Origin of the sequence: Alteromonas sp. KUL150, from assembly GCF_009811475.1 — a bacterium.
GTDB classification, from domain to species: Bacteria; Pseudomonadota; Gammaproteobacteria; order Enterobacterales; family Alteromonadaceae; genus Alteromonas; species Alteromonas gracilis.
On record NZ_BLIJ01000028.1, the window covers coordinates 57,672 to 115,342 of the forward strand.

The following is a 57,671-nucleotide window of genomic DNA, read 5'->3' on the forward strand; positions in this document are numbered from 1 at the left end:
AGCGCCTTTCTTTAACGCCTTGAGAACTGAGAAGCAGTTAGGGTATATCGTTGGTACCGGTTATGTTCCACATAATCAGCACCCAGGAATGGCGTTTTATATTCAAAGCCCACAGTGTGAACCCAAAGTTCTGTTAGAGGCTATGACCACCTTTCTGTTCCAGCAGTTAAATGAAATTGAATTCTATCGCTTTTACTGGCCCACAATTCAGCAGAACCTCATTAAGCAATTGGAAGAAAGAGATCTTACTCTGTCAATGAAGTCGCAACGTTTGTGGGTGAGTTTAGGAACGCAGGACTTAGGCTTCAACCGCAACACCAAACTTGCCGAACGGGTAAAAGAACTCAGTTTTGAAGAAATACAAGAATTTGCTCAGCAACTAGCCAAAAGAGAACGATGTGGCGAGCTTGTGCTGTTCTCGCGAGGAAGGTTCGACGCGTTACCTACAAATGAAAAACGAACAATCAACAGTATTTCTCAATTTAAACAAGAAATTCCTTATTATTGAATAGTCAATTTTTTGCAGCTATCTGTCGAGAACTGCACGGAAATTAAGACTTAATCGATTCATTTCTTCAAGTTGCTCAATAAGTAATCCACCGCCATGGTTATTTCCAAAAAGTCCTTGTAGCGACCACGTTAATTCGGCATATTTATTATTCTGGTTGTTAGGGATGCTGCCAGGATAAAAATAATAAATAATAAATAATAAATGGCGTATGCCAAAGGTGTGTAGGTGCGCTCAACCCTAATATATTCAATAGTGCTTTTGATGTTGGCTTTGCCCGGAATATTCATTCCCAGTGCGAAGGCGATAGAAGTTTCTGATCTTCATTTTACAGAATTAAATAAAAAACATGGCTTGTCTGACACCGCTGTTTTAGACATTGTAGAAGATGATATGGGCTTTATTTGGCTAGCCACGTCAAATGGCCTCAATCGTTATTCAGGTTACGATGTAAAGCAGTATCACCCTTCTGATGTCGACCCAAACTCCCTGCCTTCAGGTTATATTCAAACGCTATTTGTCGATTCAAAGGGCAAATTGTGGGTTGGAACTCACTCAGGTTTAGCGCTTTATGAGCCAGAGACAGACAGTTTTAAAGTCTTCAATAAAGATAACTCGGTTATAAAAACAGATCTTATCACTGCCATTTCAGAATCAAAAAATGGCGATTTATTATTTGCAGATAAAAAGTTTCTTTATCGCTATTCGAAACAGACCTCACAGATAAGCGTTCTCACTCAAGTTTTTAAAGAAGAAAGCTTTATAAAAGTGATATTTGAAGAGGCCAATCGTATATGGGTCGGGTCAAACAAATTTGGCGCTAAATTAATCGATACTGAAACATTTGAGGTTCACGATACAAGCAAAGTTAATCCTTGGAGTATTTCACTTGATATCCGTGCACTCCACGATATCACCGTGATTAACGGCAACTATTGGTTAGCGACAAATGAAGGTCTCATCGTTTTGGCCTCAAATGGACGAATGTTGAAACAAATTAACGGGCAAGCTCTAGGAGTTAATGAAGATATAAATTCGTTTTCAATAAAGGTTGTCGATGAGGATATTTGGGTTGGCACGTACATTGGTTTATTTCTACTATCTGATTCGGCATCAAAAGAGATAACGCAATCTTTCGAACCAGAGTTTTTACACTTAAACTCTGATACTTATAACTCTACTGGTCTTCCTCCAGAAATTATTATGAAAGTAATCGAAGACAGAACTGGAGTTGTATGGGCTGCAACTTTTCATCGCGGAGCATTCAAATACCATCCCGAATTTGCAACAGTTCACTTTCAACCTGTTTATAACTCAGAAAAACATACTGAAGATAACTACACAACTATATGGGGCTTTGCTGAAAACAGCTCCAAAGAGCTTTTCCTCATTTCTCAGCAAAAAGGTTTGGGAAAAATTTCAAAAAAGTCTGGCAGTGTATCTTTTTTCGACCTCTCCACGAGCATTAATGAAGCTAGTTCGTTTTGGGACGTAGAGATTGATCAGAACGACAACATTTGGGTCGCTTCCTCCAATGGATTACTTGTATTCAAAAGAACAAACAATGGATTGATGTTGTTACAGCAATATTTTGAAGGTTCTTTCATAGATCATATATTTAAAAGTGAGGATGCGATATGGTTCCAATTACCGAATGGTGAAATTCACTCGATTAAATTTGATAACGTTACCAATGAGCCAAATAAAACAACTTCAGCGCACAAAAATATACCTACCGAATATGGCAAAATGTTCGCTACTTATTCCGATAGTGATGGAAGAATTTGGTTTCGACTAGAAGACAAATTAGTTGTTTATTCTGTCAAAGAGCAGCGAATCGTTAATGTTTTGGGACCCAAAAATGGAATTAATTCCCTTGTCTACGGCATCCACGAAACCAATGACGGTTTGTGGCTAACCACTCGTTCAGACGGTGTATTACAGCTCGATAAACAAAGTCTAGTTTTACTAAACAAACAAAAAAGAGATAATCAAAGTGGTTTTATAACGTCGACTACAGCTGTAGGAAATAGTATTTGGTTTTCTGATGCCAGAGGTGTGCACAAGCTACTTCTTCCCTCTCTGAGAGAGGCAGAGAGTATACCAAATGACCAGTTAGAATTTAATTCTTTGGGTGAAGGAGCGGTTATCTCTACACGCGAGGGGATTATATACTTTGGGGGAAACAAGGGCTTTATCAGAATTTCAAAAACCTCCAAAGCAAGTAATGAGGAAATAGAACAAACTCTTTCACCTCAGTTGTATCACATAAATATTTTTGGCTCGATAGCTAAATCCAAAAAGAACCTGCATTACGGTGATGAGCCACCTCGCTCAAATTCTTCAAAACAAATATTAACTTATAACGACAACTTTACATTAAAACATGCTGAAACGAGGTTTAGCATTTCATTTGGTCTAGTAAATCCCGTGTATCCAAATCAAGTTACTTATCGTTACAAACTTTCTAATTTTGAAAATGATTGGATATATGTTGATAACGAACGGAACGCCCAATTCAATAATATTTCCTTCGGTAATTATACGTTTTCGGTACAGGCCAAAGAACCAGGAAAATCTTGGTCTGAAAGTAGAGACTTACAGATAACAATTGAGCGCCCCCCTTGGCTTCACACCGTGGCACTCGTTTTCTACTGCTTAATAGCCTTCGCTACTTTTGCTTTTATTATTCGTCAATACCAAATTAGAAAAGCCAATCAACTTGCCATCAAAGAGTCTGAAGAGCGCTTAAAGCTGACCCTGTGGAGCTCGGGCGATGAACTTTGGGACTGGGACGTATATCGAGGTCAAGTATACCGTGCTAATACATGGGGCACCTTAGATTTTCCTCAAGATGATATACGCACTACCGGGGCCTATGACGCTAACATTCATCCTAACGACATTAACCGGGTAAAAAGCGCATTGAGAGCGCATCTAGAAGGTAACAGCGATTTTTATGAACTCGCCTATCGCGCAAAAACTTTCAAAAATCAATGGATTTGGATATTAGACCGCGGAAAAGTGGTAGAGCGTGATCACAACGAGCAGCCTGTTCGGATGACCGGAACACTCAAAAATATCCATCACCTTAAAGAAGCGGAAGAACAACTTAACTTGTTTAAACGCTCTATTGAAAACATCTCTGAAGGTGTATTTATCACTAATACACAGTTTAAGTTTATTAGCGTAAATAATGCTTATTGTAGCTATACCGGTGAAACCCGTGAGCAAGCGCTCGCTAGCTATATGCACTTTCACTTATACCCCGATGCGTTTACAGAAGAGATCAAAAAAACACTTAAAGCTAAAGGTAACTGGTCAGGTGAGGTAGAAAGCGTTCGGGTCACCGGCGAGCGCTATGAAATGGAGCTTAATATTGACGCCGTTCATGACGAAGACGGCAAAATAAGCCATTTTGTGGGTGTATTTAGCGATATCACATCGCGCAAAAACACTGAAAAAGAGCTGTTAAAGCTTGCCAATGTCGACCCGCTTACAGAGCTGCCTAACCGCTCTTTCTTCCAGGCGAGTCATCAAAACCTAGTGCGAAAAGCTGCGCAACATAGTTTGCTGTGCCTAGACATGGATAACTTTAAAAAGATCAATGATTCCCTAGGTCATCAAACGGGCGATATTTTAATAAAGCAGATTGCAAAGCGATTGCAGAGAATTACTGGTAAAAATGCGACTTGCTATCGATTAGGGGGGGATGAATTCAGTATTTTAATGGAAGATAATGCCGATATTCATACGGTTACCCACTTTGCGCAAAGCTTGCTTGATACCTTGTCCCGCCCTTTTATTATCAACAAACAAGAGTTTGTCTTGGGCGCGAGTATTGGTATTGCCTTTTATCCTGATGACGGCGAGTCGCCACAAGAAATGCTAAAAAATGCAGATACTGCTATGTATTTTGCCAAGAATAATGGCGGCAACAGCTACCAGTTTTTCAGTGGTGAAATGAATCAAAATGCCGTTAGGCAACTGCAAATTGAAAACCTTATTCGCCAAGGGATTAAAGACGACCTGTTCACTGTGTATTACCAGCCCAAAGTGGATATTGCATCTGGCAAATTAGTTAGCATGGAAGCGTTGGTACGATTTGAACATCCGCAAAAAGGTATTGTTAGTCCGGGGCAATTTATTCCACTGGCCGAGCAAACAGGTCAGATTATTGAAATTGGTGAGCAGGTGCTGCGTAAAGCCTGCGCCGATACTAAACGCTGGGTTAATCAGGGTTTATTTAGCGGCCGTGTGGCCGTTAATATATCGGCCAAACAGTTCGAGTTGCCAGACCTAGACGACAGAATAAATAAAATTTTAAGCGATGTGGGCCTATCACCTTTGCACCTAGAGTGCGAGATTACAGAAGGCACGCTGATGGAAAGCCCTGAAAATGGCCTTCAAATGATGACTCGCCTGCGGGAAAGAGGCATTCATTTGGCCTTAGATGATTTTGGTACCGGTTACTCATCATTAGCGTATTTAAAGCGATTCCCTCTCAATACCTTGAAAATTGATAAAGCGTTTATTGATGATATTGCGAAGAGCAATGTAGACCGTCACATGGCCGCTGCTATTATCAATATTGCACATAATTTAGGCTTGAAGGTGGTTGCGGAAGGTGTTGAGGAAGAAGCGCAACTCGATATTCTACGTCGATATGATTGTGAAATGCTGCAAGGTTTCTTATATAGCCGTCCGTTAAACGCTGAGCGCTTTGAAAAACTGCTAACAGAAAATCAAAAGCTCCACACGCTTTTGAACAATACCCAGTACTAACGATACCCGTTGTTCTATAGGCCCTCTGTTCAAGGGGGCGTCAAATTTCCTTTTTCAACTACGTTTTTTGCAGCAAGAGGCAAAAAACCTCCTCTAAATCCTTCGTATATTAGACTTTAGTGCCATATTTATGGCGCTGGCGACTTTAACAACGCATCCCTATTGATTCAAAAAACATAAAACACTGATTTATATGCGTTATTCTGCAAAATAAAAAAGTGGCACGCAATTAGCAAATATTAATATGTCGATAAAAATATAAAACAATCGGCTTTGTTTGTTCGTTCAAAAAATCAGAGGAAATTAACATGTTAAAAGAGTACGCAGTTGCACTAGTACTTTCTACCGCTACCCCAGTTGCTGCCGACAAACAAGAAGGCGCTAAACAGGCTCCTGAGTCGCAAAAAGAAACCATTACTCAGCCAGAGTATGTTAAACCACATTCAGGCGGTGGTACCGGCGTAGGCTTCTAATTTGAAGTTAAAACGATTTTCAAAAAAAGAGAGTAAATACTCTCTTTTTTTATACCTGTTTCTTGATAAAAGCTTTTCTATCGAGATTATCTACTGGGTCTATGCAGCGATATAAAGGTTATTAAACCCAACCGCGTTGCGCCAATGTACATGACGGGAAATAGAGAACATAGGCAATAACACAGGGCCTAGTACAAAACCTGCAATAGCCCATTTTTTCGCGTTCATTCCCCACTTAAATGCTTCCACGTAAAAGTACAGTGAAAAGATTACGCTTACTACCACCAGTGAAATCACATCGCCCCCATAATTTGACAAAACACAATGACAAAGACTCAATTAGTCAAATATTTGCAATAAGCAGCTGATAAATAGCGACAAGAAATTGACACGTGCATTTTTTAAGCGGGGAGAGTTTACCCAATTTCGAACAATAAACCAGCAGAAATAAGCATTAGATATAAAAAAACCGGGCAAAGCCCGGCTTTTTAACACTTTATAAACTTATTCGTAAAACTTCTGATCGTTTTCAGCCATTTTCACTAACACATCAGCAGGGGTGAATTTTTCACCAACAGCGGTGGCGTAATGATTAAGACGAGCAACCACATGTTTAATACCAAGGGTATCCATATAGCGGAATGGACCGCCAAGAAATGGAGGGAAGCCAATACCGAAAATAGCGCCAATGTCGCCGTCACGGGCACTGCGGATAACGCGTTCATCCAAACAACGCGCCGCTTCGTTAAGCATCATTAAAACGCAGCGCTCTGCCACTTCTTTTTCGCTTAACTTAGCAGAGGGTGATAGCCCCAGTAGTTCGTAGATTGATTCATCCACTTCTTTTCCAGGCTTTTTACCTTCATAAGAATAAAAACCTTTCTGGTTTTTCTTACCCTTTCTGCCATCAGCAAGGACTTTATCGAAAGCGCTTGGCGCAGTGAAACGCTCTCCAAACGCCTCTACAAGGAATGGAATAATCTTAGTACCAACGTCAATGCCTACTTCGTCAAGAAGTTTAACCGGACCTACTGGGAAGCCAAACTTGACCAAAGATTTATCGATATGCTCAATTGGCTCACCGTCAAGAATAAGGTTAGCTGCTTCATTCATGTAAGGCGCTAATATACGGTTAACGTAAAAGCCTGCGCCGTCTTTAACAACCACCGGCGTTTTTCCTTGCTTCTTAGCAAACTCAACCGTAGACGAAATAACTTGATCAGAGGTTTTTTCGTGAGCAATAACTTCCGCTAATGGCATTTTGTCTACTGGCGAGAAGTAATGCAGGCCAATCACGTTTTCAGGGCGAGCCGCTCTAGCTGCAATTTGTGTAATTGGAATAGACGATGTATTCGACGCAAAGATTGTGCTTTCTTTACAGTTCTCTTCAATATCCGCCACCATCTTTTGCTTGAGCTCTAAATCTTCGAATACCGCTTCAACTACGATGTCGGTATCTTGATAGCCACTATAGTCAAGCGTACCAGTGAGAAGCGCTAACTGCTTCTGCATTTCGCTATTACGCATGAAACGCTTCTTCACCTTTTTGTTCAAGATGTCATAGCTGTACTTCATTGCGTTAGCTATGCCCTCAGCACGTACGTCTTTAATACGCACGGGAACACCAGCTTTCGTCGACGTTACATAGGCGATACCACCGCCCATTAAGCCGCCTCCTAGCACACCAACTTTCTTCATTTTTTCAGGTTTAACGCCCTCAACGCCATTTTCTTTCTTCATTTCAGTAGTCGCGAAGAAAATTTGACGAAGCTGGAACGATTCAGGCGTCATGACAAGCTTTCCAAAGGCTTCAGCTTCCGCTTTAAGCCCCGCTTTCATGCCTTCATTCATGCCTGTTTCAATAACATCGATAATATAGCCTGGTGCGGGATAGTTGCCCTTGGTCTTTGCAAACGTTGCTTCACGGGCTTTTTTGAACATCATGTTGCGGCCAGCGCCAGTTTTTTCCAACATTTTGTCCATAACGCTCTTCTGAGGCGCGTCGCGCTCAGGTTTGCGTTTAAGCGCAAACTGTTCTGCTACTTTTAGCAATACAGTCTGTGGTACAACTTCATCAACAATACCGTATTTTTTAGCTTGCTTCGCTCGCGCCGGAGAGCCTGTCAGCATCATTTTCATTGCTTGCTGAATACCAATTAAGCGAGGAAGACGCTGTGTGCCGCCACTACCCGGTAGTAATCCAAGCTGAACTTCAGGTAAACCTACCTGCGTACTTGGTGAATCGGTACATACGCGATAGTGACATGCAAGCGCGAGCTCTAAACCACCACCTAACGCAGGGCCGTGAATAGCCGCTACGAAGGTCGCCTTCATGTTCTCAATTCTATCGAAAATGGCTTGACCGCCAGCGGCAATAGTTGTTGCATCTTCAGCGGTTTTACAGGCGGCTAGCATGGTAATGTCAGCGCCAGCTACAAATGAACTTGGCTTGCCGCTCGTCAGCACAACACCTTTAATGCTGCTGTCACGCTCAATGTCGTCAAGCATGGCTGAAATTTCATCGCCAAACTCTGCTTTAAGCGTATTCATGGATTCACCAGGTACATCCATGCTTAGAATTGCGACGCCATTATCCTGCTTGGTAAGCGTAAATGCGCCTGAGGTTGGCTGAACTTCATTTGTCATTTCTTGTTCCTGACTCATCTTATTCTGTCTCCACAATCATAGCCGCACCAAGACCACCCGCAGCACATGCAGTTAATAAACCTGTACCACCGCCACGGCGGTTTAACTCGTTAAGCATTTGCGTGATCATACGTGTACCAGTTGCAGCGAACGGGTGACCGTAGGCAATTGAACTACCCATTACGTTGAATTTGTCCATATCAATTTCGCCAGTCGCTTTGTCGCGGCCTAGTTTCTCTTTGGCGAACTTGTCGCTTGCAAACATTTTAACGTTCGCTAACGTTTGTGCTGCAAATGCCTCGTGCATTTCGATAAGCGTTAGATCATTTAGGGTCATGCCTGCACGATCTAGGGCGATTGGTGTAGCATAAGAAGGCCCCATCAGCATGTCTTCCCACACATCGATTGCTGAGAACGCGTAGCTCTTAATGTAGCCCAACGGCGTATAACCGAGTTCTTTTGCGCGGCTCTCTGTCATCATCAATACCGCTGAAGCACCATCGGTAAGTGGTGTTGCGTTTGCTGCTGTAACAGAGCCATACTTTTTATCAAACACTGGACGAAGTTTCGCGTAACCTTCAAGTTTTGAATCGAAACGTACGTTGTTGTCGCGCTCAAGGGCACCTTTATATGGTTCAGCATAAGCGGTCATGACTTCGCCAGACAGTTTACCTGCTTCCCAACTTTCAGCCGCAAGACTGTGTGAGCGATGTGCGAGTTTGTCTTGTTCTTCCCGAGAAATTTGATGAGTTTTCGCCATTTGCTCTGCCGTTTGCCCCATCGACAATCCCGTAGAATACTCGGCTACTGCTGGTGGAACCGGCGCTAAATCTTTCAGGCTCAAACGTTTGAAAATATTAAGTTTTTGACCAAGAGTTTTGGTTTTTTGTAAGTCAACTAACGCACGCGCAAGGTTTTTTGATACGCCAATAGGTGAGACTGACGTTGAGTCTGCGCCACCGGCAATACCCACTTGAACCGTGCCAGCCATCATACTTTCAGCAATATTGACCGTTGATTGGAAACTGGTCGCACAAGCTCGTGATACGCTATAGGCATCAGTGTGAACATTCATACCGGTACCAAGTACAATTTCACGTGCGATATTTGGGGCTTCAGGCATTTGAACAACTTGACCATAAACAACCTGGTCAACCCATTCCTTCTGAACACCGTGACGCACGAGCAGTTCGTTCACAACCATTTTGCCTAAATCTACAGCCGGCACGCCGTGAAAATATGTCGCCATTTTAGCAAACGGAGTACGCAACCCCGCGACAATGGCGATGCGATCACCCTCTCGGGTAGTAACTGATTGTTTTGTAGCCATAATGCACCTAAATTGATGACCTACTTTAAAATTAGCGCTATGCCTTTCAAGTGGTCTGACCTGTAATAGTTACGATTTTTACAAACTATGAACAAAATAGCAAATAATGCGGATAGAAGAACAAAATAAATGCCCTAAAGTTATTACCGCGACTGGTGCCATGCTTAATGTCGGCCCGTTGCTTACAAGCATAACCAAATATCGTGTTATTAATACCGTTAAACGACTTGAAGAAAGTTACAATGAACCTTATATGGAAATGAAAGTCTGTTTTGTGTCATTGTGACGTAAACCTAAGGTTTAAATAATCTAGTCATGGCATAAGCGATCACTTTAAAGTCATCTGTTTACGTCGCCGTCGCACTGACACATCCCAATAACGAGAACTCAAACGGAAATTTTTGCATTATGGCAGCAGCGCAATTTCAACAGTTACACGCTTACTTAGACCAACAAATCATTGGTCAACACGCGTTAACAAAAAGCCTTCTTATCGCTCTTTTGGCCGACGGTCACTTGCTTGTTGAGGGACCTCCAGGACTTGCTAAAACTCGCGCAATCAATGCACTTGCTAATGGTATTGACGGTGATTTTCACCGTGTGCAGTTCACCCCTGACCTATTACCAGCAGATTTAACCGGTACGGATATCTATCGACCTGAGACGGGTGAATTTGTATTCCAGAAAGGCCCGCTCTTTCACAATTTAGTGTTGGCCGATGAAATAAACCGTGCCCCAGCAAAAGTGCAGTCGGCGCTATTAGAGGCCATGGCCGAACGCCAAATTACGGTAGGGAGCAAAACCTATCCTTTGCCACCACTGTTTTTAGTTATGGCAACGCAAAATCCACTAGAGCAAGAAGGGACTTATCCTCTGCCAGAGGCCCAATTAGATCGTTTTTTAATGCATGTTGATATTGATTATCCAGGCGCGGAAACAGAACTAGAAATTCTACGTTTAACACGCGGTGAAGCCCTGTCAGAGCCACCGGTAACACCACCTACGCTCACACAGGACGATATTTTTACGGCCCGTAAGGAAGCCTTATCGCTTTATATGGCTCCAGAATTAGAACAGTATTTAGTTCAGCTTATTATGGCGACCCGCCAACCAGCAAACTTCGATGCTGATTTAGGCCAGTGGATTGCAATGGGAACAAGCCCTCGCGCCACCATTAGTTTAGACCGATGCGCACGCGCTCACGCATGGCTAAGCGGCAGAGATTTTGTCGGACCAGATGACATTCAGGCTGTTGTACATAACGTTCTTCGCCACCGCATTATTTTGTCTTATCAAGCTGAAGCCGAAGGTGTAACAATCAACGATGTGCTAGATAAGATTGTCGCTACAGTCGCAGTTCCATAAGCTATGGAAAATGTGAAGTCGCAGCTAATTAAGCTGCAAAGCAACGGCGTCACCCTGTCAACAGCTGAGCTTCTTCGCTATCAGCAGTTATCTAAACTCTTTAGTTTAGCGCCCAAACGCATGCCTCAAGCCAAGCTTGCAGGAAGCTACCTTACTAAACACAAAGGGCGCGGAATGGAGTTTGACGAGGCGCGACATTACCAACCTGGCGATGATATTCGCGCCATTGATTGGCGCGTGACCGCGCGCACAGGGAAGACACACACTAAGGTGTATCGCGAAGAGCGAGAACGCCCTGTGTTTTTGTTTTGCGATTACTTACCCTCAATGGCCTTCGGAACGCAATTGTTAACGAAAGCAGTCCAAGCCGCTCATGTGTCTTCCTTAATTAGTTGGTCTGCTGCCGCTCGCGGAGATAAAGTTGGTGCGTTAGTTTTTAATCAGCAGCAGCATAAAGAAATCAAACCTCTCACGCGTAAAAAGGCCGTACTGCACGTATGCCATGAACTCATGTCCCTTCATGAGCAAAGCACGCAATATATGCCAGATAAAGCTCGTGATGAAAAAGCTTTTGCCGATGCTTGCGCTCGCGCTAGACGCTTAGCCAGACCAGGAAGCCTAGTTTACTTAGTGTCTGACTTTCAGCATCTTGGCACTCAAGCTATTCAACACTTAAGCCATATAACAAGGCATTGTGAAGTTAGAGCCATAGTGGTCAACGACCCCATAGAGCACGCTTTACCAAACACATCGTCGCTTCAAACGGTAAGTGTTTCAGACGGGAAAAATCAGCAGCGCTGGGTTTTAGGCGACAGTAAAGAGCAAGATCAATACAAGCAATGGCGTGACGACCATAACCGTACAATTTATGAAATGCTAAGAAAAAATAATATCGCTCGTTTCAGTGTCTCAGCCGGGCTTCCCTTAGATGATCAGCTTCAAAGTATGCAACAAGAAAAACGATTGGAGCTGAATTGATGCAAAACAGCAGTATTCCGTTAAACGCTACACAAACTATGCAGTTACCTAATCAGCAACCTCTACAAATGCAGCAGCAAGATCCACTCGCTCAGCTTAGAGATATCCACGTTCCTAACGACGTCAGTGCTTGGCCGCTAGATTGGGGGTGGTGGTTACTTACTGTTTTAGTTGTCATCACAATTTTCGGCCTGTACAAAACGCTTTCAGCTTACCTGCGTCATAACAAGCCGCGAAAGCAAGCTTTAGCACTTCTCGAGTCCGTTTCAGCACAACAGAATAATTGGCCCATAGCGCTTAATTCCATATTGAAGCGCGCAGCAATGAGCTACTACCCTACTGAACAAGTAGCTGGTTTATATGGTAAACAGTGGCAAGCGTTTCTAACCTCAGCGCTGAAGAAACGTGATAAAAACCTTGAGAGCGATTTAGCACTGTTGGTTAGCAATATTTATCACGCCAACCCAAATTCCAATGATTTTGATGCATGTAAAAACGCGGTAAAACGTTGGCTGTCTAAAGCTCGCTTTCCCAAGAACAAATTAACATTTGACGTGCCTGGCAATGAAGAATTCGAAGGCAGTAATACGCAAGCCGCCTTAAAGAGCGCATCAGCAAACAACAATCAAGCAAAGGAGACTCATCATGCTTAATTTTGCTTGGTGGTGGGTATTTTTTGCGCTCCCCTTGCCTATTATTGTGCGCCTGCTTTCTAAAAAAGCGCAAGACATGCCGATGGCTGCGCTGCGGGTTCCCAGTTTGCGGCCTGGCGAAGTGTCAGAGCAAACTCAATTAAAGCAAACCAAGATACCGCTTGTGGTAAGTAGTTTAATATGGCTACTGCTTGTGACTGCCGCAGCCCGCCCTCAATGGTTGGGCGAGCCCGTGAGCATTCCCAACGAAGGAAGGGAAATGATGCTAGCCGTCGACTTATCAGGCAGTATGAAAATTGATGACATGCAGCTTCAAGGCAGACAAGTAAATCGACTAACCATGACAAAATCTGTGGTTTACGATTTCATTCAGCGTCGCGTGGGCGATAGACTTGGTCTTATTTTATTTGCTGATACCGCATACGTTCAAGCGCCACTAACTTACGACAGAGACACAGTATCTACACTTCTTAGTGAAGCTGTTATTGGTCTAGTGGGCGAGCAAACCGCAATAGGCGATGCTATAGGTTTAGCGGTGAAACGTTTTGATGAGCGTGAAGAGTCAAACAATGTACTGATCCTTCTTACCGACGGACAGAATACAGCAGGTAACATCACGCCAGAGCAAGCCAAAGAGCTCGCTATTAGCAAAGGCGTTAAGGTATACACCATAGGTGTAGGCGCCGACAAAATGCTAATTCAGAGTTTCTTCGGCAGTCGCCAAATAAACCCTTCGCAAGAGCTTGATGAGGGAATGTTGACCGACATCGCAACTTCAACAGGTGGGCAATATTTCAGGGCAAGAAATGCGCAAGAGCTACAGTCCATATACCAACAGCTTGACGCACTTGAGCCAATTGAAGGTGAAACCCGCAAAATGCGCCCATTAAGCGCACTTTTTTACTATCCTCTTGCGGCAGCAATACTCCTATCTGCACTATGGGCATTTTTAACCCTGGCAATTTCGTCATATCGCTGGATAAAACGAAAGCAAAATCCGTTTTCCGCGCATGGTCCAGAATTAACTAAGGAGACGAAATAATGAAACTCGACTTCTTAAACCAATTTCATTTTTTGCGCCCCGAATGGTTTATCGCTTTGATTCCTCTAATGTTGCTGGTGATATTAATAAGAAAAACCACGGCTAAGCAATCGGGATGGCAATCGGTGATCCCCTCTCACTTGTATCAATACATGGTGATTGGAAAAAACGAATTAGGCGCAAAACCGCCTATGTGGATGCTGGCCTTTGTATGGATAATAAGTGTAACTGCGCTAGCTGGACCAACGTGGGAGCGCTTACCTCAACCGGTTTATCAGCTAAAAATGGGACATGTCATTGTTATTGATATGTCGCTATCTATGCGCGCTACCGACATGACGCCTGATCGATTGACCCGAGCTAAGTATAAGGCGATAGACTTGGTCAACGCTATTGGTGAAGGCGAAATGGGTCTTGTCGCTTATGCGGGAGATGCATTTGTTATAAGCCCATTAACCGAAGACGCTGGCAATATCACAACGCTACTTCCCAGTCTTTCACCCGAGATCATGCCAGTGCCAGGCAGCGATCCGCTGTTAGGTATAGAGAGTGCAGCCGAGCTTCTAACCAATGCGGGATATAACTCAGGCATGATCTATTGGATTACTGACGGTATAGAGTTAGAACAACAGCAAGAACTTCAAGAGTATGTGGCATCTATTCCTTTCACTGTAAATGCGCTTACGGTTGGCACGTCTGAAGGCGCTCCCATTCGCCAACAAAGCGGCGAGCTTCTAAAGGATTTTACAGGCAGCATCGTTATACCTAAGTTAAATGAAGGCGCAGTGAAAGGTGTTGTAAAAACGAGCGGCGGACGTTTCGAATCCTTCACATCAAACGACGCCGATATTGAGGCCCTAGCCGCAGTATCGCTACTCGACAAAAACGACGGTGAAGGGGGCGAAGAAGAGAGTAACTTACAAGGTGATCAGTGGAAAGAGGTTGGCCCTTACCTATTACTTTTACTCCTTCCGTTCGCAGCTTTTGCATTTAAACGAGGCCTGTTATTCATTGTGTTGATTGGCGTACTTAGCCCGTCTTTCGTTCAAAACGCTCATGCCTTGCAAAGTTCTCAAGACTTACAAAATGTAGCTGCACAGACATCGTCTGCACCAGCGTCGTCAAGCGGACCTAATCCGCTTTCATGGTGGCAAAAGCCGTTTATGAATGACAATCAGGAAGCATTGAACAGTTACCAAAGAGGTAAGTATAAAGACGCTGTTAACCAGTTTAATGACGAAACGTGGAAGGCCTCATCACTCTATAAATCTGGTGATTATGAAGGTGCGTTGAATGCCTACCAAAACATCCCAGGACCCAACAGCGCTTATAACCAAGGTAATGCACTAGCAAAGCTCGGTAAGCTAGAAGAGGCGATTAAAAAATATGACCAAGCTTTGCGCGAAGCTCCGGATTTTGAAGATGCGAGAACGAACAAGAAAATTATTGAAGATTTGTTGAAACAGCAGCAGAATCAAAACGAGCAGCAGCAAAATCAAGATCAGAACGAGTCAGGTGATAATAGCGAGCAAAATGACTCTCAAAATAGTGACCAAAACAATCAGGATGGGTCAAATGACCAGAGCGGTCAGCAAAACCCTGGAGAGGGCCAACAGTCAGATGAAAATGAAAATCAAGAACAGAGCGCTAATAATGAACAGCAAAATAGCGGTGATGACTCGCAGCAGCCTGATGATTCGAAGATAAATGACGAAAGCAACTCATCAGATTCACAACAACAAAATGCAGAGCAGGATCAGTCTGAGCAAAATGAAAGTGCCCAGCAAAATAGTGGGCAACCGAAAGAGAGCGAGCAACAGTCAGAGCGCGAAGCACAAGCCGCGCAAGGCCAAGCTGAAGAGCTCACTGATGCTGAAAAAGAAGAACTACAGCGAATGGAAAGTTTAATGCGTCGCGTACCAGACGACCCCGCATTTTTGCTTAAACGAAAAATGCAATTAGAAGCACAAAAACGTCAGCGTCAACGTATGCCCTCAAATCGGAGTGATTGGTAGATGAAAGCTTTATTACAATCTACATGTTTTATTTTTATGCTAACCACCTTGTTTAGCGCAGTGGCAAGTACAAACGCATTCGCGGATGTGAACGCAGTGGAAGCCACCATTGATAGAAATCCTGTCATGATAGACGAGGCGATACGCTTAACTATCACTGCAGATGGAAGTGCAGACAGAGATGCATTTGATAGCTCTCCTCTGTTAAAAGACTTTGTAGTTGGCAGGACGTCTGTTAGCAGCCAAACGTCTATCGTTAATTTTGACACTAAACGCACCACCGTCTGGACCACCACACTTTTTCCTCGAAAGGAAGGCACGTTTACCATACCTTCACTTACCGTCGAGGGTAAGTCTACTAAGGCCATTCAGGTGAAAGTTATTCCGGTTCAAGAACAAAGCAATGTGGCCCGTGATTATTTCGTCACCACAGACATCGATATAAAAGAAGCCTACTTAAATCAACAGTTGCTTTACACCGTTAAACTTTTTCTCTCAAGTAATATTGAACGGGGCAGCCTTCAAGCACCCGAAATGCAAAATGCCGAAATTAAACAACTAGGTGACGATAAGCAGTACACCGACATTGTTAATGGACGGCGTTATCAGATCATTGAACGTCAATTCGCTGTCGTCCCTCAGGCATCTGGTGAATTCACCCTAAGAGGCCCTATCTTTACTGGAGAAGTGATGGCGGCTAACACTAATCAGCGGTTTGGCTTTTTTAACAGAACGCAACAAATTAATCGGGTTGGGCCTGATATCACGGTGAACATTAAACCGATTCCTCAGGGAATTGATTATCCATGGCTGCCCTCTGAAATGGTAAGAGTGGATGAAGAGTGGCCACAGGGAGATACCTTTGTTGCAGGAGAGCCAGTAACCCGAATCGTTACGCTAACTGCGCTAGGTGTGGTAGAAGAACAGCTTCCGGATATTCCTGAGTTTTATCCGCCAAACTTTAAATTATACCCAGACCAGTCGAATACGACGACAGTGGAAAAGGACCAAAGCCTTATCTCCCAGCGTCAAACGTCGTTGGCCATCATCCCTACCCAAGCGGGTAACTTTGTATTACCCGAAATTACTATTCCTTGGTTCAATACCCTTACTCAACAAACCGAGTATGCCACCATTCCTGCTCGCTCAATTACGGTAGCGCCAGCAAGTGGCGTAAATAAGGGTAATGCGGCGAACGCGAACACCCCAGTATCGAGCAGTACAACGGTAGAGAATGTTCCAAACGATGTACCTTCAACTGCAGCGCAATCTTCTGCCGACGCTGACAATAACACTAACGCATCAAATAATGCTTCAGATGACGCCAATACTAATAAGATTGCGCCCTTATATTGGGCTGTGACCGGCGTATTCATCGCGCTGTTCGTTATTGCGCTTGCGGGATGGCTATACACTTACAGAAAGCTTAAGCAATCGCGAACGTTTGGGCAAAACAGCAGTGTTAAACATGGTGTACCGGGCTCGCATGCTTTAACTAGTTTCGATGAAAAAGCTCAATATCAAAATCTTATGTCAGTGATAAAGGCAAAGGATATACGTTCATTATCCCCCTCTCTTAAGCAGTGGATAAATGCGTTAACTGCAGGTAATGTCAAACATTCACAGTTTGAAAGTATTAATCGTATAGTTAATGAGTTGTACGCACTGCGTTTTTCAGCCAATAAATCTGATGCTAGCGTACAAACCAAACAAATAACGAAGGTTTTGGAAGAACTTTCGAATGAAGTTAAGCGCACTCGTAACGAATGGAAGCGAAAAGACGCGAGTGACAATCACACGCTATCTAACCTATATCCTGCTTCATAAAACGCATTTCATTTGCTAATGGATTAGAATTTGCGTTATCAAAGCCCTTGCACTTTGCCATGTCGCAATGGCAAGGGTTTTGTTGATACGATGCCTGTATTCGATAAACAGCTAGGGCCGTATTGCCCTCAAAAGGTGTATTAACCGTAAAAGTCCTAGCCGATAAAAATAATCAATTAAACGCGACGGGGAATGAATAATGAAAAAAACACTTTTAAAGCTAACGCCAATAGCGCTAGCTATTACAACGCTTGCGGCATGCTCACCAGCAACGGAAACAGCCAATAACGCACCAGAGCCAATAAAAACAGAAAAGCCAGCTGGACAGTCTGAGTCAGAGCGTCTTAATGCGTTCTTTGAGCGCACCTTTGAAGAAGACCTAAAACGCTCCCCCCTATTCCAAAGCTACCTCGGTAAAAAGTGGGACTACGACAAATGGGATGACATCAGCGATGAAGAGGCCGATACCCGCGTTGCTATTGCCAAGAACCGACTTGAGAAACTAAATAGCTTCGACACAAGCAAATTGAGTGAGCAAGAAAAACTGAGCTTGCGTCTATACAAACTTGGCATAGAGCGCGATTTAGCTAACGACGAATTCAGACATCACCGCTATATTGTTCACCAATTCCGCGCTGCACATACTCAAGTGCCAAGCTTCCTTATCAATATTCACAGCGTAAAGAGTAAAGAAGACGCCCAAGCGTATATTGGTCGTCTGGATAATGTCCGCACGTACTTCGATCAAGTTATCGAACAAATGAAAGTACGCGAAAAAGCTGGCGTATTTCCTCCAGCATGGGCCTACGACCAAATGATTGATGCGTCCAAGAATGTAATTACGGGTGCACCTTTTGATTCTAGTGAAACGCCTTCTACATTATGGGAGGACTTTCAAAATAAAGTTAGCAAACTAGATATAACTGACGCTGAGAAAACCACTTTACTTGGTGAAGCCAAAGCCGCTTTGGTAACATCAGTCATGCCGTCGTACGAGAAGTTTATCGAAGAACTGGTACATCAGCGTGAAGTAACACCAGAAGGCGATGGTGTGTGGCGTTTGCCTAACGGTGATGCATGGTATCAGAACCGCCTCAACTGGTTTACCACCACTGACCTGACTGCAGATCAAGTACATCAGATAGGTCTAGATAATGTAGAGCGCATACACAGTGCGATGCGCGACATCATGAAACAAGTAAAGTTTGAAGGTACTCTTCAAGAGTTTTTTGTGTTCATGCGTGAAGACGATCAATTCTACTTACCTTCTACAGCCGAAGGCAGACAGCAATACCTTGATATGGCGAAAACCGCTATAGATGACATGCGGGACGCTATTCCTGAGTACTTCGGCATTCTTCCAGAAGCGCCAATGATCGTTAAACGCGTTGAAGCCTTTCGCGAACAGTCTGCGGGCAAAGCGTTTTATCAAAGCCCAGCCCAAGATGGCAGCCGCCCCGGTATTTATTACGCCAACCTTTATGATATGAAAGCTATGCCAACATATCAGCTAGAGGCACTAGCGTATCATGAAGGTATTCCTGGCCATCACATGCAGCGTGCAATTGCACAAGAGTTAGACGGTGTTCCTCAATTTCAGAAGTTTTTAAGTTTTACGGCCTACACGGAAGGTTGGGGGTTATATACCGAAGAGTTGGCAAAAGACATGGGATTTTATCAAGACCCCTACTCCGACTTTGGTCGTTTAGCCATGGAGCTCTGGCGCGCCTGCCGCTTGGTTGTAGATACGGGCATTCATGCGAAAAAGTGGTCCCGTGAAAAAGCGGTAGATTATCTTATTGAAAACACACCAAACCCTGAATATGACGCGCAAAAAGCTATAGAACGCTATATCGCCATGCCGGGTCAAGCCACTGCTTACATGATTGGTAAACTTAAAATCATGGAGCTTCGAGAAATGGCGCAGAACGAACTTGGCGACAAGTTTGATTGGAAAGGTTTCCATGATGAAGTGTTAAAATATGGCCCTGTTCCGCTTTCTATTTTAGAAGAAAATATAAATGCTTGGATTGCTTCACAAAAAGGTGTCTAGCAAAAACGACTGAGTGATCCGCTCACTAACGTTATGATAAAAACGCGTCTTTCGGCTAAAGAAATGGCGCGTTTTTTATGCCATAGTAAAAAAGTTTAAGATTTTGGATTTTTTTATGTTTAGTCGAAATAAATTCGATAGTGGTCAGGTCTTATCGGGTATGAAAGCAAAACACCAAAGATATGAAGCACTGGTAAAGGCATTTCACGCCGACATATACCGCTATGCATTCTGGCTTATTAAAGACCAGAGCATTGCCGAAGATGTTGTACAGGAAACCTTTCTGCGTGCTTGGCGCTCACTCGATGCCCTTAATGATGAAAAGGCGGCGAAGTCATGGCTGATTACCATTCTTCGCCGCGAGAACGCCCGTCGGTTTGAGCGAAAGCAATTCGATACGGTGGATATTGACGATTGCCATATACAAGATGACACCCAGCACGCAGACGGCGATTTGAGAGACAGAGAACTTCAGCGACTGATGGGTGGATTGAGCATTGAGTATCGCGAGCCCTTAATCCTTCAACTCATCTTTGGGTTTAGTGGTGAAGAGATTGCTAATCAATTAGGACTCAATAAAAACACGGTAATGACGCGTTTGTTTAGGGCGAGAAATCAGCTGAAAGAGGCATTAGAGAAACAAAATGAACAGAGAGGTCGTGTAAATGGATGAGTTAGAGTTTAGGCGTCGAATCTACGCCGATCCAGAAACGACTGACAGTGATGTTGTAGAGGCGGCAAAGGAAGATGAAAGCAAACGGAATTTCTGGAATGAACAGAAGCAGCTAGATAAGCAACTAAAGCAAGCGCTTAAAGTCGACGTACCAGAGGATCTTGCAAGCAAGCTTATTTGGCAACAATCGACTGACGAATTCAATCGCTACAAGCGCAGAAGCAGGTGGTATTTGGCTATGGCTGCGTCGGTTGCTTTTACCGTGGGTATTGCCCTTACCATGTGGTACCACCAACCGCTTAGTATAGGCGGTCAAGCACTTGCTCACATGCAGTACGCTGAAATGGAGCATGCTCACTCTTTGCTTCCAGTTGACTTAAATATGGTTAATGCAAAGCTAGCAAGCTTTGGTGGTAGTTTTAGCGAAATGTTAGACGGTGTAGAAGTTGCAAACTACTGTCACTTGAGCACGGTTAGAAGTCTTCACCTCATTGTTGATACGCCACAAGGTAAAATGTCTATATTTGTGGTGCCGGAACGAGGCGACGTTAGCGTACCGAGTAGGTTCGGGGATAGCCAATATCACGGCGAGAGCATTAAGATGCAGCGCGCAAACGTTATGATTGTTGGTGACAAAAACGCGGATCTTAGCGAAATGAAAAAAGCCATTTCGGAAAGGATGCAGTTTTCAGCTTAACGCTTTTATGGGGCGTTCCAAAAAAACTGTTCTCCTTATTCCTTCTCTTCTTCGGCCTATTGTGGCCGATTTTTTTTGCCCAAATTTAAGATGAAACTCACGCTTATAAAACTTATAATTACTACCTTATTAAAACACTTGTTTTAAATTACAACAATATTCCGCTTATCCGCAGTATAGAGGTAGCAATTACAATGAGCGCTTGGTATCGCTTTACAAGGCTAATGGTTTGGCTACTCCCTATTATATTTCTAGCGCCCTTTTTTTGCGCATCGCAAGTCGCAGACCCGAGCCAATTACGATTAGACAAGCTAAACAAATATAGTCACCTCGCCGCTGTAGCTATTTATAATTGGAATTCAACGACCGACATCGACAACGCCCAGATCGTGTCGATGATTGAGAAATTAAATATTCAAAATGATGATACCAGTGAAGGCATTATCTTTAGACACATACTTGCAACCGCCACTGCCAACGAGACTGAAAAACCGAGAATTCCAGTTTATGTAAAATACCCTCTATTAAAAAAGCATTGGGATGAACTGAAAGAAATGAATGCAGAATTGTTCTCTGCTTCAAAGGCCTACTACATTTATGCCAGAGCAATAAATGATTTCGACCGTTCACACGAACGGTTTGGTGTAACCGTACCCTTACTAAGAAATTTAAAAATAGAAGCGTTAGATACCGGAAATAGAACGGCCACCGCAATAGCCAGTATTTGGTTAGCGATGGAGCTTACCTTAGAAAGCCCAATACAAGCAATTAATGAGATAGAATATGCGCTTGCTTATTTACCAACGCGTTCATCAACTCTTACCCTAGAAAATGCACTAGACAGCGCTACCGCTCATCAGTGGCTTAGACACATGTATACCGAGCTATCGGTTCCAAGTAAAGCTCACTTTCATTCTATGAAAATTATAGATGAGAGGAATCAAAGCGACGAATTTATAACATGGGCTTATTTTACCGCGGTTGACTCTTTACTACTTCAGAGCAACTTTAAAGACGCGTTGTCGACTTCTGACAACGCTCTGAGTTATGCAAACAATAGAGACTCGGAACATGAAGTTTTTTTGACTTTATACCAAAGGTTACGAGTGTTGTTACTCGGCTTTAGACAAACTCATGAAAGCGATATAAGAGATATAATCAGAACACTGGATGCGACAGAAATAAAGAAAATTGAAGCCAAGTCGAAAGAGCTTGCCTATCTCTATCAGTCCTACAAAGCCATTTTTGAGGGCGATAAAAAGCAACTCTCTATAGCTGTCGAAAGATACAAAGAAGAAATGCTGAACACTTTGCATTCGACCGGGTTCAGAGCAGAACACCTTCTAAGAAAAGAACTCGAACTTACTAGAATTTACGATGCTGCGGGCGATTATAAAAAAGCCTATGAGCATTCAAAAGCGTACGACCAGATTCTCTTTGAAAAGAATACCGAGCAGTTCAAATTTTCCTCTTCATCATTTACTGACGGGATCGCAAAAGATATTGAGCTTGCGCATTATCGGCAGAAAGAACTCGCTAGTTTACGGGAGCAGAAAGAGGGTCTTTCTACCGACAAAGAAGCCATGAAAACAACCATATTCGTGTTGTTGCTAACCATATTGCTCATCCTTGTCCTATGGCTCTGGGTCGCTAAAAAACAGAGCGATTTACTCGCTGAACGGGACTCGCTCACTGGCGCCCTCACCCGCCGAGCTATGTTAAACAGTTTGAAAAAGTCACTTAAAAGCAACAAGACCTCAAGTATTGCGCTATTGGACGTAGATAACTTTAAGAAGATTAACGACAGATACGGTCATGCTGTCGGTGATGAAGTGCTAACGACAATAACCCAAATTATCAAGAATAGAATTCGCAAATCTGACAAACTTTGCCGGTACGGAGGCGAAGAGTTTTTAATCTATTTCTCCGACACGGATGAAAAGTCAGCAAAACGGATACTCGATGAACTAAATGTGGCTCTTTCACGCCAAAAACATTGGAACGGTACTGATGAAAAGTTTTGCGTTAGCTTCTCGTCAGGGCTGTTGGATGTGAAAGGAGAAACAAACTTAGACAGAATTATCAAAGCCTGTGACGACTTGCTTTACAAGGCCAAACGCGACGGCCGTGCTCGCGTAGCCTCTTTGTCATTTTAAAATTCTCTCAAACTTTATTTACCTTTAGCCGTATAGAAAACATGCAAGGGCGCTGAATGACGTAGAGACTCTCAGTCATAGGTGTTAGCATGAAAGAAAAAACATAGGGAATTTATATGGCTACAGGCACGATAATCTCGTTGGGTTTATATTTTGTAGTAATGTTAGGGATAGGCCTTTTCGCCTATCGGCAAACAGATACCAACGTAGAAGGCTATATGCTCGGCGGCCGCCAGTTAGGCCCCGCTGTTACTGCTCTCTCAGCAGGCGCATCTGACATGAGCGGATGGATGCTCATGGGTTTACCCGGTGCAATGTATGTATCCGGTTTGTCCGCCGGTTGGATTGCGGTTGGTCTGACATTAGGCGCACTAGCGAATTATATACTGGTAGCACCACGCCTCCGTGTATACACAGAGGTCGCCAATAATTCTATTACGCTTCCCGATTACTTTGAAAACCGATTTGCAGACAATTCTCGTCTACTTCGCGTTATCGCCTCTGTTGTCATCGTCGTTTTTTTCACCCTTTATACATCTTCGGGTGTTGTAGCTGGCGGAAAATTGTTTGAAACATCATTCGGATTAACCTATGAAACGGGGCTGTATGTCACCGCAGGCGTTGTTGTAGCCTACACATTAGTGGGTGGTTTTATGGCGGTAAGCATGACTGACTTCGTTCAAGGCTGTATCATGTTTGTCTCGCTTATTATGGTTCCCGCTGTGGTTATCAGTGAGCTAGGCGGGGTCGGTGCTTCAATCGACGCATTAGACAACATCAACCCGGCACTATTCGATGCCTTTATGGATGCGTCTTCCAACGAAGCATTAACGTTCATAGGTATTGTTTCTCTTATGTCATGGGGCCTAGGCTACTTTGGCCAGCCGCACATTATCGTTCGCTTCATGGCTATCCGTTCAGTCAAAGATATTCCAACTGCAAGAAATATTGGTATGAGTTGGATGATAGTTTCAATTATCGGCGCCTTAATGACAGGCCTGTTTGGTTTGGCTTATGTGACAGGAAACGGCAATGAGATTGATCCCGAGACCGTATTTATCTACCTGTCTCAAATTCTGTTCCACCCGCTCATTGGTGGTTTCTTGCTTGCTGCTATTCTAGCCGCGATCATGAGTACTATTTCATCACAGCTCTTAGTAACGTCGAGCTCATTGACCAGTGACTTTTATCAGGCATTTCTGCGTCGTGATGCGTCAGATGGTGAACTCGTTATCGCAGGCCGCGTTAGCGTGGTAGTTGTAGCGCTTGTTGCTATCTATCTAGCCTACGACCGAGACAGCACTATTTTGACCCTTGTAAGTAATGCGTGGGCAGGTTTTGGCGCTGCCTTTGGTCCACTCGTTTTATTTAGCTTGTTTAAGCGTGAAATGACCCGTCGTGCGGCGTTAGGTGGCATGATAGTTGGGGCGGTAACCGTGTTGCTGTGGATTTATCTTCCAATCGAAGTGGGTGGTCAGAAACTTGGTAACTGGGTATACGAAATTGTGCCCGGGTTTATTTTATCTAGCTTAACCATCATGATTTTAAGTAAATCAGGTACTCCACGAGAAGGTGTAGTTGATACTTTCGATGCGTTTCAAACGAAATTAAACGAAAAGTGAGCTAAAAATTAGCGAAAAATAGCGCTACATTTCGCGAACGCAAAGCCCTGTTTGGTTTCCTAAACAGGGCTTTTTTCTTTTTATAGCCCTGAAAAAAAGTGGCTTATGCTTCAATTGCATGACAGTTTTATTTAATGGAATAAGATAGCTATTTTAAATAGCAAAATCGCATACTACTTTTGAAATTAAATATGTTATCGTTCTATGCAGAAAAATAACCCATATATAACTTTTTTGTATATAACATAAAATTCGGACTTCAAAATGACTGCTAGTATCCCGTCTGTAACGCATTTGAAACAACTCGAAGCCGAGAGTATCCAGATTTTCCGTGAGGTTGCTGCTGAGTTTGAAAACCCAGTTATGCTTTACTCTGTAGGAAAAGACTCTTCTGTACTGCTTCACCTTGCACGCAAGGCGTTCGCGCCAGGCAAAATTCCTTTCCCACTATTGCACGTAGATACCACGTGGAAGTTTGGAGAGATGATTAAGTTCCGTGATGAACAAGCTAAGAAACACGGTTTCGATTTGCTTGTTCATATCAATGAAGAAGGTGTTGAAGCTGGCGTTGGCCCATTTAGCCACGGTTCGGCAAAACACACTGACATCATGAAAACCCAAGCACTTAAGCAAGCGCTGAACAAATATAAGTTCGATGCGGCATTTGGTGGCGCTCGACGCGACGAGGAAAAATCACGTGCCAAAGAACGTGTTTACTCATTCCGCGACAGCAACCACCGCTGGGACCCAAAAAACCAACGTCCAGAGCTTTGGAATATCTATAACTCCCAGGTAAACAAAGGCGAAAGCATTCGTGTATTCCCAATGTCTAACTGGACTGAACTAGATATCTGGCAATACATTTACCTAGAAAATATCGATATCCCTCAACTTTACCTTTCCAAACCTCGCCCGGTTGTTGAGCGTGATGGCGTACTCATTATGGTTGACGACGACCGTATGCCGCTAGAAGAAGGTGAAGTACCAGAGATGCGCTCTGTGCGTTTCCGTACTCTTGGCTGTTACCCACTTACCGGTGCGGTAGAGTCTAAAGCGGCAACCCTACCTGAAGTTATTCAAGAAATGCTACTTACCAAGACGTCTGAACGTCAGGGCCGAGTAATCGACCATGACAGCGCAGGCTCTATGGAGAAGAAGAAAATGGAAGGGTACTTCTAATGGCCACCGACAACGTTGTTTGGCATAAACACGAAGTAAACAAGACCACCCGCTCTGAAAAGCTTGGTCAAACGCCTCGTGTATTCTGGCTAACGGGTTTAAGCGGCTCTGGTAAATCGACATTAGCAAACCTGCTTGAGAAAAAGCTTCACGAGCAGAACAAGCACACCTATCTGCTTGACGGCGACAACGTGCGCCACGGTCTGTGTGGCGATTTAGGTTTTAGCGATAAAGATCGCGTTGAAAACATTCGCCGCATTAGCGAAGTCGCTAAACTGTTTGTCGATGCAGGTACCATTGTGCTTACCGCTTTTATCTCGCCTTTCAAAGCCGACCGCGATTACTGCCGCAGCTTAATGGAAGACGGAGAGTTTGTAGAAGTGTTTGTCGATACACCTCTTGAAGTGTGTGAAAAACGCGATCCAAAAGGGCTATACAAGAAAGCGCGCAGTGGTGAAATTAAGGACTTTACAGGTATTGATTCAGCCTATGAAGCGCCAGAAGCGCCGGAAGTACACTTAACTTATCAGGATGAACCAGCAGAGCAAACCGCTGAGCGATTGTATGCTTTGCTTCAAGAAAAGGGATTGGTGTAATGACACAGCCTTTAAATAGTCTTGCACAAACAGTGCTAGCTATCGCCAAAGAAGCCGGCGATAAGATAATGGCGATTTACGAGAAAGACTTCGCCATTTATGAAAAGCAGGATACCAGCCCGCTAACAGAAGCTGACCTTGCCGCACATAACGTCATCGTTAACGCCCTTGAAGCTGAATCTGACCTGCCGATTCTTTCTGAAGAGTCAGCAGATATTTCATGGGAAGAGCGCAAAACGTGGTCGTCATACTGGCTGGTAGACCCGCTAGACGGCACTAAAGAATTTATTAAGAAAAACGGTGAGTTTACGGTAAATATTGCACTTATCGAAAACGGTAAGCCGACCATGGGTGTGGTTTACGCGCCAGCACTAAACAAAAGCTATGTAGGCATTGTAGGTGAAGGTGCATGGACCGAAGTGAATGGCGAATTCACCGCTATTTCTGCACGCAAGCACAATGGTGCCGAAGTGTGGAAAGTGGTAGGTAGTCGTTCTCACCAAAGCCCTGAAATTCAGAATTTATTGGCGCAGCTTGAAGGTGAAACCGAGCTTGTGGCGATGGGCAGCTCACTGAAGCTTTGCTTAGTGGCTGAGGGCGAAGCGCATCTTTACCCTCGTTTAGGCCCAACATCTGAATGGGATACAGGTGCAGCGCACGCCGTTGCACTAGCGGCAGGTGCAAACGTAACCGTACTTGACCCTGAAAATCCATTAGATGACAACGCTGACGCTCTTACGTACAACCAAAAAGAGTCTGTGTTAAACCCCTTTTTCCTTGTGAGCGCATAACATGAACAATGAAAACGAATTATTAAGACAGGATATTCTGTCTTACCTAGAGCAACACGAAAAGAAAGATATGCTACGTTTCCTAACCTGCGGTAGCGTAGACGATGGTAAAAGTACCCTAATTGGTCGCTTACTTCACGATTCTAAAATGATCTATGAAGACCAGCTTGCCGCTATCACTAAAGACAGCAAAAAAGTGGGCACTACCGGTGAGAAGGTTGATCTTGCCCTGCTCGTAGACGGTCTTCAGTCAGAGCGTGAGCAAGGTATCACTATCGACGTGGCATACCGCTACTTCTCTACTGACAAGCGTAAGTTTATTATCGCCGATACTCCAGGGCACGAGCAGTACACCCGCAACATGGTAACTGGCGCGTCTACGTGTGACCTTGCTATTATTCTTGTTGATGCTCGTGGCGGTGTTAAAGTTCAAACTAAACGTCACTCGTTCCTGGTATCTCTTTTGGGTATCAAACACGTTATTGTTGCTATCAACAAAATGGATTTGATGGACTATTCAGAAGAAGTGTACAAACAAATACAGGAAGACTACCTGAAGTTTGCTGAACAGCTTGATATTCCTGATATTCAGTTCGTTCCTATTTCTGCCCTTGAAGGCGACAACGTAGTGGGTAAAAGCGAACATACTCCATGGTTTGACGGCACACCATTAATGGAAATGTTGGAAAACATCGAAATCGGTGAAGACGACAACCATGAAGACTTCCGCTTTCCAGTTCAATACGTTAACCGTCCTAACTTAGACTTCCGTGGTTTTGCAGGTACTGTAGTATCTGGCCAAGTTGCACCCGGCGACGAAGTGACGGCACTACCTTCTGGTAAGAAATCAAAGGTGAAGCAAGTCGTTACGTTTGAAGGGGACCAAGAACGCGCTTACGTACCTCAAGCGGTTACGCTGACGCTAGAAGATGAAATTGACATCTCTCGTGGCGATATGATTGTAAAATCAGATAACTTGCCATTGCTAAACACGCAATTTAAATCACACCTTGTTTGGATGTCTGAAGAGCCACTAATGCCAAACAAGCAATACTTGTTTAAGTTTGCGACCAAATCTACACCAGGCGTTGTAGCTCATATCGATAATCAAATTGATGTGAACACGTTGGAAGAAACGGATGCTATGCACCTTAATCTCAATGAGATTGGCGTGGTGGATTTGAAATTTACCCAGCCGGTAGCTTGTGACCCGTATAAGCGCAACCGCCCTACCGGCTCATTCATCGTTATTGATCGTTTGACCAATGGTACAGTGGGTGCAGGTATGGTCATCGACGAAATAGCCGGTGATGCACAGCATACCTCGCCTAACTTCTCTGAGTTTGAGCTTGAATTCAATGCCTTAGTACGTAAGCACTTCCCGCATTGGAACTCTGTGGATATTAGTAAACTATAAGCAGGACTGGAGCAATATGGATGTGACCCAGTTCATCGTACTGGCAATTTTTGCCAGTACGATATGTGCGCTGATTTTTACCAGTCAGCGCCCTTCTACTGTGTTTTCAGGTGCAGTATTAGCTTTACTGGTTACCCAGCAGTTATCTCTTGATGACATCTTGCTAAATTTGACCAACAAGGGTCTTATCACCCTTGTTCTGTTACTTTTAGTAAGTAGCGCCATAGATAAAACCGCACTGATAAAACGCCTTGGTAGAAAACTAGTAAGTGCTAACTTCACGCAATCCTACTGGCGACTATTTTCACTAACCTTTATATCCTCTGCACTGCTTAATAATACGGCAATTGTGGCAAGCCTCATTGGTCCTGTAAAACAGAACCAATATCACCCTGCTTCCCGATTACTCATACCGCTATCATATGCGGCTATTTTAGGCGGGACGGTTACTTTAATCGGTACCTCTACCAACCTAATCGTCGATAGTTTTTTACAAGAACACGGGCATCCGGGCTTTAACTTTTTTGACTTCACACTTTATGGCACCGTAGCGGGCCTGAGCTGTGGTCTACTTATGTTTTTGTTGCTTCCATTGCTGCCTCATATTGGCAATAAAAGTAACAACTATCACGAGTACATGGTTGAAGCCGAAGTTGAGCCTGGTTCAGAGCTAATTGGCAAAACCGTCGAACGGAACCACCTGCGTAATCTGCCAGAACTTTTTTTGGTAGAAGTGGTTCGCAATGGCAATCTGATATCTCCTGTAGGCCCAGACTTAGTTATTCTTGAAAACGACAAGCTGATTTTTTCTGGCAATGTTCAAAAACTTGAAAACCTTAGCCACATTAAAGGTTTGAGCATGTTTGCAGAGACCGATGGTGTGCTGCGCGAGAGCTTAACCGAAGTGGTAGTGGCCAATCGCGCTCAGGTAATTGGTCAAACGATCAAAAAACTTGGTTTTAGAGCGCTATTTGATGCCGCCGTTGTAGCCATACGACGTGATGGTGAGCAGCTTTCAGGTAAACTTGGAGAAATAAAACTTCAATCGGGTGACTTCTTACTTTTAGCCACGGGCCCAGACTTTGCCACTCGTCAAAATTTGAATAAAAACTTTTTTATTTTGTCAGAGCAAAAAATCGCCCGCCCATTAACGAACAAGCAAGAATGGATTACCCTTGGCGGCTTCCTGACCACAGTTTTACTTGCTGCTGCAGACATGATTTCGCTGGCTATTGGCTTGTTGTTTTTAGCAGCTACGCTGATTGGTGTGAAAGTAACGTCAAACGGTGAAATGAAGCGAAACTTACCTTTAAATTTGATCGTTGTAATTGTTGGCGCTTTAAGCCTAGCCAGCGCGCTTGAAAATTCAGGTGTCATCAACACGACCACGGAAGCACTAATGCCGGTGTTGTCGGGTACCGACTGGTTCGTAGCATTGATAGTCATTTACTTACTTACCTTGGTTTTAACTGAGTTTGTTACTAACAATGCGGCTGCGGCGTTAATGTTCCCGTTTGCCTACGGTTTAGTTCAGATTATCGGTGCGCCATTAATGCCATTTGCGCTGGCGGTAGCTTTTGCGGCAAGCGCCAGTTTCATCTCGCCGTTTGGCTATCAAACCAACTTGCTTGTTTATAATGCCGCGAATTATAAGTTTTCACACTTTATAAAAATTGGGCTGCCTATTTCACTTCTGTATAGCGCAATTGTGCTTACACTTTTGAATGCGACTTATTTATAACATTGAGTAAGTATTTAATATAAAGGGAAGCATTGTGAAGTGTCCCCAGTAATTGGATAGTCCAACTATTGGTGGGCCACTTCATTGCTTCCCTTTTTGCTATCTGTTGAATTCACAATTTCACACATTGTTGAATAAGCTATATTCATCTTCTCTTACAAATAAATACCGTTTATCAGAACCTTGTGCTGTACAACACACCTAGCCGTTAGTAATCTGTAATGCCAAAACTATTAGCGTGTTAACAAGCAATCAAGCAGAACTAACTGCTGCTTTAAACAGCACCCGAATCAAAAAATAAAACGAAGTAAAAGGAGCAAGGGATGCACAACGTATCGAACCCTTTCCAAGCGTGTAATGATATATTCTTCAAGCCAAATGGCGTGTTCAAGGCCATAGGTGAAAACAATAACTGGAGTTGGATGCCATTTATATTGATCACCGCTATCACGCTGGTATCTCAATATTTATATGTAAACTTTGTAGATATTGATTGGTTCGCACAGATGAATATTACAGCTCAAGGCGATATGAGTCCTGCAGAAGAAGAGCAAATGAAAGCCTTTTTCACTAGAGACGCCTTACTTTGGTCATCGATAATCGGCGCCTTTTTTGTTCCAATCATTGTAAATGCGGTATACGCGGTTTACGTAAACTTGATGACTCGCTCGGATGATAGCCATGTTTTCGGCTTTACGGACTGGTACGGTTTTGCGTGGTGGCTTTCTATGCCTTATGTACTCACTGGCTTGGTTGGCGTAGCACTGCTGCTATTTACTGGCGATCACCAAGTTGCTCCAACAATATTATCACCTACATCTCTTGGCTTTTTAGCGAGTATTCCCATGGACTCCCCGTGGTATGCTTTCGGCCAAGCACTAAGGCTTGAGCTTTTCTGGGGCATTTATCTAGCGACTGTCGGCATCACTCAGTGGACGTCTTTTCCTCTTAAGAAAGCAGCACTAATTGCAAGCGCACCGTATGTGGTTATCTACGGCATTTGGTTGATTGCTTTAGCGCTATTCTAAGAAAACACACTTTATAGCCCGCTTCCATTTGGCTATTAGTTGGCGCTGTTTCCGATAAAAACTCGGACAGCGCTAAGCTCTCAATAGCAAAGTATCAAAAACTAAGCCTTAAAAGCCAAGTGTAAAAAACACACAGTTCACAAGCCAAAGTGTCAGTGCGCAACACGCTTAAGACCACAAGGGTAGCTGAATTGTCGACTTACTTCCCTCACGTAGCGGTCTAAAATAGTCTTTATTCTGATAAAACATTTCATCTTGTTGGCTGTGCCACAAAGGTACACCAAGCAGAGGCAAAGGCTTCAAAAGAGGTGCAGATTGAAAATAATCTAGCGCTTCAATACGCAGTATCAATGCGTTGTCTAATACCAAGCGCTGTTGCCATTTATCCAGTTTGCTAAAACCGCAAGGAACCGAAACCGCCAGCCATTTTCCCGTAAGCCCTATAAATGGGTTTAGCATCATTTCCAAATTCGCGTGTCCGAAAATAAATGGCGTGACTTCACTATGCCATCGCTCTCGATGGTTTAAAAAGCTTTGTTCCCATTTGTGGGCAGCAAGGCTCTGCAAAAAGGCCTCTAACGATTCAACATAATGTTGTCGGCTATCATGCTCCCTTTCAAGACCAACACTGTTTAGTGTAGCTTGCTTGGGTTCTTCTATCGCAAGCACTACACCACATTCATCGAAGTGAGTAATGCGATTGCGGCGAGCCGTTCTAGGGCTTACACCGTGTTCGTTAATATCGCGAATATGCAGCTCATTTAACAGAGATTTGGTTTTAGGGAACTGTAACCAAATAAGTGCATTAAATAAATCGTGCCAGCTTCCCTCCCGAGTTGGTACTACCTTGTCTTCACTAATGATCGTTTCATAGTAACGCTTGTCGTCATCTGATAACTGACTTTGACCTTTAAAAGCAGGTCCTTGCCAGTGCTCATAGTGTTGCGCTGTTAATTGGTTCAATAGTTCAGGCGTGGGAAAATAATTGTTACCTAATAAACCAACTTCTTCTAGAAGTGCTGTAACCGGTTTACTTGCGTGGCTTATTAGGTAGTCTTTACAGAAGGGTATTGAGTCTGATTGCATATCAACTATTGGTTCGCTCTGGGGTTTTCTCTATACTGGAATCGTATTGTAGAGCAAACAGAGACTAACAATGAAAAAAATGTTTTTGCCGTTACTTGTACCTACTCTTTTAGGCGTAAGTGCATGTACACCATCAAGCGACAGCACACCACAAGATCAAACCGCCAAAAAGGAAATGCCTGCGGCCTCGAATTTTGACAGTGTTTACAACAATATTTCAGATGCCGATATTCGCGAGCCCCTGAAAGTACTTTCTTCTGACGAATTCGAAGGCCGTTTACCCACCACTGAAGGCGAAAAGAAAACCATCGACTATCTTGTCAGTGAGTTTACTAAAGCAGGCCTCAAACCCGGCAACGGTGATAGCTTTTTACAAAAAGTAGCGTTAATGGAAATTACCGCCGATCCAGACATGACCATGACGATCGGAGACAATAGCTTTGTTTATAAAGAGCAAATGGTTGCGTCATCTAAGCGCGAGCAAAGCTCAGTGTCACTTGAAGATTCTGAACTTGTTTTCGTTGGTTATGGCGTTAACGCACCTGAGTACGACTGGAACGACTACGAAGGGCTAGATGTCGAAGGCAAGACAGTGGTAATGCTTATTAATGACCCTGGTTTCGAAAATCCTGAAAGCGGTAAGTTCCAAGGCACCACTATGACCTACTATGGTCGCTGGAGCTACAAATATGAAGAGGCTAGCCGTCAGGGCGCAGCTGGCGCTATTATTATTCACGAAACAGCCCCAGCCTCTTATGGCTGGTCAGTTGTTGCGAATAGCTGGAGTGGCCCGCAGTACGGCCTAGTAAGCGCTGACAAAGGAGCAAGCCGTGTAGCCGTTGAAGGTTGGCTTACGCTTGATGCTGCGAAAAAAGTGTTTGCTGATGCAGGCCTTGATTTCGATACTGAAAAAGCTAATGCCATGAAAGGTCCATATAGCAAGGCTATGGATATCCAAGCTTCAGTGACGGTAAAAAATACGTTTAAAAAATCAGAGAGCAACAACGTAATTGCCACTCTTCCTGGCGCTGAGTTTCCTAACGAACATATTATCTATACCGCACATTGGGACCATTTAGGTAAAGACGAAAGTAAAGAAGGCGATCAAATTTACAATGGTGCTCACGACAACGCCACGGGAACCGCCGCTATCTTAGCCATGGCAAAAGCCTACTCAAACTTAACGCCAGCACCTAAACGCTCGGTATCATTTTTGGTGGTAACTGCTGAGGAACAAGGCCTTTTGGGTAGTAAGTTCTATGCTAGTAACCCTGTGATCCCGATTGAAAACACGGTTGCTAATATTAATATGGACGCAATGAACGTTTTGGGTAAAACCAAAAACGTCGCTGTAGTAGGTATGGGTAAGTCAGAAATGGAAGACTACCTTGAAAAAGCCGCTGCAAAGCAAGGTCGCTCACTAACACAAGAAGACCGTCCTGAAGCGGGATACTACTATCGTTCGGATCACTTTAGCTTCGCCAAACAGGGTGTTCCGGCACTTTATGCTGAAGGCGGTAATGAACCAGCAGATGAAGAAACTGCGAAATACAGAAAGCGTATGAATGTTATTGTTACTGGTTGCTATCACCAAGTATGCGACCAATATCGCGACGACTGGGATTTAAGCGGCATAGTGCAAGATACTCAAATGTTATTCGATGTTGGTGTGGGCGTAGCGAATGCTGATGCGTGGCCAAAGTGGAATGAAGCAAGCGAGTTTCAGCGCAAATATTAGTTATATGCACCCTTTACGCATTTAATAGAGCATGATGAAAGGGGCCTTCCATAAGGCTCCTTTTCGTTTAATCCCTCGAATTAACTTCGCTTCTCAATCATTCCAATAGCCTATAAAAACGCCAGCATTCTTCATTTCACGATATAAATGTGTCGCATCTAACGGCGTAAATAGGATAAAAATGTTAATAAAACGCTATTTTGAGATAAAAGGAATAAGTATTTCCATTTTCTCATCATAATGTACTTGCAATTTCCTGTCAGACTGGCACATTCAAGGCACGCGATAAAAGAATAAAAACAATCCTTCGCTCACTCGTACGCGAGTACCGACAGAAAAAACTTCAAATTATTTTTTTCAACAAGTGAACAGAGAGAATCCGTTATATGTGTGGTATTTTCGGTATCCTTGATATCAAAACCGATGTGTCTGAACTCAGAACCCAAGCCCTCGATTTATCTAAACTATTGCGCCACCGTGGCCCTGACTGGTCGGGTATCTGGAATAATGACAATACCATTCTTTGTCACGAAAGACTGGCAATTGTCGATGTAGACACGGGTGCGCAGCCTCTTATCAGCCAGAACGATAAGCAAATTCTTGCAGTTAATGGCGAAATTTATAACCATAAGCAGTTGGCAGCTGATTTAGATGAGCAATATCCGTTTAAAACACGCTCTGACTGTGAAGTTATTCTTCCCCTTTTCCAACAAAAAGGCGTGGACTTTATTGATGACCTAGAAGGTATGTTTGCTTTTATCCTATATGATGAAGAGCAAGATGCTTACCTCATTGCCCGTGATCATATTGGAATTATTCCCCTTTACACCGGCTACGATGAACACGGTAACTTCTACGTTTCTTCTGAAATGAAGGCGCTAGCTGGGGTGTGTAAGACAATTAGTGAATTCCCTCCTGGCCACTACCTCTGGAGCAAAGAAGGAAAAATCACAAAATATTACAAACGCGACTGGATGGAATACGACAACGTAAAAGACAACACGAGCGATTTAGAAGAACTACGCGTTGCTTTTGAAAAAGCCGTAAAGTCTCACATGATGTCTGATGTACCTTACGCGGTGTTGTTATCTGGTGGTTTAGACTCGTCGTTAGTGTCTGCTGTAGCTGCACAATATGTGGCGAAGCGCGTTGAAGACGAAGACAAAACCGATGCGTGGTGGCCGCGTCTGCACAGCTTCGCTGTAGGCCTTGAAGGTGCTCCTGATCTGAAAGCGGCTAAGAAAGTGGCGGACATGATTGGTACGGTTCACCATGAAATTCATTTTACGATTCAAGAAGGTTTAGATGCCATCCGTGATGTTATCTTCCATCTAGAAACCTACGATACAACCACCATTCGTGCCGCCACCCCTATGTACCTAATGACCCGCAAAATCAAAGCGATGGGCATTAAAATGGTGCTTTCAGGTGAAGGCTCTGACGAAATCTTTGGTGGTTATCTGTATTTCCACAAGGCGCCAAACGCCAAAGAATTCCACGAAGAAACGGTACGTAAACTTGACCGCCTGCATATGTTTGACTGTGCACGTGCTAACAAGGCCACTTCTGCATGGGGTGTAGAAGCACGTGTTCCATTCTTAGACAAAAACTTCATTGACGTCGCCATGCGCTTAAACCCGCAGGATAAAATGTGCATAGATGGAAAAATGGAGAAGTGGATCCTTCGCAAAGCGTTTGATAACGGCGAGACATTACCTGCAGAAGTATTGTGGCGTCAGAAAGAACAGTTTGGTGACGGTGTAGGTTATTCGTGGATTGACTCAATTCGAGACTTCGTAGAAAACGAAGTCACAGATCAACAGCTTGCTACCGCTGAGTTCCGCTTTCCAGTTAACACGCCTGACACTAAAGAAGGCTACTACTACCGCACAATTTTCGAGAGCTACTTCCCTCAAGAAAGTGCAGCGCGCTGCGTACCCGGCGGTAAGTCAATTGCGTGTAGTACGGCAGAGGCACTAGAGTGGGACGAAAGCTTTAAAAACAATGCTGACCCATCAGGTCGTTCAATGAAAGGTGTTCACTCAGGCGAATCGTAACGGCTATTGAACATTTAAAGAACAAAAGAAAAACGCGGCCTGTGCCGCGTTTTTTCATTTTTAAAGGGCATTAAGAAACCGCTATTCTTCTTTATTCTGCTTGTACCAAAGGGCTGGATTCGACAACGGTGTTTCAACTGGCAGTAGAGGGTTTTCTAGCGAAAAAACGGTTCTCTCTTCCATATTTAACGATGTTAAAATAGGTGCGTAGGTTGAATTAAATAACTCATCGAATGAGCCATCATCTATGGCTCTTTGTAGACCCGTCTCTATTAAGTTTGCTAATGTTTTGTTGTTTAAACTCACAAAATAGTACATTGCCGTTGGGTAATACAATGCCATGGATGGTTCAAGATAGAGATTACTACCCGGGCCTTCAGCCTCAAGTTCAGCGTTAACTTCAATCACTGAACGAGGAAAAATATCGCCCTTGCTCTGCCCTATCAGGTCATAGGCCTCCCGAAACTCTGGCACTGTGAATACGTTAAAGCCGTTCGCCTGAAGAATTTTTGTATCTGGCCATTCTTCGCCCTGAATAGGAGTCAGTTTACGCAAATCATTAAGAGACAATACGTTTTCAAACTTCGACTTTTTATTTTTGTTTATAACGAACACCCGAAGCCCAATTAGTCCTTTTGCAATGGGAATACGGATAGGCGTTAATTCCTTTTCTCGCTGACTATCAGTCATGCTCCACACCACGTTAACTTCTCTATTTTCGCGAAGTTGACGCATCGCTTTTCCTGTCAGAAGGATCCTGTCTGACGGACGTAGCTCGTAATTTACGCCTGTTTTATCTAGGGCAAGTTTTAATAAAGCGATTGGGTATTGTGCACGCGCATCTGAGTCGTCAATAGGACGAGGATAGTTGATAGTCCACAGCGCCCCCTGCACATAAGACGCTGTAAGCAGGCCACATAGAACACAAAACAGAAGGTTAACCCTTCTAAACAGGTTTAGATTAACCATTTTCGCAGCGCCATAAGTTGGTCTTTTGAACTGACATTTACTCGATACCAATATACTTGTGTGTTTGTAACGATAGTCGCCAGTTTCGCTCAATACAAGTCTTAACTGCAAGCTCCGTCGCTCGCTTTTGCTGGCTAATAGGTTGTAAACACACCTGTTTTCCTTCAAGGGAAGACACATTAGCAAGCAGCGCATCAAGTTCATCGATGTGCTTTTGCATGGCAATAGGATGCTTAATCTCATTGGCTCTTTCAAGAGCACTGACTAATACATCATAACCGCCTTTCATATTTATTTTTGGCGACACTGTCACATAAGTACGTGGATCACAAAGCACTTCGAACGTACCGCTGGTTTCGATTTGCGTAGAGTACCCATTATCGTGAAGTAGCTTGGTGAGCGGTCGCAAATCGTACATACATGGTTCACCGCCGGTGATAACCACGTGTTTTGCAACATATCCTTCTATAGAAAACTGAGCTAATAAGGCCGCTTCATCAGAAATAAAGTAGGTTTCCGACTCTTGCCCTTTATTAATTACGGCCTCTGGCGTAACGCTCAAATCAGCCTTTATTTCCCAAGTATGCTTCGTATCACACCACGGGCAACCGACAGGGCAACCTTGTAACCTTACAAAAATGGAAGGAATACCGGTATGGGCACCTTCACCTTGGATAGTTTCAAACATCTCATTGATGTTTAGCGTGGACATTACGGACAATTTGATACCCTTTAACGATTGTATGTTGGGATTTTACCAAGGATCACATAAAATTCGGGGATAATTTCTTAAATCTTCAAAAACTATGTCAGAAAACGTTGTTGTTATTTATTCTGGAGGCATGGACTCCTTTACAGTGTTACATAAAGCACTGAAAGAGGGAAAAAAAGTTCACGCCCTCAGTTTCGACTATGGTCAACGCCACAAAAAAGAGCTTGATTACGCTGCAAGGGTATGTGAATCACTCAATGTCCCTCATAAGATTGTGGATATCAGTGCCATCAATACCCTGATTGGTGGCTCAGCTTTAACTTCGGATATAGAGGTACCAGAAGGGCACTATGAAGAGCCGAGCATGAAACAAACCGTGGTGCCAAATCGTAATATGATACTGCTCTCCCTTGCAGTGGGCTATGCTGTGAGCCTAGAAGCTAAGGAAGTCTACTATGGGGCACACTCTGGCGACCACGCTATATATCCAGATTGTCGTCCTGAATTTGTTCATAAAATGAATGACGTTTGCGGTATCGCTAATTACACCCCGGTCACTATCATGACCCCTTATATTGACGTAAGCAAAACGGCGATTTTGACCGATGGTCTTTCCATGGGGCTAGATTACGGACAAACGTGGACGTGCTATAACGGCAGAGAAAAAGCCTGTGGTAAGTGTGGGGCTTGTGAAGAGCGCCTAGAAGCATTTAAAGAAAATAACGCCACTGACCCGCTTGAATACGAATAAAAAATTCCAAGCAAGAAACCTCTCACTAAGACGATCTTGTGTTTTACAAACGAGCGTCAAGTGAGAGGCATATTTGTGGGTCTTCGGTTATGAAAATTCGTTACCGTTGAAAATTGTACGGCTATTTCTGGCTCTCGGAAATGAAGTAGCTTAATTCTTTTATACAGTGTCGCAATACCGGGTTCAGGCGGGTATTCTTACCGTTCATTACGAATAATTCGTGGCTAAAATTAAATAGACTTCCTTTCGCAATAGGTACAAGCCCAAGTGCAGCGCCCTGCTCTTTAGCCATATAGTCAGGCAATAATCCAACGTATTCACCGGTCATAATGGCAGACATAGCGGCATCGAAAGAGTCAGAGAAAGTTTGTATCGATAATCTTGTTTCATCCTCGATATAGTTGGCCGAAGACAAACCTGAAATACCGATCGCGGGATAGTCACTTATTTTAACGCCTTCGGGTAATTCAGTATCCCGATATTTCGCCAAGGGATGCGTTGGCGAGCAATAAAGTCGTCCTTCAGTGTTAATACCTATAGGGTGAAACGTCACAGATTCCGGCTTAACCATGTCGTAGGTAGATACTACCAAGTGACACTCACCCGATAGCGCCACGTGTTCCACTTCGTTGTATAAACGAGTTTGGATATTAACGTGGATATCATCAAACTTTTTCATCGTGCTTTTTACCGCCTTACTGACGGCTAAATGCATAGATAACGGCAGACCAGCCATTAATACTAGAGTGATGTGACCAGAGTAGTCATCATGAAGCGACTTCAGATTAAACACGAAATTATCAAAGGCATTAAAGATGCGTTTGGTTTCTTGAAAAACAACCTCACCTTCCTTTGTCATTTGGAAACCACCGCGACCGCGATGACATAGTACTAAATCAAGCCGTTCTTCCAGTTTCTTAATTGCAGCACTGATATTTGGACGTTGCATTCGCAACACGGGTTCTGCCGCAGTAAATCCATTGCAGCTTGCTACAGCGTAGAACACACGCAGTAGCTTTATATCTGATTCCTGAAGACGGTTAAGCATATTAGCACCTGTTTATAGGTATAGTTTTCGATACTCAATGTAGAACTATATGAAACTAATTGTGCTATTACAACGATATTTTACGGCTTTTCATCTCATTTAAAGCAAAAAACCTTAATTCTGTGGTAACGAACTGAACCGAACCGATTCGCAAATTAACGATGGGTAAGATAAAAGAGACGGGGAGTAAAGTAAGGCTGATGGGGTTATTCATTTACATACAATAAACCACAGTCAGCCTTATGTTAAGTAGAAGAAATAACTAGGAGAGTGTTACTACTTGTTTTCTTAATGATTCAATATCGTCTCGTAGTGATGCCGCTTTTTCAAACTCTAGTTCGCGGGCATATTCAAACATTTGCTTCTCAAGTTCGGTGATTTGATCCATAAGGTCAGTTGCACTGGCTGCTTTTTGTTGTTTCTTCTTCTCTTCAACTTTTCTGAGCCTTACCTTGCCAGAAGCAGGATGCGCACTTTCACCTAAGTCCATGATATCGGTAATAGGCTTATTTAATCGCATCGGCGTAATGTTATTCGCCTTGTTATGCGCAATTTGTTTTTCCCTACGGCGGTCTGTTTCATCCATGGCTTTGCGCATCGATTTAGTTATGCTATCGGCATAAAGTATTGCCCTACCATTCACATGTCGCGCCGCTCGACCTATTGTTTGTATCAGAGAACGTTCTGCGCGTAGAAAGCCCTCTTTATCAGCGTCTAGAATAGCCACCAAAGAAACTTCAGGCATATCTAAACCTTCTCGCAGTAGGTTTATCCCTACAAGTACATCGAACTTACCCAAGCGCAAGTCACGTATAATCTCGATACGCTCTACGGTATCTATATCAGAGTGCAGGTAGCGAACCTTTACGCCGTGCTCATTTAAATATTCACTTAAATCTTCGGCCATGCGCTTCGTTAGCGTGGTTATCAAAACCCTTTCATCAACCTCCACCCGCTTCTTAATTTCAGAGAGTACATCATCCACCTGTGTGGCTACAGGACGAACTTCTATAATAGGATCTAAAAGTCCGGTAGGACGAACGACCTGCTCGACAATTTCGCCTTCCGTCTTCTTTAATTCATAATCGCCCGGCGTGGCCGAAACATAGATGGTTTGAGGGCAAATTTGCTCAAACTCCTCAAATTTTAGTGGGCGATTGTCTAACGCAGACGGCAATCTAAAACCAAACTCGACAAGTGTTTCTTTTCTGGAGCGATCACCTCTATACATAGCGCCTACTTGTGAGACCGTTACGTGGGACTCATCAATGAACATTAGACCATCAGCGGGAAAGTAATCTAGTAACGTTGGTGGCGGCTCTCCTGGCGCTCGTCCTGATAAGTAGCGAGAATAGTTTTCTATTCCCGAGCAATACCCTAGCTCCATCATCATCTCAATATCGAATTGGGTACGCTGCGAGATACGCTGCTCTTCTATCAATTTATTAGCTTCTTGAAGCTGTTTCTTTCTATCACCCAATTCATCTTTAATATGCTCGATAGCATTTAAAATTTTCTCGCGAGGCGTCACATAATGGGTTTTAGGAAAAACCGTTGCGCGTATTACGGACTTGTCTACAGCCCCCGTGAGCGGATCAAACAGGCTTATTTTGTCAATTTCGTCATCAAATAATTCAACTCTCACGGCTTGTTTTTCAGAGTCCGCTGGAAAAATATCAATAACATCGCCACGAACTCGAAATGTCCCCCGCTCAAACGCAAGGTCATTTCGTTTGTACTGCAGTTCAGCCAACCGACGTAAAATATCACGCTGGTCCATGGTGTCGCCTTGGCGTAGATGTAACAACATTTTCATGTAGGACTCAGGATCGCCCAAGCCATAAATGGCAGATACACTGGCTACAATGACAACGTCTCTTCGCTCCATCAGCGCTTTGGTCGCTGACAGCCGCATTTGTTCGATATGGTCGTTGATAGACGCATCTTTTTCGATAAAAGTATCAGTGCTCGGTACGTAGGCTTCAGGTTGATAGTAATCGTAGTAAGAAACGAAATATTCCACCGCATTATTAGGAAAAAATTCTTTCATTTCTCCGTAAAGCTGAGCCGCTAAGGTTTTGTTATGCGCCAAAATAAGCGTGGGGCGCTGCACCTTATTGATGACATTAGCCATGGTAAACGTCTTACCCGACCCCGTTACGCCCAAAAGTGTTTGGCCGGCCAACCCGCTGTCTAATCCATCTACTAAAGCTTCTATCGCCTTTGGCTGATCACCTGCCGGCTTATATTTCGAATGAAGCTCGAACCCTCTACTCATTAAATTAACCTTTTATTGAATACGTTAAAGCAGCGTGCTACCCACTACATCATCTTTCGAAAACGTGTTGCGAGTTGGCTGTTAATGACCCTTTACTGCCCCAGTAAAGATTTATAACAACCAGTAGACATCTCAAAATGAGCGCTCAGATAAACTTGGTGCCTTTGCTTCAAAATCGGCAACAGCACGCTTGAAAACAACGAGAGAAACACATGCCATTGCGATATTCGCGATGACGGTTCCCGCAAACAACCCTTTCAGCTCGAAAAGAAAACTACCTGCAACACTGATGGGTACGAAAAAAACGAACAACCGGATGACACTCAAAAGCAACGCCGTCATGGGGCGGTGCATAGCGTTTAACGAGGAATTTGTCAGTATGATTATCCCCTGCATGCCATAACCTAATGGCACAATCATTAGGAAAAGCTGTATCAGCACACTTACTTCCACCTCGTTAGCAAATACGACAGCTATCCAGCTAGAAAGCCCCCACATAGCCAAAAAGATAATGAACTGCCACACAAGAACAAATTTTAAGGTTAGCGAATATGCTTTCTTGACTCGCTCAATCTGCCCTGCTCCCACATTTTGACTAATAAATGGCGGCAACGTCATGGATAACGCCAGCACAACAATGCTGGCAATTGACTCCATGCGATTGCCTACACCCCACGCTGCTACGGCTTCAGCGCCATAACTAGCCACAACTGCTGTCATGACTCCACCGGCTATAGGAGTAAGCATGTTAGCGCCGGCAGCAGGTAATCCTATCTTCAAAATCTCTCGGCTACTGTCACGTAACTCATTGAGAGTTAGCAATCGGGGCAGCATCAACTTGCGACGGACAGCTAAAATATGGAGTATCCAAAGGGCGCCCACTATCCATGCGATAAAAGTAGCAAGTGCAGCGCCTTTTATACCCATTGCCGGAATAGGGCCAAACCCAAAAATAAAAATAGGGTCAAGCAATGCATTAAGCCCACCACCAGCTGCCATAACAATACTTGGCGTTCGCGTATCTCCACAGGCACGCAACACGCTATTTCCCACCATAGGCATAGCCAAGAAAATGCTTGATAAATACCATAACCCCATATAGTCGGAGATATAAGGCATAAGGTTATCTGTGGCATTCAGCAATTCGAAAACAGGCTCTATAGTAAAAAGACCTATCACTGCTAACGCTCCGACGAGTAATACAGACAACATTAAAGAACCGGTTGCATAATGCTGAGACTTCGTTATTTGTTTGCTGCCCTGTAGCTTCCCGATAATTGCAGACGTACCAATGCCTAATCCAATATTTAAACTTATTACTGTGAACGTGACGGGAAAAGTGAAACTAATTGCAGCGAGCGGATCGGTGCCTAATAAACTCACAAAGAAAGTGTCGATAAGCCCAAAACTCATCATCATTACCATGCCCAATATCATGGGAATGGTCATACGCTTTAACGTAACACCAATATCTTCCTCCAATAGGTCAGAAGTACGTGGTTTAGCGTTATTTTTTATCACTTGAGCTCCAGCAAACTAAAATCCTGTAATCAATTGCGCGTTAGTGTAAAAGAGCAGGATATATATAGCTATGTGTATTCGACAAACAAATCAAACGATGAGAGCGCTGTTTGTAATACCACTTTTACTTATCAAAATACGTAAATTTGATAATTTTGCTAACAATGCAGACCCAACAATCGATTTTCGGCAAAGTGAAGCTAGAAACACCTTGCTACCTTAATTACAGTTTAATTTCTGTTCCGTTTCATTTTTACTACTTATTATTTACGCTCACCACGGCATTCTCAGGATCATACAGCGCGTACAATTGACAACCTCACATGTTAATGAAATGTAAGATATTGAGAAATAAGATGGATTTTACTGAGTAGCATTTAGACATTCGTTGAATTAACACACAAGCTACTTTTTGTTCAATCGATCATGTTCGATCAAGATTCACGATCATAAAATTAGCCATAACCCTCTGATAAAAAATAATTATTATCACCACACTTTAATAAGTGTCATAGATCAAATGCCCCCCGATCTAACAAAGGCACTCACAAAATTTAAGCTATCAACATAGTTATCCACAGATTTAGTGGATAACTAACGCCAGACCATATTTGGCGCGATTTTGTGCTCAGTTAATTCGATAACACGTAAGTGACGACTAACCTTTTAATCCTCGGGTACAGGTTACAGATTTATTAAATGCTGTACATAATAACAGTATGGAAGGTTTTTTTTATTCTATTTAGTTATAGAAGAAAGACATAAATAAATATTAAAAAAAGATTGTAAATCACATCATTTAAATTCCAAAAAACGCTCATCACTCATCATTGTCTAACAATGCGCACTTATTAATCACCGCTTTCACTAGATTGACGACAAAATAAGCACAAAAGCCTCAAAAAGCTATTTTTTGCGCAGTCAGAACAAATATTTCATTTATGTTGTTGACAGTTCCTAAGTACGTCTTTAATATTCGCCTCCGTTGAAGCACAGGTCCCCCTTAGCTCAGTTGGTTAGAGCGACGGACTGTTAATCCGCAGGTCCCCCGTTCGAGTCGGGGAGGGGGAGCCAACTTCAGCAAACAACTTAGGTGTCGATTCCCCCTTAGCTCAGTTGGTTAGAGCGACGGACTGTTAATCCGCAGGTCCCCCGTTCGAGTCGGGGAGGGGGAGCCACTTTCTCTCACTGGGAACTATTTCAGAGTTCACAGTAATAAGTGCCTCCGGTCTGTATTTCACTTTAATTTCATTGTCTTGCAGCGTAATGCTGTGAATAAACGTCTTAAAGAATTCACGAACTTTACCCGGGTTATTGGTGGTTTTGATGATATCAACCAGCAACTCGCTCAATTCGGTAAGGTCAGTTTCAGAAATTTCCAACTGTGGTGGTTTTTCCGTTTCGGCCACGGCTAATTCAGTATTTAATTTCCTAATCGTTTCGTTGTTAGAACGTAAACGAGGTGCAAGGTCTTGCACGTTGTAAATTCCTGTATCGTCTTCCAGTAGTTCATACAAGCGCGAGTTCTTACGCTCATACTCTTTAATTTGCTGAACAATTTCGTTGCATCTGTCTCGCTTTTTTTGCGCCCAAGAGCCGCACAGGTCGTTAAGCTGCAATAGCAAGTCTTTCAAATTTCGCTCTGTAAGCACTTCTGCGCAGATAACATCAGTCATCCAAGGGTCGAATATGGCTGAATTGATTCTACGGTCTTCACAGCCCAAACCAGCCTGTTTAGTGCTGCAGTTGTAATAGTAGTAAGTCTTCGTCGCGCCTTTCGCCTTTTCTATCTTCATCGACTTGCCGCATTTGCCGCATTTCAATAGGCCAGTAAAGAAACGAGTACTTTTGGGTGAACCACCCTCTTGCACCGCTTTTTGGGTTTGGCTATCCATTGTTTGCTGCACAGCGTCGTAAAGTTCGTAAGAAACAATCGGTTCGTGACTGTCTACCACTATCCATTCAGAACGAGGCAGTGAGCCGTCGCGGCCTTTTTTACCGAAAGCGATGCGGCCAACCACACGTTCGTTGCGCAGCAAGCCAAGAATTGAAGTCTTATTCCACTTCTTACCACGATTAAGACGCCCTTCAGCGTTAAGCAGCTCAGCTATTTGTTTTCCACCATAGCCAGAAAGCTTTAGTTCGAATATTCGGTTCACCGTGCCAACTTCCATCGGATTCGGAACTAGCCTGGTCTTATTTTTCTCTCCCAGTACTTTTTCAACTTGGTACCCAAATGTTAGATAGCCACCATTGAAATAGCCTTTTTGGGCATTTGCGATCATAGAGCGCTTAGTGTCTTGTGAAACTTGGCGAGAATAGTACTCGTCGAATAGCTCTAAAATCCCCTCGTAAATAAAGCCAGAATCGCCTTTGTCGATGTTTTGGGACACATAGCTTATCTTGGTACTGCTATTCGCTAATCGTCGCTTATTTAGCTTTGCTTCAAGCGCATTCCTGGCAAAGCGTGAAGTACTCCAACAGATAAAATAATCAACGTCGAAGTTTTCACAGTATGAAATGGCTTGTTGGAATGCAGGACGGTTATCAGTGGCGCCAGAGATACCTTCGTCTGTGAATACTTTCTTCACATCGGCCCCGAGCGATTTAGCGTGGGCTAGGCATTTGTCTATTTGGCTTTGAACAGGAAGTTCCTTTTCGGCTTGTTTCGCAGTGGAAACCCGCGCATATATTACACAAGTGGTCATTGTTAGTTCCTAAAATCACTATCTAAGGGGTACTTCCCCCAATTCGTACTTTTTTGCTATTCGTCTTATTGTATCAGGAGATCGAGACATTCCATGTTTTTCTAGTTCTTTGGTTATCTCGGTGCAGGACATGTTGCTTTCAATGAAGCATTTGATGATTTGTACGCATTGAAACTCTTGGTACTTCTTAATGGAAGGTACGTAAATTTTATCTTGCTTCCACTGGTTTTCGGGGCAGCTGGCGACACGCCAGATTTTTATAAACATATCAGGGCCGGCGATTTGTAATATCTCTCGCCAAAACTTAGGTAAGTTCAGCTTATTCAGTTCGGCCATTTTCAGCGAATTTATTTCAGCCGCGCTTTCACTCATGATTTTTGCCTTATAACGAAGTTTAAAATCAGTGCAGATATGCTGGTACCCACCCTACCCTATCTGAGAAAGCCCTTATACTTGCCGAGCCCCCACCCCTTCTAATGATAATGCATGATGCAGGTAGATTGCAGGATATTCGTACAGTAAGTGTGTGTTTAAGTTGTATTTCTATTTTTTATTGCGCTTTTTATTAAATGAGTGTGGCTACAGGCTGTGTTCTATCGTGTGGTTTTGGTTGTGTATTGCGTATTTTGTATATAAAGCGCAGTAAGAGTTCCCGCGAACCAAAGTGCTATTGTCCGTTTAAAAAGAGAGTTTCAAGGGTTGCTGCGCACACCCTCAAACATTCATTATCTATTAGTTGGTGGTACAGACTATATAATTTCCACGCACCAGAAAAGAACCAAAGGCGTGTCTGTGTAAAGCTTTCTGGTAAATTTTAGGTTCTGGTGAGAGAGGGATTTGCTTTAGCGCTGGGGTAATTGGCCCAGCGCTATGGTGACAGTGAGAGGTTATTTCTTCAGGGCGTTGAGGAGTGGCGTTACTGCAGTAGAAATCTTTCCTAGTGGATTACCCTTATCGACTTGCTTGGTTAGCTTACGTAATGCGAGTTGAGTATATATCTCTGTGGTCTTAGGGTCGCTATGGCCTAGCAGAGTTTGACGGGTAATAATGTCTAGGTCTTCCTCTGCGTATTCGGTACCAGTAAGGTGTCGTAGTGCATGAGGGTGAGCCTGATTGGTAGGAACGCCAGCTGCAATGCCTCGTTTATGAATCATTTTCTGAATAGTGCGCGGTGATATTCTTCTGTTTTCACCGTAATAATCCCAGGGCTTAACTCTACGGTTATTAGTGCTGATGAATAACACCTGATCACCATTGGGTAGTGTGCGGTCGATATGGCGTAAATCAGGATGGCCGATATAAACACGCAGGAATAGTTGCACTTCCATAGGCAAAGGAACCTGCCGTTCTTTCTTCCCTTTCTCAACAACGCGAATAGCTAAACGTTCAACACCGTCGTGCTCATAAGAAACAATATTAGAGAGGTTTAGCGACACAATACCAGCCAAACGCAAACCACAGCCACCCATTAGCGCAATAATCGCAGCGTCTCGTATACCAATAAATGTTTCCAGGTCACAGCTTTGTAGCAGCTGCTCGAAATAACGCAGGCCCATAGCAACGGGGATTTTCTGCGAAGAGGCTGGGTAAGGTAATGAGGCGGTAAAATTGACGTGTGTATGGCCTTTATTAAATAGGTATTCATAAAATCCACGCAATGCAGCCACTGCAGTTCGTCGGCTTTGCGGTACCAGTTTCATTTGATGCAGGAATAACCCAGTAAACTGTTCAAGCTGCAGCTGTTTAGGTTCGTAAGGGTCAACTAGCGACTTTTCGCAAAATGCGAGATAGAGCGTTAGATAATAGCGGTACTTCTTAATAGTTTCGGCTGAACGGCCTTCATTCAGCTGTTTAAACTGCAACCACTCATTCACCAATATCTGCATTTTAAAGGATCCCCAGGGGCATATTTTCACGGACATTTGGACATTTACCCCTTTTTAGCGATGCAGGCCGCGCAGAACAAGGGCAAAGCACTGTCCAAAACTGTCCAAAATTTACGGACATGCTCTTTTTTTTCGGACAGTTCCGACCAGTGACGATTTTAAAACTGGACATCTCCCTTTTATCTATATTTCTTTATCTTATTAATTCTTAAAGAAAAATAATAATAATAAGAGAAACGATGAAAAGCAGAAAACAACAAAACTGACAGAAAAAGGCTGAAAACGGACAGAAAAACCAACAAAACTGACAGCAATAAAAAGCGCAATAAAAAATAAAGCATAAAAAACAGAAGCATAGGTGATAAAAGCAGGATAAATGCTTCAAATGTCCAATGTCCAATAGTTGCGCCCCCGCATAAAATGTTAATAATGCGCGTCAGCAGCCTGTTCGGCTGTTTTAATTCGTAGGGTTCGGTTTGGCAGTGAGGTACACATGATTTGCCTGCCACCGTCGTTTGACGGGAAGCAATTAAGAGCTTTACGCAGGGAAGCTGGGCTTACTCAACAACAGATAGCAGAAAAGCTGTGTATTAGCAGGGAAACGGTTGTAGCTATTGAAAATAATAAACCATCGGCAATAGAGGGGTTAAAACTAAAAACTATTCAAATGTGGTGCTGCGCGTGTAGGCCCAGTGTGAGGTATAGAACTTTAGATAGTTTTACTCATTACTTACTTAAGTTAGTCAGCAAAAAATAATATGAATAGCCTGGCTTATAGCTAAATGTTTAGTAATGTGGATTTGAATTAACAGATCGTACTTCTTTAGGCTGATAGTATTGAATTGTTTACAGCGCAGTACTAAAGGAATAAACATGCAGCAAAACACCTTTCTTTTATCCAGCCTTTTATCCTCAATTAAATCGATGCTTGTTCATATGGAAGAAACCGGCACAGACCACACGGCAGCATTGCACTGCCTTATTGAGCAGTGCGAACGACTGGTTAAATAATTAGTTAGCGTTTAGCAAACCTGTATTTACACCGGTATTACTCTGCGAGTAATTCCAGTCTTTAACTACCCCGGTATCACTATCTAATGTAATGATGAACATTGTTGTCTCTGAGTCAGCGCCACCAACAAACAAACCAGCAATTGGAATAAAGCTTTCAGGCCTAGCTTTAGAGGCAACATGCATATATGTCATGATTTTTTCGCCGTTTGCGTTTACCCCAACTGACATAGGGTTACCAAGTTGGCCTCTAATTTCAGCCTCAGTGGTTACACCTTTTTCTATTCTGTCTACGTAGGTTCGGTCTATTTTATTGCCTACAGAGGCACAGGCGGTTAAAAAAAATGATAGCGCTAAGCAAATAAGTACTTTCATGAGAAGTCCCTTTCTTTGGTGATTAAAACACTAAAGTATTTGCAAAAAACAAAAAGCGCAATAAAAAAGCCCACTTTAATTTGTGGGCTTTCGTTTGTTTAACGTTCGGCTTTTACCAGTATTTCTATTTTCTCGGTGGCTGGTTTTAGCAGCTGCACCATCTGAAACGCCTGTAAGTGCTCTACTGGCCCATCATCCATGTTTTCAAATAAGCTTTGAAGGCCTTTTAAATATTCGCTTAGTTCATAGGCGGTTTGATATCGGCTCTGACTTCCCATATTACACCCCTAGTTCTAACTGCTGGCCTAGTAGCTCGGTGTTTGGCATGGGTTCACCCAGTTGGTTGCAGATGTTACGCAACGTAGTGATATAGGCACTTTTGGCAAACTGGTCGCGACAATTCACCAATTCCTGAATGAGTTTGATTTTTTGGTTGCGCAGCGCAATAAGGTCTTTTGCTGGCAATGTACCGAAGTAACCTTGCTTACGAATAGACGGAAGTACTTCTTCGCACACCCACTGCGTAAATTTAACGGCTTCAGGTTTGTTAGAGCGAAATGCGATCATGTAAAGCGCAGGTTCGTTGATGAAAATTGTTTCTTGAGTGCCAGAAGGGGTACGGAAACTCCGTATAGCTCGCCATGTTTCTGGCAGCTTTTGCAGGCTTTTTGTCCCTCTCCATGCAATTTCGAGGGCATCAAATACCTCTTTCGCGACAAAAAATGCATCACCATTTTCATCAATGGCGGTATTTATTTCGGTATTTGAATAAGAGAACGGATTATTGTTTGCCTTTAGTTCGGCATTAAGAAATGTAGTCATAATGACCTCTTGTATATTTAAGTAGTGGAAGCCACCATGGGTGGCAGGTCTCAACTAAAGCTATACAAGTAGCTCCGGGCCTATTCCCCTTGCGGGTATTGTATTACGCCTCTCAACCCGCCATAGATAAAATTATGGCGTGCGACTGCTTTACAGGCACAAAAAAACCGCAAAAGCTAACGGGTGCGGATTACCGCTTGTATATTTTAGTGCCTGTAAAACTACACCTGAATTATTCGGGTGTCAAACTTTGGTTCTCCTTTCAATCTCAGCGAGAATCATAGCGCCTATGAAGCAGTGAATGCCTATGGCCCCAAATTCAGGGGGAAGCCCATAGATTATGTCGGCTAGCAATGTAAGCCAGCCAGCAATTGTTAGTTGGATGCTAATTTTCACTCTTGCTCCTTGCGTAGTTGTTCGTTTTCTCTTGCGTCACTACCAAAAAACTCGTTAAGAATTGACCTCATTCCTATCCTTCCAACCTGAAAAAACACAGCTGCCAAAGAAAAAAGCCATGTACCTAAACCTACAACAATGAATACTGCTAAATGTTTTTCAATAGTCATAGTTCCATCAGGGGCGTCAACTAGACCCCAAGCGACCAAAGCAATCACGCTAAGTCGCAAAAACCATTTTATTTTAAGATTACCCATGATCTTGCTCCTTGCGTAGTTGTTCAGAATTTAGTTCTATTTCCAAGTTTTTTAGAATTATTTCGATAGACTCAACTCTAACGCCAAAATCAAAAGGTCTATTCTCTAATTCAAAACGCTCTGAACCTAGCACCTTGTTTACAGCTTCAATCTTCTTCTCTATGGCGAATTTGTTGAACGATTTTTCTATTTCTTCTTTTGTTCGCATTTTGGGCAAGATAATTACTTTGCCTGTTAATTCAGATACAAAAGCTCCTATAACAGAAACATTCTTCTTATACTTTGCTGACAGGTTAGAGCGCTCTTTTTCCAACTTACCAACACGCTCATTAGCCTTTTCTAGTAACGCATCAGCAAAATCGTAGACGTAAGGGTTTAAATCCATTTCACCGCTTGGCTGCTCTTTCAGCTTGAAACCATTGGATAATGCTAAATCTTTTATTTGCTTCTTATTCACTGTCTTGCTCCTTGCGTAGTTGTTCAGCAAACTCTTCTGCGTAATCTGATAGCCACTGACAGTCTGACCAACCAAATTGCCCAGTTTCGTTTGCACTTGAAGAAAAAAGAGTTGCGCCTTTAATCTGGTTCTCTATGGCGAATGCCTCTTGCGCTTTAGCGGTTTCTATCGCCTCTTTTGCATAACGCTTGATTACTTCCTTCTGCTTAGAGACTCTCATATTCAAAGATTCTTTTTCGTGTTCCAACTCAGCAACACTCTCATTAGCCTTTTCTAGTTGCTTATTTAAACAAGCAATCTGCTCCAAGAGCCCAGGTATATCTTCAACGTAGTAGAGCTTTTTGCCATCAGCCCAGGCTTCTTTTAATTCACAAGTATCTTTCATACCCGGGTCAAAGTTTTTATCACTCATGATCACACCTTAAAAATAACCAGCATTAGCGAGATAGCGCCAACAGCTGCAGAGTAAAATAGGCCCGTTGATAAATGCTGCATTGTGCTTCTAAACCACTGGGGTTCGTGAGCGCAGCTGAAGGCAAACAAGCGAATTGACACTTGCATACCTACTAACAGGCCGCCAGCACAAGCGCAGCTTATTGCTGCGCAAATGCCAATGAGAACGTAGGCTTTCATTCGTAAAGCTCCCACACCTTTAATCCCATGCTTTTTGCCATCTCAAAGTCTTCAATGCGGTGGCGCTGTTCACGAGTTACTTTTTTGCGTTCTTTCGAGCGCTTAGGAAGCGTGTTGCTGTTTCGGTTGCGCAGTGAACCTACTTGTAAAAATGGGTTTTCTTCAATCATTGCTAGTTCCTTGGTTGCTTTATTAATTAGCCCGCCTGGTCCACGGGGTTAGTTAGCTTTGCCTTTCCACGAAGTTTCTAGAATGTTGTATTTACATTCGTCGATATCTTCTAGGTAAGTCACTTCGGCTTTGATGGTGTAAACACCTTCTTCCGGCTTAACATGCTTTGGTAAGCGGTCGTGCCAGTCGTCGGTTCCCCAGTTCTCGATGTCGCCGGTGATTGTGTCTGGTGAATCTGAGGTGACACTTAAAACGCACACGCCTAACAGGCCAGTGCATACAACAATTTCGGCTGTATCTATTTCAGTTTGCATCACATTCACCCTTCGATTTTTCAAACAATTTAACCTGGAGCTTAGAAAGGTTAAGCATTGCTGGCTTAACCTCTTCTGATTGCTGGGAATAGTTGTTTCGATTGAGCTGCAGTAGCAATTTCCTATGAACCAGTTTTAGATTGTCTATAGAGAAATTGCGCTTGTTACCATCAGCGAATATGACGACATGATCTTTAGGAACGCTGCCATTCTCTCGTTCCCATAGGACAATATGTTTATGCTTATATCGAGTTGCCGCCCCCGTATAGGGGTTGGTCTCGTTAACTTTTATAAGAACGTAGTCATCTTTTTTACAAATTCGCTCATGGCCTACTGGTTTAGCGTTTTTAGGCGCTTGGCCTTTTTTAAACTGAGTAGCCTTAGAGTTTTCGTGAACAGGAATCCCCTTCAAACCTTCGTTCCATGGTGCAGTTCCACTTTCAAACCTACCCGTTCGACCTGAGCGAATTTTATGGTTTCTAAGACAGCCCCTAATCTGTGACTCGCTCTTTGAAAGGTTGAACTTTTTATTAAATGCTTCAGTGAGCGATTTTAGTGGGAGTACTGGGTATTCCTGCTTTAAGAAGTCGAGCTGGTCTTTTGAATACTTGTTAGCTGACATCTTTGGGCGCCTCAATCAATACGGGAGTTTCTTTAAGGCCATGCTCTAACTTCAACTCTGTTGCTTTTAAAACAGTGTTTGCATTTCCAATTATGTGTTTAGCAATATTAGAGACAGCCTTTGCTCTAATTACTTCCTCCTCTAATTTATGCCCAGTAATACTTTCATCTGAAAGCCTTTCAAGTTGTGCAAATAAGTGGTTATTTAAGTCGCTCAATTTGTTTTTCATCATTAGTTCCTTAGTTTGTAAGCCCGTCTGGTCCACGGGCATGGGTGTTAAATACCTTGTGCTTCTTTTTTGCCAAGCAGCTGCACATCGCCGCTTTGGTCTACTATGATTTCGCAAATAGAGCGTTCTTGGCCGTTGCTGTCTGTGTATTCGCGTGTTTTCTTTTTGCCTTCCACATACAGCTGATCGCCTTTCATTCTGAACTGCCCGACAATCTCTGCGCGTTTGCCCCAAATGATGCAGCGGTGCCACTCGGTTTCCTCTTTGGCGTTACCGTTTCTGTCCTTGAATATTTCGGTAGTTGCCAAGTTAACCACGCACTTAGCCGTACCATTTGGTAGAAATTGAACGTCAGGGTCTGCACCCAAGTTGCCAATAATCTGGACCTTATTTAGCCCTTTTGTCGCCATTGATGCGCCTCCACATTTTGCTTTGTTGAACATGGCGAGAACGACGTTCTGCAACCAGCATCATAAAAATTAATAGAATTAAACACGCTTGTAGTGCGTCACTTTTAAAGTACACCGACGCTACTGTTACAAGCCCCAATAGCGCTAACAGTGCGTTAATCAATTTCACTTGTAAGCCCTCTTTAAAATACGGGTTCTGCGGTGAGGTAAACGATGCTCACTGTGCAGTACTTCACCTGGTAACATTTCGCGCCAGCCTTCCACCACGTTTGGCCCTTTCCCTTCCCACTCAAAATCCTTTGCTGGCCCTTCAAAAAAACTGTCGTCTTGCAGGATCACACTTACGTTCTGCTCTTCGCTAACAGGCATTTGCCCGAAATTTGGTAAAAATGACATCATATAAAAATCCTCAATGGTTGTTGTTAGTTCACTTTAAGGTGTGACACGCAGACGCCCCCACTGCGGCCAGATAGTTTTACAAGTGCATGGCGGCTACTAGGGATGTCCCATGCTGGCGAAGAGGTACGCACAATTTCAAAGTTGTAATTTCCCTTCACAGGGAAATATTTAAATTGGGTACCTACTGGGTAAGTTTTGTTGAAGTATTGCGCTTTCATAACATCGGCTCTCTGTGGGCACGTAGCGTCTCTGGTGCTGTTACGCTAATGCCGTATTGTTCAAGTTTTTTAACGTCTAGCTGTTGCATGTGGCCGCTACGGGTACCGTTAATGCTGCGAACTACGCTGTCGTTGTGAATAACGCCTGCTTGCTCCATTTGGTGCTTAAGAACTCGCGCTGTTTTCACGGGCATGTTGTTGTATTTTTCACGTAGGGCCACGCTGGTAGATAAATGCGCCATCATGTGCTTAACACGCACACATAAGTAACGTGGCTCTTTATCGTTGTGAGGCTCACACTCAAATACATAGGGGTACACGTAACGGCCAGCGGCAATTTCGTCCATGATGATTTCAACAATCCAAATCCATGGGTCGCGGTCGTTAGTGGTATCTGAAATGTGGCTGTTCATTTCTGCAATTAGGTCACGTTCGAAGTCGCCGTTAACGTCTTCAATACCTGTAAACGCGGTAAGCAAACGCCATGCAGTCATAAGCGCAGAATAGTTATCTACCATCCGGTCGGCGCCCTTATCGTTGTCTTGTGCACGGTTGTAGGCTCTGCATTTCTGCTGGGCTATCTCATAGTTTTCTTGCACCGTTTTACGGCCAAGCTTCGCTAACCATTCCATCCATTCATACATTGGGAACTTAGGTAGGTTCTCGTTAAGCATGGGGCCTTTACGGTTGCTTAAATCGGTGCGCACGGTTTTACCCGTCAAACTTTCTACCGGCACGTCTTCACCTGCCAATAACACAGGCGCGGCGATAAGGAACGGGGTTTGTGCACTGCCACGGGTTGTTTCGGTGTAGTTATAGCTTTCTTGCAGTAATGAGACGGCTCGTGCAATAACGTCTGCTTTTTTGGCACTCAGTTCTTCCCAGCCTACGGGGTGGCTGGTACCTGATACCGACGTCATTAATCGATATTCGGTACCAATACTTTGACCACTGAGAATTTTCATGCCCGTGGTACGTGATAAGCGCTTAAGTAACGTTGATTTACCGCTGGCCTTGCCTGCTTGCATTATAAAATGCGGCCAAAAACCTAGATAAAGTTTCAATTGTGCGCCAACTATCCACACCAGGGCTCTGGCTGCAGCGTTGTCCTTAAATGTTTCCTGATAGGCTTCGACCACTTGCCCAGCATGCCCACGCATACCACGAGGAAACGCAAAATTGTGATACGGGCTCTGCTGTGCTGGTTCAGTGAAAAAGCAATCTTTACCTTCGTTTACTTTTGGCTTTCCAGCTAGGTAGCACAGGCCCACAAAGTTGGCCGCTTGCACACTGCCTATACCAATGGTGCGTTCGAATATATTCAGCATGCGAGAAAACGCACGTGGGTTATAAATAGGGCCGCTTTTACGCCAGGTGTCTAAGTTGTGCAGCTGCTCGTCGTTCATTACTCTGCGCTGCAGCGCTTCATCGTGTCTGGCCGTTTGATACATGGCAACAAATTGTACGTGAGGGCTGTCGTCATGCTCCCCAGTGGTCGTTGCACTTGCACTGGCTATTTCTACACGGCTTAAGCCTGCGACTCTAAAGCCAGCCACATCAACAAATTCTAGTTTTTCTTGGCCGTCGTCGTCTCTCGACATTTTAGCCATGCTGGTAAAGTCGTCTTTAACACGATATTTCCAATACTGCTGGTAGTCGTGAGTTGGCAACCATAAGCGCGGCTTGTGCGGTTTATCTTCACTGTTGCCGGCTAAGCCTGGTATTAACCACGGCTCACGTTTTTTAAAGGGCTCTTTACTTTGCGAGTCTTTATAAACGTCGTTGGCATCTTGCCCGTATTCCCATTCGCTACGGTCGACAAAAAAGCAAGGCACCCCCGCTGCAAGGCAACCTTCGTGAATGCGCCACTCGGCCTCTGCAGAATAACAACGGTCGGGTCCGGTGGGGTTTCTTTTATCTGGCTTAGGTTCGTCCTTGTCGTAACAACATATTACGGTTTTCCCCAAGAATAGCTGCCAGTTAACTTGTACTTGGGTTCCTCTTAGCGCCACGGCACAGGTGGTAGGGTCGCTGCTAAACGCCGCTTCAATACTTAATGCATCTAACGGGCCTTCAACAACATAAACAGTTTTCGCTTGGCGCAGAGCACGGGGGTCTAGCATCCAAAACACGCCATTCTTTTGGCCCAATGATTTGGTTTTCATGCCGCCGTTTAGCTCGGGCACATAGTAGCGATAGTCAACAGCTGCTAGCATTTTGGTATTAGGCTGATACGTGATAAAGCTTACCGCTTCGCCGCCCCAGTGCGGTTCACCTTGGGCAACGTTCGGGTTGGTGTAGTTTGTCCAGCCTAACGTTTTCTGTTTAATACCTTCAGTAATGATGTGATCGGGAATGCCACGTTCATTTTTTAGATAAACCCTGCAGCGCTCTTGGTCTTCTAGGCTTTTGCCAGCGATGTATGACAACTTAGCCATGTCGTCGGTGGCTTCTTCGGTTTCTTCAGGCAGCGTTAAAAACGGTAAAAAATACAGTTGATGCACTTTTTTATTTGCCGCTGGGTAGTCTAAGTCGAATACCCACATAGCCAGGTCGATGACGCTACCGCCGTTCTGATTATCGCGGTCGCGCCACACATTGAATTTAACGCCTATGCTAATTTCTGGCCGTTCTGCGTTGGCACGTTTCCACAGCTGCTGTTCGCCGTTGTCGCTCACTTTAGTGAGGCCCATACGCTCGGCAGCGTTTGGCAGAGTGATGCGTTCTCTTAACTGATCTAACGTCAGCATTTCTTACCTCGTTTTTTTAATTAAGTGGTGACGGCGTTTCTAAGCGACGGGCAAGCTTCAATACACCCGTTATAACAATGAGCTCAGCGAACTTTTCGATGATTTCCGTGTTATTAACAATGAAATCGCTTAGCGCTTCGGAATTAGGCAGTAATTCGCACCACTCCCCTTCAGACTTGTTTTTCAGCATTTTCAATTGCTGCGACAACTCCGCTTCGGCCGCAGCAATTTGCTCTTCTAACTGTTGCAAATAGTGTTGTGTAAAAGGGTTGTTGTTA

At 43.6% G+C, this 57,671-nt stretch carries 55 protein-coding genes, 2 tRNA genes and 1 pseudogene (2 of these 58 cut by a window edge); 28 read left to right on the plus strand and 30 right to left on the minus strand.

Annotated elements, in window-relative coordinates; genetic code table 11:
* The 3 genes from GVO62_RS05460 to GVO62_RS19330 form a co-directional block, all read left to right on the plus strand.
* Window positions 1-508, plus strand: partial view of an insulinase family protein gene (locus tag GVO62_RS05460; RefSeq protein ID WP_159118075.1) — the 3' end only. It extends 2,240 nt beyond the left edge of the window; only the last 508 of its 2,748 coding nucleotides appear in the window; its start codon lies beyond the left edge, outside the window; it ends in the stop codon at window positions 506-508.
* A 228-nt stretch (window positions 509-736) separates the two neighbouring features.
* Window positions 737-5,293 carry an EAL domain-containing protein gene (locus GVO62_RS05465; protein ID WP_159118076.1) on the plus strand — a complete coding sequence of 1,519 codons (4,557 nt, stop codon included), beginning with the start codon at window positions 737-739 and terminating at the stop codon, window positions 5,291-5,293.
* Between the two features lie 308 nt (window positions 5,294-5,601).
* Window positions 5,602-5,766, plus strand: coding sequence for a hypothetical protein (locus GVO62_RS19330; protein WP_173359499.1), 165 nt, complete (start codon window positions 5,602-5,604; stop codon window positions 5,764-5,766).
* A 99-nt stretch (window positions 5,767-5,865) separates the two neighbouring features.
* On the opposite strand, the gene GVO62_RS05470 is transcribed toward GVO62_RS19330, so the two are convergent.
* From GVO62_RS05470 to fadI, 3 genes are all read right to left on the minus strand, one after another.
* Window positions 5,866-6,063, minus strand: a complete 198-nt coding sequence (locus tag GVO62_RS05470; RefSeq protein ID WP_159118077.1) for a hypothetical protein — start codon at window positions 6,061-6,063, stop codon at window positions 5,866-5,868.
* Between the two features lie 207 nt (window positions 6,064-6,270).
* Window positions 6,271-8,412 carry a fatty acid oxidation complex subunit alpha FadJ gene (gene fadJ / locus GVO62_RS05475; protein ID WP_159118078.1) on the minus strand — a complete coding sequence of 714 codons (2,142 nt, stop codon included), beginning with the start codon at window positions 8,410-8,412 and terminating at the stop codon, window positions 6,271-6,273.
* A gap of 19 nt (window positions 8,413-8,431) precedes the next feature.
* Window positions 8,432-9,742, minus strand: coding sequence for an acetyl-CoA C-acyltransferase FadI (fadI, locus tag GVO62_RS05480; protein WP_120960201.1), 1,311 nt, complete (start codon window positions 9,740-9,742; stop codon window positions 8,432-8,434).
* A 408-nt stretch (window positions 9,743-10,150) separates the two neighbouring features.
* Between fadI and GVO62_RS05485 the strand changes: the two genes are divergently transcribed.
* The 17 genes from GVO62_RS05485 to GVO62_RS05565 all read left to right on the plus strand — a co-directional run bounded on the left by GVO62_RS05485 (window position 10,151) and on the right by GVO62_RS05565 (window position 31,575).
* Window positions 10,151-11,107 (plus strand): AAA family ATPase, encoded by a 957-nt coding sequence (locus GVO62_RS05485; protein ID WP_159118079.1) that lies wholly within the window; start codon window positions 10,151-10,153, stop codon window positions 11,105-11,107.
* Between the two features lie 3 nt (window positions 11,108-11,110).
* The gene (locus tag GVO62_RS05490; RefSeq protein WP_159118080.1) at window positions 11,111-12,085 is read left to right on the plus strand and encodes a DUF58 domain-containing protein; all 975 of its coding nucleotides are present in this window, start codon (window positions 11,111-11,113) and stop codon (window positions 12,083-12,085) included.
* Window positions 12,085-12,738 (plus strand): DUF4381 domain-containing protein, encoded by a 654-nt coding sequence (locus GVO62_RS05495; RefSeq protein ID WP_159118081.1) that lies wholly within the window; start codon window positions 12,085-12,087, stop codon window positions 12,736-12,738. The genes GVO62_RS05490 and GVO62_RS05495 overlap by 1 nt, the downstream gene beginning before the upstream one ends.
* A complete protein-coding gene (locus GVO62_RS05500; protein WP_159118082.1) occupies window positions 12,731-13,780 on the plus strand; it encodes a vWA domain-containing protein in 1,050 nt (349 codons plus the stop codon). The genes GVO62_RS05495 and GVO62_RS05500 overlap by 8 nt, the downstream gene beginning before the upstream one ends.
* Window positions 13,780-15,795, plus strand: coding sequence for a VWA domain-containing protein (locus GVO62_RS05505; protein WP_159118083.1), 2,016 nt, complete (start codon window positions 13,780-13,782; stop codon window positions 15,793-15,795). Before GVO62_RS05500 ends, GVO62_RS05505 begins: the two co-directional genes overlap by 1 nt.
* Window positions 15,796-17,622: a BatD family protein gene (locus GVO62_RS05510; protein WP_159118084.1), complete on the plus strand. Its 1,827-nt coding sequence runs from the start codon at window positions 15,796-15,798 to the stop codon at window positions 17,620-17,622. It abuts the gene before it with no gap.
* Window positions 17,623-17,821: 199 nt separating this feature from the next.
* Window positions 17,822-19,675: a DUF885 domain-containing protein gene (locus GVO62_RS05515; RefSeq protein WP_159118085.1), complete on the plus strand. Its 1,854-nt coding sequence runs from the start codon at window positions 17,822-17,824 to the stop codon at window positions 19,673-19,675.
* A 115-nt stretch (window positions 19,676-19,790) separates the two neighbouring features.
* Window positions 19,791-20,348 (plus strand): sigma-70 family RNA polymerase sigma factor, encoded by a 558-nt coding sequence (locus tag GVO62_RS05520; RefSeq protein WP_159118086.1) that lies wholly within the window; start codon window positions 19,791-19,793, stop codon window positions 20,346-20,348.
* The gene (locus GVO62_RS05525; RefSeq protein WP_159118087.1) at window positions 20,341-21,045 is read left to right on the plus strand and encodes a DUF3379 family protein; all 705 of its coding nucleotides are present in this window, start codon (window positions 20,341-20,343) and stop codon (window positions 21,043-21,045) included. Before GVO62_RS05520 ends, GVO62_RS05525 begins: the two co-directional genes overlap by 8 nt.
* Window positions 21,046-21,239: 194 nt before the next feature.
* The gene (locus GVO62_RS05530; protein ID WP_159118088.1) at window positions 21,240-23,201 is read left to right on the plus strand and encodes a GGDEF domain-containing protein; all 1,962 of its coding nucleotides are present in this window, start codon (window positions 21,240-21,242) and stop codon (window positions 23,199-23,201) included.
* A gap of 116 nt (window positions 23,202-23,317) precedes the next feature.
* Entirely contained in the window at window positions 23,318-24,823 is a 1,506-nt protein-coding gene (putP, locus tag GVO62_RS05535; protein WP_159118089.1) for a sodium/proline symporter PutP, read from the plus strand.
* A 264-nt stretch (window positions 24,824-25,087) separates the two neighbouring features.
* Window positions 25,088-26,002: a sulfate adenylyltransferase subunit CysD gene (cysD, locus tag GVO62_RS05540; protein ID WP_159118090.1), complete on the plus strand. Its 915-nt coding sequence runs from the start codon at window positions 25,088-25,090 to the stop codon at window positions 26,000-26,002.
* On the plus strand, window positions 26,002-26,598 hold the full coding sequence (gene cysC / locus GVO62_RS05545; protein WP_049585841.1) for an adenylyl-sulfate kinase: 597 nt from the start codon (window positions 26,002-26,004) through the stop codon (window positions 26,596-26,598). The genes cysD and cysC overlap by 1 nt, the downstream gene beginning before the upstream one ends.
* Window positions 26,598-27,389 carry a 3'(2'),5'-bisphosphate nucleotidase CysQ gene (cysQ, locus tag GVO62_RS05550; protein ID WP_159118091.1) on the plus strand — a complete coding sequence of 264 codons (792 nt, stop codon included), beginning with the start codon at window positions 26,598-26,600 and terminating at the stop codon, window positions 27,387-27,389. The genes cysC and cysQ overlap by 1 nt, the downstream gene beginning before the upstream one ends.
* A 1-nt stretch (window position 27,390) precedes the next feature.
* Window positions 27,391-28,806 (plus strand): sulfate adenylyltransferase subunit CysN, encoded by a 1,416-nt coding sequence (gene cysN, locus GVO62_RS05555; RefSeq protein WP_159118092.1) that lies wholly within the window; start codon window positions 27,391-27,393, stop codon window positions 28,804-28,806.
* 16 nt (window positions 28,807-28,822) lie between these two features.
* Window positions 28,823-30,547, plus strand: coding sequence for an SLC13 family permease (locus GVO62_RS05560; RefSeq protein ID WP_159118093.1), 1,725 nt, complete (start codon window positions 28,823-28,825; stop codon window positions 30,545-30,547).
* Between the two features lie 323 nt (window positions 30,548-30,870).
* Entirely contained in the window at window positions 30,871-31,575 is a 705-nt protein-coding gene (locus GVO62_RS05565; RefSeq protein WP_159118094.1) for a YIP1 family protein, read from the plus strand.
* 168 nt (window positions 31,576-31,743) lie between these two features.
* On the opposite strand, the gene GVO62_RS05570 is transcribed toward GVO62_RS05565, so the two are convergent.
* On the minus strand, window positions 31,744-32,661 hold the full coding sequence (locus GVO62_RS05570; RefSeq protein ID WP_159118095.1) for a DUF3025 domain-containing protein: 918 nt from the start codon (window positions 32,659-32,661) through the stop codon (window positions 31,744-31,746).
* 70 nt (window positions 32,662-32,731) lie between these two features.
* On the opposite strand from GVO62_RS05570, the gene GVO62_RS05575 reads away from it, so the two are divergent.
* Window positions 32,732-34,399, plus strand: a complete 1,668-nt coding sequence (locus GVO62_RS05575) for a M28 family metallopeptidase (protein WP_159118096.1) — start codon at window positions 32,732-32,734, stop codon at window positions 34,397-34,399.
* Window positions 34,400-34,785: 386 nt separating this feature from the next.
* Complete coding sequence (gene asnB, locus GVO62_RS05580; RefSeq protein WP_159118097.1) at window positions 34,786-36,456, plus strand: asparagine synthase B; 1,671 nt, start codon at window positions 34,786-34,788, stop codon at window positions 36,454-36,456.
* Window positions 36,457-36,537: 81 nt separating this feature from the next.
* Here asnB and GVO62_RS05585 read toward each other — a convergent pair whose 3' ends face one another.
* Both GVO62_RS05585 and queE read right to left on the minus strand, forming a co-directional pair.
* Complete coding sequence (locus tag GVO62_RS05585) at window positions 36,538-37,425, minus strand: transporter substrate-binding domain-containing protein (protein ID WP_236547079.1); 888 nt, start codon at window positions 37,423-37,425, stop codon at window positions 36,538-36,540.
* A gap of 37 nt (window positions 37,426-37,462) precedes the next feature.
* Window positions 37,463-38,137 carry a 7-carboxy-7-deazaguanine synthase QueE gene (gene queE / locus GVO62_RS05590; protein WP_159118195.1) on the minus strand — a complete coding sequence of 225 codons (675 nt, stop codon included), beginning with the start codon at window positions 38,135-38,137 and terminating at the stop codon, window positions 37,463-37,465.
* A gap of 94 nt (window positions 38,138-38,231) precedes the next feature.
* Here queE and queC point away from each other — a divergent pair, with 94 nt between their 5' ends.
* On the plus strand, window positions 38,232-38,888 hold the full coding sequence (gene queC / locus GVO62_RS05595) for a 7-cyano-7-deazaguanine synthase QueC (protein WP_159118098.1): 657 nt from the start codon (window positions 38,232-38,234) through the stop codon (window positions 38,886-38,888).
* Between the two features lie 121 nt (window positions 38,889-39,009).
* Here the strand turns inward: queC and GVO62_RS05600 are convergent, their stop codons facing one another.
* The 3 genes from GVO62_RS05600 to GVO62_RS05610 all read right to left on the minus strand — a co-directional run bounded on the left by GVO62_RS05600 (window position 39,010) and on the right by GVO62_RS05610 (window position 43,735).
* Window positions 39,010-39,936, minus strand: coding sequence for a LysR family transcriptional regulator (locus GVO62_RS05600; RefSeq protein WP_159118099.1), 927 nt, complete (start codon window positions 39,934-39,936; stop codon window positions 39,010-39,012).
* 262 nt (window positions 39,937-40,198) lie between these two features.
* Window positions 40,199-42,214, minus strand: coding sequence for an excinuclease ABC subunit UvrB (uvrB, locus tag GVO62_RS05605; RefSeq protein WP_159118100.1), 2,016 nt, complete (start codon window positions 42,212-42,214; stop codon window positions 40,199-40,201).
* Between the two features lie 132 nt (window positions 42,215-42,346).
* Window positions 42,347-43,735, minus strand: a complete 1,389-nt coding sequence (locus tag GVO62_RS05610; RefSeq protein ID WP_173359490.1) for an MATE family efflux transporter — start codon at window positions 43,733-43,735, stop codon at window positions 42,347-42,349.
* Window positions 43,736-44,732: 997 nt separating this feature from the next.
* On the opposite strand from GVO62_RS05610, the gene GVO62_RS05615 reads away from it, so the two are divergent.
* The 3 genes from GVO62_RS05615 (at window position 44,733) to GVO62_RS19425 (ending at window position 45,150) form a co-directional block, all read left to right on the plus strand.
* A tRNA-Asn gene (locus tag GVO62_RS05615) sits at window positions 44,733-44,809 on the plus strand.
* Between the two features lie 27 nt (window positions 44,810-44,836).
* A tRNA-Asn gene (locus GVO62_RS05620) sits at window positions 44,837-44,913 on the plus strand.
* A 93-nt stretch (window positions 44,914-45,006) separates the two neighbouring features.
* Window positions 45,007-45,150 carry a hypothetical protein gene (locus tag GVO62_RS19425; protein WP_236547080.1) on the plus strand — a complete coding sequence of 48 codons (144 nt, stop codon included), beginning with the start codon at window positions 45,007-45,009 and terminating at the stop codon, window positions 45,148-45,150.
* A gap of 285 nt (window positions 45,151-45,435) precedes the next feature.
* Here the strand turns inward: GVO62_RS19425 and GVO62_RS19670 are convergent.
* The 3 genes and pseudogenes from GVO62_RS19670 to GVO62_RS05640 all read right to left on the minus strand — a co-directional run.
* A pseudogene (locus GVO62_RS19670) lies at window positions 45,436-46,443 on the minus strand (recombinase family protein); the annotation flags it as partial.
* 18 nt (window positions 46,444-46,461) lie between these two features.
* Window positions 46,462-46,815, minus strand: a complete 354-nt coding sequence (locus GVO62_RS05635) for a hypothetical protein (protein ID WP_159118101.1) — start codon at window positions 46,813-46,815, stop codon at window positions 46,462-46,464.
* 515 nt (window positions 46,816-47,330) lie between these two features.
* Window positions 47,331-48,329, minus strand: a complete 999-nt coding sequence (locus GVO62_RS05640; RefSeq protein WP_159118102.1) for a tyrosine-type recombinase/integrase — start codon at window positions 48,327-48,329, stop codon at window positions 47,331-47,333.
* Between the two features lie 493 nt (window positions 48,330-48,822).
* Here GVO62_RS05640 and GVO62_RS05645 point away from each other — a divergent pair, with 493 nt between their 5' ends.
* Together GVO62_RS05645 and GVO62_RS05650 are read left to right on the plus strand one after the other, a co-directional pair.
* Window positions 48,823-49,086, plus strand: a complete 264-nt coding sequence (locus GVO62_RS05645) for a helix-turn-helix transcriptional regulator (RefSeq protein WP_159118103.1) — start codon at window positions 48,823-48,825, stop codon at window positions 49,084-49,086.
* Window positions 49,087-49,202: 116 nt separating this feature from the next.
* Window positions 49,203-49,340 (plus strand): hypothetical protein, encoded by a 138-nt coding sequence (locus tag GVO62_RS05650; protein ID WP_159118104.1) that lies wholly within the window; start codon window positions 49,203-49,205, stop codon window positions 49,338-49,340.
* Here the strand turns inward: GVO62_RS05650 and GVO62_RS05655 are convergent, their stop codons facing one another.
* The 18 genes from GVO62_RS05655 to GVO62_RS05740 form a co-directional block, all read right to left on the minus strand.
* Entirely contained in the window at window positions 49,341-49,715 is a 375-nt protein-coding gene (locus GVO62_RS05655; protein WP_159118105.1) for a hypothetical protein, read from the minus strand.
* 98 nt (window positions 49,716-49,813) lie between these two features.
* The gene (locus GVO62_RS05660; protein ID WP_159118106.1) at window positions 49,814-49,993 is read right to left on the minus strand and encodes a hypothetical protein; all 180 of its coding nucleotides are present in this window, start codon (window positions 49,991-49,993) and stop codon (window positions 49,814-49,816) included.
* A 1-nt stretch (window position 49,994) separates the two neighbouring features.
* Window positions 49,995-50,537 (minus strand): BRO-N domain-containing protein, encoded by a 543-nt coding sequence (locus tag GVO62_RS05665; protein ID WP_159118107.1) that lies wholly within the window; start codon window positions 50,535-50,537, stop codon window positions 49,995-49,997.
* A 243-nt stretch (window positions 50,538-50,780) separates the two neighbouring features.
* The gene (locus tag GVO62_RS05670; protein WP_159118108.1) at window positions 50,781-50,933 is read right to left on the minus strand and encodes a hypothetical protein; all 153 of its coding nucleotides are present in this window, start codon (window positions 50,931-50,933) and stop codon (window positions 50,781-50,783) included.
* Complete coding sequence (locus tag GVO62_RS05675) at window positions 50,930-51,190, minus strand: hypothetical protein (protein WP_159118109.1); 261 nt, start codon at window positions 51,188-51,190, stop codon at window positions 50,930-50,932. Before GVO62_RS05675 ends, GVO62_RS05670 begins: the two co-directional genes overlap by 4 nt.
* Window positions 51,183-51,647, minus strand: a complete 465-nt coding sequence (locus GVO62_RS05680; protein ID WP_159118110.1) for a hypothetical protein — start codon at window positions 51,645-51,647, stop codon at window positions 51,183-51,185. The genes GVO62_RS05675 and GVO62_RS05680 overlap by 8 nt, the downstream gene beginning before the upstream one ends.
* Window positions 51,640-52,059 (minus strand): hypothetical protein, encoded by a 420-nt coding sequence (locus GVO62_RS05685; RefSeq protein WP_159118111.1) that lies wholly within the window; start codon window positions 52,057-52,059, stop codon window positions 51,640-51,642. The genes GVO62_RS05680 and GVO62_RS05685 overlap by 8 nt, the downstream gene beginning before the upstream one ends.
* A 2-nt stretch (window positions 52,060-52,061) precedes the next feature.
* Window positions 52,062-52,280 carry a hypothetical protein gene (locus GVO62_RS05690; RefSeq protein WP_159118112.1) on the minus strand — a complete coding sequence of 73 codons (219 nt, stop codon included), beginning with the start codon at window positions 52,278-52,280 and terminating at the stop codon, window positions 52,062-52,064.
* Window positions 52,277-52,450: a hypothetical protein gene (locus GVO62_RS05695; protein ID WP_159118113.1), complete on the minus strand. Its 174-nt coding sequence runs from the start codon at window positions 52,448-52,450 to the stop codon at window positions 52,277-52,279. Before GVO62_RS05695 ends, GVO62_RS05690 begins: the two co-directional genes overlap by 4 nt.
* A gap of 48 nt (window positions 52,451-52,498) precedes the next feature.
* Window positions 52,499-52,765 (minus strand): hypothetical protein, encoded by a 267-nt coding sequence (locus tag GVO62_RS05700; protein ID WP_159118114.1) that lies wholly within the window; start codon window positions 52,763-52,765, stop codon window positions 52,499-52,501.
* Window positions 52,755-53,387, minus strand: coding sequence for an HNH endonuclease signature motif containing protein (locus GVO62_RS05705; RefSeq protein ID WP_159118115.1), 633 nt, complete (start codon window positions 53,385-53,387; stop codon window positions 52,755-52,757). Before GVO62_RS05705 ends, GVO62_RS05700 begins: the two co-directional genes overlap by 11 nt.
* Window positions 53,377-53,616 (minus strand): hypothetical protein, encoded by a 240-nt coding sequence (locus GVO62_RS05710; RefSeq protein WP_159118116.1) that lies wholly within the window; start codon window positions 53,614-53,616, stop codon window positions 53,377-53,379. The genes GVO62_RS05705 and GVO62_RS05710 overlap by 11 nt, the downstream gene beginning before the upstream one ends.
* Window positions 53,617-53,663: 47 nt before the next feature.
* Entirely contained in the window at window positions 53,664-54,026 is a 363-nt protein-coding gene (locus tag GVO62_RS05715) for a single-stranded DNA-binding protein (RefSeq protein ID WP_159118117.1), read from the minus strand.
* Window positions 54,004-54,195, minus strand: coding sequence for a hypothetical protein (locus tag GVO62_RS05720; protein WP_159118118.1), 192 nt, complete (start codon window positions 54,193-54,195; stop codon window positions 54,004-54,006). The genes GVO62_RS05715 and GVO62_RS05720 overlap by 23 nt, the downstream gene beginning before the upstream one ends.
* The gene (locus tag GVO62_RS05725) at window positions 54,192-54,425 is read right to left on the minus strand and encodes a hypothetical protein (protein WP_159118119.1); all 234 of its coding nucleotides are present in this window, start codon (window positions 54,423-54,425) and stop codon (window positions 54,192-54,194) included. The genes GVO62_RS05720 and GVO62_RS05725 overlap by 4 nt, the downstream gene beginning before the upstream one ends.
* Window positions 54,426-54,448: 23 nt before the next feature.
* Window positions 54,449-54,643: a hypothetical protein gene (locus GVO62_RS05730; RefSeq protein ID WP_159118120.1), complete on the minus strand. Its 195-nt coding sequence runs from the start codon at window positions 54,641-54,643 to the stop codon at window positions 54,449-54,451.
* Window positions 54,640-57,393: a toprim domain-containing protein gene (locus GVO62_RS05735; protein ID WP_159118121.1), complete on the minus strand. Its 2,754-nt coding sequence runs from the start codon at window positions 57,391-57,393 to the stop codon at window positions 54,640-54,642. The genes GVO62_RS05730 and GVO62_RS05735 overlap by 4 nt, the downstream gene beginning before the upstream one ends.
* Window positions 57,394-57,409: 16 nt before the next feature.
* On the minus strand, window positions 57,410-57,671 hold the 3' portion of the coding sequence (locus GVO62_RS05740; protein ID WP_159118122.1) for a hypothetical protein. Its footprint extends 5 nt past the window's final position; the window shows 262 of its 267 coding nt (coding positions 6-267); the start codon falls outside the window, past its right edge; it ends in the stop codon at window positions 57,410-57,412.

Bases quoted from the DNA above. Each gene is read 5' to 3' on its own strand.
- GVO62_RS05505 (WP_159118083.1), top strand. From the start codon at position 13,780: ATGAAACTCGACTTCTTAAACCAATTTCATTTTTTGCGCCCCGAATGG.
- GVO62_RS05570 (WP_159118095.1), bottom strand. From the start codon at position 32,661: ATGCAATCAGACTCAATACCCTTCTGTAAAGACTACCTAATAAGCCAC.
- asnB (WP_159118097.1), top strand. From the start codon at position 34,786: ATGTGTGGTATTTTCGGTATCCTTGATATCAAAACCGATGTGTCTGAA.
- GVO62_RS05705 (WP_159118115.1), bottom strand. From the start codon at position 53,387: ATGTCAGCTAACAAGTATTCAAAAGACCAGCTCGACTTCTTAAAGCAG.
- GVO62_RS05490 (WP_159118080.1), top strand. From the start codon at position 11,111: ATGGAAAATGTGAAGTCGCAGCTAATTAAGCTGCAAAGCAACGGCGTC.
- GVO62_RS05665 (WP_159118107.1), bottom strand. From the start codon at position 50,537: ATGACTACATTTCTTAATGCCGAACTAAAGGCAAACAATAATCCGTTC.
- GVO62_RS05730 (WP_159118120.1), bottom strand. From the start codon at position 54,643: ATGAAAGCGCAATACTTCAACAAAACTTACCCAGTAGGTACCCAATTT.
- GVO62_RS05525 (WP_159118087.1), top strand. From the start codon at position 20,341: ATGGATGAGTTAGAGTTTAGGCGTCGAATCTACGCCGATCCAGAAACG.
- GVO62_RS05650 (WP_159118104.1), top strand. From the start codon at position 49,203: ATGCAGCAAAACACCTTTCTTTTATCCAGCCTTTTATCCTCAATTAAA.
- GVO62_RS05725 (WP_159118119.1), bottom strand. From the start codon at position 54,425: ATGATGTCATTTTTACCAAATTTCGGGCAAATGCCTGTTAGCGAAGAG.
- GVO62_RS05560 (WP_159118093.1), top strand. From the start codon at position 28,823: ATGGATGTGACCCAGTTCATCGTACTGGCAATTTTTGCCAGTACGATA.
- GVO62_RS05675 (WP_159118109.1), bottom strand. From the start codon at position 51,190: ATGGGTAATCTTAAAATAAAATGGTTTTTGCGACTTAGCGTGATTGCT.
- queE (WP_159118195.1), bottom strand. From the start codon at position 38,137: ATGTCCACGCTAAACATCAATGAGATGTTTGAAACTATCCAAGGTGAA.
- cysD (WP_159118090.1), top strand. From the start codon at position 25,088: ATGACTGCTAGTATCCCGTCTGTAACGCATTTGAAACAACTCGAAGCC.
- GVO62_RS05655 (WP_159118105.1), bottom strand. From the start codon at position 49,715: ATGAAAGTACTTATTTGCTTAGCGCTATCATTTTTTTTAACCGCCTGT.
- cysQ (WP_159118091.1), top strand. From the start codon at position 26,598: ATGACACAGCCTTTAAATAGTCTTGCACAAACAGTGCTAGCTATCGCC.
- GVO62_RS05600 (WP_159118099.1), bottom strand. From the start codon at position 39,936: ATGCTTAACCGTCTTCAGGAATCAGATATAAAGCTACTGCGTGTGTTC.
- cysC (WP_049585841.1), top strand. From the start codon at position 26,002: ATGGCCACCGACAACGTTGTTTGGCATAAACACGAAGTAAACAAGACC.
- GVO62_RS05645 (WP_159118103.1), top strand. From the start codon at position 48,823: ATGATTTGCCTGCCACCGTCGTTTGACGGGAAGCAATTAAGAGCTTTA.
- GVO62_RS05585 (WP_236547079.1), bottom strand. From the start codon at position 37,425: ATGGTTAATCTAAACCTGTTTAGAAGGGTTAACCTTCTGTTTTGTGTT.
- queC (WP_159118098.1), top strand. From the start codon at position 38,232: ATGTCAGAAAACGTTGTTGTTATTTATTCTGGAGGCATGGACTCCTTT.
- GVO62_RS05530 (WP_159118088.1), top strand. From the start codon at position 21,240: ATGAGCGCTTGGTATCGCTTTACAAGGCTAATGGTTTGGCTACTCCCT.
- GVO62_RS05690 (WP_159118112.1), bottom strand. From the start codon at position 52,280: ATGAAAGCCTACGTTCTCATTGGCATTTGCGCAGCAATAAGCTGCGCT.
- GVO62_RS05515 (WP_159118085.1), top strand. From the start codon at position 17,822: ATGAAAAAAACACTTTTAAAGCTAACGCCAATAGCGCTAGCTATTACA.
- GVO62_RS05695 (WP_159118113.1), bottom strand. From the start codon at position 52,450: ATGATTGAAGAAAACCCATTTTTACAAGTAGGTTCACTGCGCAACCGA.
- putP (WP_159118089.1), top strand. From the start codon at position 23,318: ATGGCTACAGGCACGATAATCTCGTTGGGTTTATATTTTGTAGTAATG.
- GVO62_RS05485 (WP_159118079.1), top strand. From the start codon at position 10,151: ATGGCAGCAGCGCAATTTCAACAGTTACACGCTTACTTAGACCAACAA.
- GVO62_RS05685 (WP_159118111.1), bottom strand. From the start codon at position 52,059: ATGAGTGATAAAAACTTTGACCCGGGTATGAAAGATACTTGTGAATTA.
- GVO62_RS05715 (WP_159118117.1), bottom strand. From the start codon at position 54,026: ATGGCGACAAAAGGGCTAAATAAGGTCCAGATTATTGGCAACTTGGGT.
- GVO62_RS05700 (WP_159118114.1), bottom strand. From the start codon at position 52,765: ATGCAAACTGAAATAGATACAGCCGAAATTGTTGTATGCACTGGCCTG.
- GVO62_RS05660 (WP_159118106.1), bottom strand. From the start codon at position 49,993: ATGGGAAGTCAGAGCCGATATCAAACCGCCTATGAACTAAGCGAATAT.
- GVO62_RS05635 (WP_159118101.1), bottom strand. From the start codon at position 46,815: ATGAGTGAAAGCGCGGCTGAAATAAATTCGCTGAAAATGGCCGAACTG.
- fadJ (WP_159118078.1), bottom strand. From the start codon at position 8,412: ATGACAAATGAAGTTCAGCCAACCTCAGGCGCATTTACGCTTACCAAG.
- GVO62_RS05520 (WP_159118086.1), top strand. From the start codon at position 19,791: ATGTTTAGTCGAAATAAATTCGATAGTGGTCAGGTCTTATCGGGTATG.
- GVO62_RS05735 (WP_159118121.1), bottom strand. From the start codon at position 57,393: ATGCTGACGTTAGATCAGTTAAGAGAACGCATCACTCTGCCAAACGCT.
- GVO62_RS05500 (WP_159118082.1), top strand. From the start codon at position 12,731: ATGCTTAATTTTGCTTGGTGGTGGGTATTTTTTGCGCTCCCCTTGCCT.
- GVO62_RS05565 (WP_159118094.1), top strand. From the start codon at position 30,871: ATGCACAACGTATCGAACCCTTTCCAAGCGTGTAATGATATATTCTTC.
- GVO62_RS05710 (WP_159118116.1), bottom strand. From the start codon at position 53,616: ATGAAAAACAAATTGAGCGACTTAAATAACCACTTATTTGCACAACTT.
- GVO62_RS05495 (WP_159118081.1), top strand. From the start codon at position 12,085: ATGCAAAACAGCAGTATTCCGTTAAACGCTACACAAACTATGCAGTTA.
- GVO62_RS19330 (WP_173359499.1), top strand. From the start codon at position 5,602: ATGTTAAAAGAGTACGCAGTTGCACTAGTACTTTCTACCGCTACCCCA.
- GVO62_RS05575 (WP_159118096.1), top strand. From the start codon at position 32,732: ATGAAAAAAATGTTTTTGCCGTTACTTGTACCTACTCTTTTAGGCGTA.
- GVO62_RS05640 (WP_159118102.1), bottom strand. From the start codon at position 48,329: ATGCAGATATTGGTGAATGAGTGGTTGCAGTTTAAACAGCTGAATGAA.
- GVO62_RS05510 (WP_159118084.1), top strand. From the start codon at position 15,796: ATGAAAGCTTTATTACAATCTACATGTTTTATTTTTATGCTAACCACC.
- uvrB (WP_159118100.1), bottom strand. From the start codon at position 42,214: ATGAGTAGAGGGTTCGAGCTTCATTCGAAATATAAGCCGGCAGGTGAT.
- cysN (WP_159118092.1), top strand. From the start codon at position 27,391: ATGAACAATGAAAACGAATTATTAAGACAGGATATTCTGTCTTACCTA.
- fadI (WP_120960201.1), bottom strand. From the start codon at position 9,742: ATGGCTACAAAACAATCAGTTACTACCCGAGAGGGTGATCGCATCGCC.